Here is a 54,404-nt window from a genome sequence, read left to right as displayed (position 1 = left end):
TCGATTCGGCCCTGCGCCGCCTGAGCGCGATCAACCCGCAAATCACGCTGGTGGCTCATCGCAGCGCGCTGGATGCCGATTCCCTGGCCGCCGCGGTGGCGGCGGTGGATGTGGTGCTCGATTGCAGCGACAACTTTTCCACCCGCGAAGCGGTCAACGCTGCCTGTGTCGCCGCGACCAAGCCGTTGATCAGCGGCGCGGCGATTCGCCTGGAAGGGCAGTTGTCGGTGTTCGACCCGCGTCGCGCCGAAAGCCCGTGTTACCACTGTTTATACGGGCACGGCAGCGACACTGAACTGACCTGCAGCGAAGCCGGCGTGGTCGGCCCGCTGGTGGGCCTGGTCGGCAGCCTGCAAGCGCTGGAAGCCCTGAAGCTGCTGGCCGGTTTCGGCGAGCCGCTGGTGGGGCGCCTGCTGTTGATCGATGCCTTGACCACTCGTTTCCGTGAGCTGCGCGTCAAGCGCGACCCCGGTTGCAGCGTGTGTGGGCCGCAACATGGTTAAGGACGCGCCGATCGGTGTGTTCGATTCCGGCATCGGCGGCTTGACGGTGCTGGACGAAATCCAGCAACTGCTGCCCCACGAATCGCTGCTGTACGTGGCCGACTGCGGGCATATCCCCTACGGCGAGAAAAGCCCGGCTTATATTCTTGAGCGCTCGCGAACAGTCGCCGCCTTTTTCCGTGAGAAGGGCGCCAAGGCGTTTGTGATTGCCTGTAATACCGCCACCGTCGCGGCGGTGGCCGATCTACGCCTGGATTCTCCCGAGTGGCCGCTAGTAGGCATGGAGCCCGCCGTCAAACCCGCCGCCGCCGCGACCCGCAGTGGCGTGGTCGGCGTGCTCGCCACCACCGGCACCTTGCAAAGTGCCAAGTTCGCCGCTTTGCTCGACCGCTTCGCCAACGATGTGCGCGTGATCACCCAACCGTGCCCTGGCCTGGTTGAACTGATCGAGACCGGCGACCTGAACAGCCCCGCGCTGCGCCAATTGTTGCATGGGTACGTCGACCCGTTGCTCAGCGCCGGTTGCGACACCATCATTCTCGGTTGCACCCACTACCCCTTCCTCAAGCCACTCCTGGCACAGATGCTGCCCCCCAGCATTATCCTGATCGACACCGGCGCCGCCGTGGCCCGCCAGCTCAAGCGTTTGCTGGGCGAGCGCGACCTGTTGGCCAGCGGCAATCCCGAGCCTGCAGAGTTCTGGACCAGCGGCGATGTGTATCACCTAAGAAATATCCTACCAACACTATGGAAATATCCCGGCGTTGTGCGAAGCTTCGGGGCGTGAAAATTTCGTGAAATGACGGCGTTATCGGCGGGAACTTCTGTCTACGCGCCGGCTTCTATTAGCGAGATGGCCTGTACACAAACCATATAACTTCGTCGGGAAAGGATGTTTCTTATGAAGCGCTTGTTCTGTTTGGCTGCGATTGCGGCCGTCGTTGTAGGACACTCCGTTTCAGCCCAGGCCGCTGGCCTGGAATTGGGGGTGGGGAGTACCAGTGATTCAACCATGACCTACCGGTTGGGGCTGACATCGCAGTGGGATAAAAGCTGGTGGCAGAGCGAAACCGGTCGCTTGACCGGTTACTGGAGCGGCGCCTACACCTACTGGGACGGTGACAAACGTGCGAGCGTCAGCAGCCTCTCGTTCTCGCCGGTGTTTGTGTATGAGTTTGCCGGGGAGACGGTCAAGCCCTACATCGAGGCGGGGGTTGGCGTGGCGGTGTTCTCGCGCACGCAGGTCGAAGACAACAATATCGGCCAGGCCTTTCAGTTCGAAGACCGGTTGGGCGTTGGCTTGCGCTTTAATGGTGGGCATGAAGTCGGCATTCGCGCCACGCACTATTCCAATGCGGGGCTGAGCAGCAATAACGATGGGGTCGAGAGTTACTCACTGCACTACACCCTGGCGCTGTAATTTTTCTGGCGACTGAAATCCCCTGTGGGAGCGGGCTTGCTCGCGAATGCGGTGTGTCAGTAAATGCATCTGTTGCTGACCCACCGCATTTGCGAGCAAGCCCGCTCCCACATTTGGATCTGCATTGGCCTGACGATCAGCGATAGGCCGTCGCAATCCCCTGCCGTTCCTCCAGACACTCCGGCGCCCCCATCTCGAACTCCCGGCAAATCAACGGCCGCCGTTCATAGATCGTGCACATCATCGTGTCCCGGTCCAGCGCCGCACACCAACCGTCGTCGAGGCGACGCATCACTTCGCCGCCCCAATCGTCTGTGTCGATGTAACGCTCCGGTACGCCGGTGTCGGTGATCAGCATCACTTCCAGCTGGCAGCAGCAGGCCGCACATGTCGAGCAGGTGACGGCGGGTTCGGCGATTTGGGTGTGGGGGATGTTAGTCATAGGCGCGCAGTGTAAGGCAAGCTGCTGTTGCGCGTATGAATGCTCTGACGGGCGTCAGTGCTCCAGTTGTCGGGCCACCCAGTGCAGGACCGGGAACAACAGGGCCCACAACAACCCCAGGCCGATCACCGTCGGCGTGGTGCCGTAGCCGAAACTCACCCCGGCCAGTTGGCTGCCCGCGTAATACGACAGCGGCCCACCCACCGCGCCTAGCAGGCTGGCCCGCCACCAGGGGCGTGCGCTCCAGGCCAGGCAATGGCGCAAGGTGGTTGCCAGCAGCGCCCAGAGCATCACCAGCCAGAGCGGAATCAACGGCCCGGGCATGCTGAAATGAAACACGCCAAAGATGCGCAACGAGGTGTCGATCACCGTGCCCAGCAGGGTCACGGCGAGTATCGCCTGGCCCTCGCGCGACCATGAACTGATCCACAGCAGATGCACAGCGAGTGCCGCCACCGCCACCAGCAACCAGCGGCTGTTGCCGCCCAGCACGCAGGCAAACCAGCCGCATTGGAACAGGACGGCATTGGCCAGCGGTTTAAGCATCGAAACGCCCGAGCAGCGGCGGGTTGATTGCGGCGGGTTTGGCCAGCAGCAATTGTGCGGTACCGATCGTACGCTCCATAAAGCCCCCTTCGCAGTAGCACAGGTAGAATTCCCACAAGCGCAGGAAGTACTCATCGTAGCCCAGCTCGGCGAGGCGGCCATGGGCACGGCGAAAATTCTCATGCCACAAGCGTAGGGTTCGCGCGTAGTGCAGACCGAAATCCTCCATGTGCAGCAAGTTCATGTCGGTATCGCGGCTGACGATCTCGAGCATTTTTTGCACACAGGGTAAGGCGCCGCCCGGGAAGATATAGCGCTGGATAAAATCGACGTTGGTCTTCGCCTGTTCGTAGCGCTGGTCGCGGATGGTGATGGCTTGCAGCAACATCAAGCCATCGCTCTTGAGTAACTGCGCACACTGTTTGAAGTAGGTGGGCAGGAAGCGGTGGCCCACCGCTTCGATCATCTCGATGGACACCAGCTTGTCGTACTGGCCGGTGAGGTCGCGGTAATCCTGCAACAGCAGCGTCACCTGATCACCCAGCCCCAGTGCGGCGATGCGTTGTTCGGTGTAGGCAAACTGCTCCTTGGACAAGGTCGTGGTGGTGACCTTGCAGCCGTAATGCTGCGCCGCGTACAGCGCCATGCTGCCCCAGCCGGTGCCGATTTCCAGCAGATGGTCGCCGGGTTTGAGCGCGAGTTTCTGGCAGATGCGCTCCAATTTGTTCAGTTGTGCCTGTTCCAGGGTGTCGTCGGCCGTGAGGAATTGCGCCGCCGAGTACATCATGGTCGGGTCGAGGAATTCCTCGAACAGGTCGTTGCCGAGGTCGTAGTGGGCCGCGATGTTTTTCTGCGAACCCTTGCGCGTGTTGCGGTTAAGCCAGTGCAGACCCTGGGTAAACGGGCGGGCCAGGCGCGCGAGTCCGCCTTCCATCGCGTCGAGCACGTCGAGGTTGCTGACCATCACGCGCACCACGGCGGTGAGGTCCGGGCTGCTCCAGTAACCGTGGATAAACGCCTCGCCGGCGCCGATGGAACCGCTGGCCGCCACCAGGCCCCACACCGCCGAATCAAGGATGTGGATTTCCCCCAACAAGTGCGCTTCCCGTGCGCCAAAGACCTGGCGTTCGCCGTCTTCGATCACCACCAATTGGCCGTGGCGCAGTTGGCTGAGTTGGCGCAGCACGGCCTTGCGCAGCAGGGCGCTGGTCATGCCGTTGACGTTCAGGCGATGGGACTTGACCGATAAGCTAGGGGTTTTCATGGCGGCGATCCTTGGTATACCCGACTGCGATACGGGAGGCGCCATCGGCGGCTCGGTGGGGGAAAATCGGCGTGCGTTTGAGCAACAGGCGCAGGGCCTGCCAGTAAATCGCGAGGCAGGTCTTGGCGGTCATCCACGGAAAACGCCACAGGTAGCGATGCAGGCTGGCGCGGTCGAGGGCTTCCTTTTCCAGGCTCAGGGTGGCATCGAAGACTTTTTGCGCACCCTGCCAATCGGCCATGTGCACGCCGAGCCTGGCGGCGGGCGGGCTGAAGCTCATGCGGTATTCCAGGTCGCGGGGCAGGAACGGCGAGACATGGAAGGCCTTGGCCACGGCGAAGTGCTGGTGCTCGTCCGCGCCGAGGGCCTGGGCCGGCAGCACATAGTGGTAGCGCTCGCGCCACGGGGTGTTGGTCACTTCACACAGGATCGCAGCCAGTTGTCCGTCAGCCTCGAAGCAGTAGAAGAAACTCACTGGGTTAAACGCCAGGCCCCAACTGCGGGCCTGGGTCAGTAGGCAGATAACGCCCTGGGGCGTTCGTCCCAGGGCCTTGCCGACTTCCTGGCGCACGGCATCGCTCAAGCTCATGCCGCTGCGCGTGAATGCACGCAGGTAATCCTGCTGGCGGAAACCAAAGGGCGCAAAACGGCTGCGCCCGGCCAGGGGCGAGAGCCCCAGCACGTGCTGTTCTTCGCTCAAATCCAGGTACAGCAGGCCGATGCGGTAGCGAAAGGCGTGAGCCTTGGGCGCAAACCGGCGATGGGCAATCCAGCCGCTGTACAGGGCGCTGTTCACAGGCGTTCCCCGAAGGCTTCGGCCACGCGCAGGGCGCTGACCACGCCGTCTTCATGGAAGCCGTTGGCCCAGTAGGCGCCGCAATAAAAGGTATGGCGCACGCCGGACACTTCTTGCCAGCGCGCTTGCGCCGCCACCGCCGCCAGGCTGTATTGCGGGTGGGCGTAGGTGTAGCGGGCGAGGACTTTCAGCGGGTTGATCACCGCCGTCTGGTTGAGGCTGACGCAAAACGTGGTGGCGCTGTCGATGCCTTGCAGGATGTTCATGTCATAGGTCACGGCGGCCTGGCTCTGCGCATTGCCACTGAGCCGATAATTCCAGCTGGCCCAGGCCAGTTTGCGATCCGGTAGCAGGCGGGTGTCGGTGTGCAACACCACGTCGTTGTCGGCGTAGGGCAGGGCACCGAGGATCTCTTGCTCGGCCTGGCTCGGGTCGGCCAGCAACGCCAGGGCCTGGTCGCTGTGACAGGCGAACACCACGCGGTCGAAATGCTCGACACCGGCCGTGCTGTGGATAACCACGCCAGCCTCGCTGCGCGCGACTTTATCCACAGGGCAATTGAGACGGATCTGTTCGCGAAAGCTATGGGTCAGTGGTTCGATGTAGCGGCTGGAACCGCCCTCGATCACACACCACTGCGGGCGGTTGCTCACCGACAGCAAACCGTGGTTCTTGAAGAAACGTACAAAGAACTGCAAGGGAAAACCGAGCATGTCCGCCAGGGACATCGACCAGATCGCCGCCCCCATCGGCACGATGTAGTGACGGATAAACCGCTCGCCATAGCCGCCAGCCTTGAGGTAATCGCCCAGGGTCATCTCGGCGCTGATGCGCTGTTCCTGCAGGTCCAGCGGCGCCTGGCGGTTGAAGCGCAGGATATCGCGCAACATGCCCCAGAACCCCGGCGACAGGATATTGCGCCGCTGCGCGAACAGGCTGTTGAGGTTGTTGCCGTTGTACTCGAAGCGCTGCTGCTCATCGTGCACCGAAAAACTCATCTCGGTCGGCTTGAAGCCCACGCCAACTTGCCCCAACAGGCGGATGAAATTCGGATAGGTCCAGTCGTTGAACACGATAAAACCGGTGTCCACTGCATAGCTTTTGCCTTCGACGCTGACGTTGACCGTGTGGGTATGCCCGCCGATGCGATCGCCCGCTTCAAACAGGGTGATGTCGTGGCGACGGCTGAGCAGGTAGGCGCTGGTCAGCCCGGCGATGCCGCTGCCGATAATGGCGATTTTCACAGGCGGTCCTTCTGCGGTGGCGGGCTGCGCAACATGCGCTTGCCGATGAACAACTGCGCGCGGTTGGGCAGTTTCGACAGCGGCCACAGGGTGGCGATAAACAGCGCGGGGAAGGCGATTTCCAGCGGACGTTTGTCCAGCTTGGCGAAGATATGCCGCGCGGCTTTGTCGGCCGACCAACTCAGGGGCATGGGGAAATCGTTGCGGTCGGTCAGCGGCGTTTCGACAAAACCGGGGCTGATCACCGTGACGTCGATGTTTTCCGGCGACAGGCTGATGCGCAGCGCTTCGAACAGATAACGCAAGCCGGCCTTGGACGCGCCATAGGCTTCGGCGCGGGGCATGGGCAGGTACGTCACCGCGCTGGCCACGCCGACCAGGTGCGGGGTTTGCCCGGCACGCAGCAGGGGCAGCGCCGCCTCGATGCAGTAACTGCTGGCCAGCAGGTTGGTGCGCACCACGTGTTCGATGATCGACGAATCGAACTGCCGGGCGTCCACGTATTCACAGGTGCCAGCGTTGAGGATCACCGTGTCCAGTGAGCCCCAGACCACGCCGATGTGCTCGCCGATCTCGCGCACGGTCTGGCTGTTGGTCAGGTCGCCGGCCACCACCAGTACTTGCCCCGGATAGCGTTGGGCGAGGGCTTCCAGCGGGCCTTTGCTGCGTGAGCTGAGCGCCACGTGGGCGCCGCTGTTGAGCAACTCCACGGCAAGCGCGGCGCCGATGCCACTGCTGGCGCCGGTCAGCCAATATCGGCGGGGCGGGGTAAGGTTCATGCCACTCTCCTTTTCAGCCAACGGATGACGCGGCCGAGTACCGGCAGGTGTTCGTAGAGCAGGGCGCCGGCGTCGAAGTAGTCGCGATGGTGGTAGACCTTGTCGCGCCACATCAGGTGCGAGCAGCCTTCCACGCGGATCAGTTGGCCGTTGGCCAGGCGTGGGTGGCAGAAGCTCATCTTCCAGCGCAGGTAGCCTTCGCCTTCGGCGACCTGGTCGAAGCCGTGAAAGTCGAAGCGCAACTGGCTGACATTGCTGTACAGCTCGGCAAAGTAGCGGTGCATCGCCGGTAGGCCGTGGACTTGATGCAGTGGGTCGGCGAAGGCGATGTCCTTACTGTAGAGGTTATCCAGCAGGTGCAGGTTATGTTTGTCCAAGGTGGCAAACGCTTGGGCGAACCGGCGCAGGAAGTCACTCATGGATGCCTCCGGCGGCTTCGCGCGAGGGCAGGCTGCGGAAGGCGGCCAGGGCGCGTTCGCGGGATCTTTTCAGGTCGACGATGGCGCGCGGGTAATCCGCCACGCCGAACAGGCCACCCACGGCTTCGGGGTTGTGCACTTCCTTTTTATTCAGCGCGGCCAGCTCGGGCAGCCAGCGCTTGATGAACACGCCTTCGCCGTCGAATTTTTCCGACTGGCTCAGTGGGCTGAAAATCCGAAAGTACGGCGCCGAGTCGGTGCCGGTGGACGAGCTCCACTGCCAGCCGCCGTTGTTGGCGGCCAGGTCGCCGTCGATCAGGTGGCGCATGAAAAAACGCTCACCTTCACGCCAGTCGATCAGCAGATTCTTGGTCAGGAACATCGCCACCACCATGCGCAGGCGGTTGTGCATCCAGCCGGTTTCCAGCAGTTGGCGCATGGCCGCGTCGATGATCGGCAAGCCGGTGCGCGCTTGCTGCCAGGCGGCGAGGTCCTTGGGCGCATCACGCCAGGCCACGGCTTCGGTCTCGGGGCGGAATGCACGGTGACGGGAGACCCGTGGGTAACCTACGAGGATGTGTTTGTAGAACTCGCGCCAGAGCAACTCGTTGATCCAGGTGATGGCGCCGATGTCGCCGCTTTCGAACTCGCCCCGGTTGGTTTGCAGCGCGGCGTGCAGGCACTGGCGCGGCGATACCACGCCGGCGGCGAGGTACGCCGAGAGCTGGCTGGTGCCGGGCTTGGCCGGGAAATCCCGCTCGTCTTTGTAGTAGCTGATCTGCTGGTCGGCGAAGGCGTCGAGGCGGCGGCGCGCTTCGTCTTCGCCGGCGGGCCAGAGGGCGCGCAGGGTATCGCTGGGTGGCTCGAAACCTGCGACGGTCTGCGGAATCGGATCGCCTTCAATGTTGAGCTTCGCTTGGGCCTTGGCCGTCGGGACCAGGTGCGGCAGGGCGCTGTGCAGGCGGCTGTAGCAGACCTTGCGGAACTGGCTGAACACCTGGAAGTAGGTGCCGGTCTTGGTCAGCACGCTGCCGGGTTGGAAAAACAGCTGGTCGAGGTAGCTGTGGAACGTCACGCCGTCGGCTTCCAGCGCGGTGGCCACGGCGGCATCGCGACGGCTTTCGTGAATGCCGTACTCCTCGTTGACGTGTACGGACTCAACTGACAGTTCGCGGCACAGCTCGCTCAAGACGGCAGGCGCCTGGTCCCAGGTCGCGGCGTGGCGGATCAGCAGGGGAATGTTCAGTTGGCCAAGGGTTGTGCTCAGTTCGCGCAGGTTGCGCAGCCAGAAGTCCACTTTGCACGGCGCATCGTCATGGGCCAGCCACTGTTCGGGCGTGATCAGGTAAACGGCCGCGATCGGGCCCCGCTGGCTCGCGGCGGCCAGGGCGGTGTTGTCGTGTAGGCGCAGGTCGGTGCGCAGCCAGATCAAATGCATTTAGACGATTCCACGCTGGATCAGAAGCTGGTGGGCCGACAACGGGTCTTCGGCCACGCACAATTGGGGGATGTCACCGGTTAATACGGCCAACTCGGTCTGGTGGATGCATACCGTTGGTCCGGCAATCAGCGTCGGGCACGGCACGCCGGCCAGCAGCTTGGCGAGTGTCGGCAGGTGCAGGGCCTTGCTCGAATACAGCAGCACGGCGCGCGGTTGCAGGTGTTCTACCGCCAGCGCCAGTTCGCCGGCCGGCAGCGGCCAGTCGAAGACTTCCACCGGGCAGTCGGCGCTGCTGGCCAGCCAGGCGCTGAGCCACAGGTGCGGCTCCAGCGGCAGGTCGGACTGGTTGACCAGCAGCAGCGGCGCGCCCTGGAGCTGGCGGTTGTTGTGATAGATGCGCGCGCCGAATTTGCTGCGCAGCCACGAGAGGAAAAACACCCGCTCCATCTGCGCGCCGAACTGGCCTTGCCAACGCTGCTCCAGGTCGCTGAGCAACGGCAACAGCAATTGCTCGCACAGGGTGCGCGGCGGGTACAGCGCCATGGCCTGGTTGAAGACGTCATCGACGCGCCGCTCGGCCAGCTCGCTGATGGCGTGCAGCAGGTTTTGGCGCAGGGCATGCCACTCGTTTTCGACGGCATCGGGGCTGGTCTGGGCGGAGTCGATCAGGGTTTTCACCTGGCTGACCGGCACACCACGGTTGAGCCAGGTGAGGATGGTGTGGATGCGTTGCACGTGTTCGGCGCTGAACAGCCGGTGCCCCTTGGGCGTGCGCTGGGGCACGATCAGGCCGTAACGGCGTTCCCAGGCGCGCAGGGTCACGGCGTTGACGCCGGTCTGGCGCGCCACTTCGCGGATCGGCAGCCAGCCGTCTTCAAAGGCTTGGTCGAGGTCTTCGGGTGGGGCAGCTTTCATGGTCTAGATCGCATTACGCAGGCTGAGGTTTTCCGGGTGCGGTTGCAGGTAGGCCTGCTGCGCGATGTAGCGGTCCGGGTGTTGGCGAAAGTGATGCTTGAGCAAGGTCAGGGGCACCACCAGCGGCACGATGCCGTGGCGGTATTGGCCGATGACGGTTTGCATTTCCTGCTTGTCGTCAGCGCTGATGGCCTGTTTGAGGTGGCCGCTGATGTGTTGCAGCACGTTGGTGTGGGTGCCACGGGTGGCACATTGGGTCAGGCCGGTCATCAGGTCGCTGAAATAGCAGGCGGCCAGTTCATCCAGGTTGTCGCCTTTGCCCATGCTGCCCAGCAGGTGGCCGAGGCGCTTGTAGTGCGCCGGGCTGTGGGCCATCAACAAGTATTTGTAGCGCGAGTGAAAGGCCAGCAAGCGGTGGCGGCTCAGGCCGTCGGCGAGCAGTTGCTGCCAGCTGGCGTAGACAAACACGCGAGTCAGGAAGTTTTCCCGCAGCACCGGGTCATTCAGCCGACCGTCTTCTTCCACCGGCAGGTTGGGGTGTTGCGCGCAAAAGGCCTGGGCGTAGATGCCACGTCCACCACCGTCCACCGGAGTGCCGTTTTCGCGGTAGACCTTGACCCGTTCCAGGCCGCAGGACGGCGACTTTTGCATGAAGATGTAGCCACACAGGTCGGTGTGTTGCGCGGCCATCTGTTGGCCGTAGTCGTGCAGGGGCTCGGTCACGTTCAATTCGTGGTGCACGGTGCCGACAGCTTGCGGGTGGGCGGGGTCGCCCACCAGGCGGATCGGCTCGCGGGGAATGCCCAGGCCAATGGCGACTTCGGGGCACAGCGGTACAAAGTCGAAATAGTCGGCGAGGGTTTGACTGCACAGCAGGGATTGTTTGTGCCCGCCGTTGAAGCGCACGTTTTCGCCGAGCAGGCAGGCGCTGATGGCAATCTTCGGTTTGGTGCTGGACATGCGCGAACCCCGACACGATTCCTGTACAAGATATTTATCTTGTACAACTAAATCTCATCATAGGTCCGGCGTTGTACAAGTCAAACTTTTTGTACAGGTTATTTCCAGCCGATCTTCCAGTCGTCGACATTTTGCAGGGTTTGCCACGCCAGGCGTTCGACGCGGCGGGTCATCACGGCTTGCAGTTCGATTTGCAGCACGGTGCCTTCGTCGTCGCGAAACAGCTCGGTCACCAGGAAGTGTTTTTCTTTGTTGCGCGGGTGGGCCGCTGTCCATTTGGACAGCAGCAATTTGGCGGGATTGATACGGTTCATTGCAGGTGTTCGATCAAGCGTCGCGCCGCTTCCTGGCCGCTGAGCCAGGCACCTTCTACGCGCCCGGACAGGCACCAGTCACCGCACACGTACAGGCCCAGGTCGGCGTCGGCGAGCACGCCGAACTCATGGCTGGCGGACGGACGCGCGTAGAGCCAGCGGTGCGCCAGGCTAAAGGACGGCGCGGGCATGGCGCTGTGCAGCAGTTCGGCGAAGGCGCCGTGCAGGTGCTCGATCACCGCCTCCTTGGGCAGGTCCAGGTGGGCCTTGCTCCAGGCGCTGGTGGCGTGCAACACCCAGGTGTCGAGGGTGGCGTCGCGCCCCGGCTTGCTGCGGTTGCGGGCCAGCCAGTCGAGGGGGCTGTCCTGCACGAAGCAGCCTTCCATCGGCGTGTCCAAGGGCGTGTCGAACGCCAGGGCGATGGCCCAGGTCGGGTCCATCTTCACCCCGGCGGCGGCGCTGGCCAGCTTGGGCGCGGCCGCCAGCAGGGCGGTGGCCTGGGGCGCGGGCGTGGCGATGACCACATGGCTGAAGGGGCCGTGGTTGCCGCCGTCGGCATCGAGCAGGTTCCAGTGTTGGGTGCCCTGGAAGACTTCGGTGATGCGGCAACCGAACGTCACCGGCAAGTCGTCGAGCAGCGCGCGGGTGATCGCACTCATGCGCGGTGTGCCGACCCAGCGGATCTGTTCATCGGGGGAGGGGGTGAGTTGGCCGGATTTGAAGTTGTACAGCTGGGGTTTCCACTGCGCGGCCCAGCCGTTGCTTTGCCAGCGCTGCACTTCGTTGACGAAGCGCCGGTCGCGGGCGGTGAAGTATTGCGCGCCCATGTCCAGGGCGCCGGCATCACTGCGCTTGCTGGACATGCGGCCACCACTGCCGCGGCTTTTATCGAAGAGTTGTACAACGTGCCCCGCGTCTCGTAACGCTCGGGCGGCGGAGAGACCGGCGATGCCGGTGCCGATGATCGCGATGGGAACAGTCATGGGAGGCCTCGTTTTACCGTTGGGTACAGACTACGCCGACACCAATAGCTGTACAATATTGTTTTTTGGTATAAGTTTTGGCGTACCTGTTCTATGCGGTGTGACCTATGGTTAAAGCTGAGGCTTAAGCCAACGTTACGCCCGATCACAAATGATCCCTGCCTATAAAATAGACCAGTGATCGGCAGCGAACGTTACATGAGGAGCGTCCCATGCATATTTTGCTGACCGGCGGTACCGGCTTGATCGGCCGCCAACTCTGCCAACACTGGCTCTCCCAGGGGCATCGCCTGACCGTGTGGAGCCGCCACCCGGAACAGGTCGCCAAGGTCTGCGGCGCCCAGGTGTCGGGAGTCGGCCGCCTACAACAGGTTATCGGCCCGGTGGACGCGGTCATTAATCTCGCCGGCGCGCCCATTGCCGACCGCCCGTGGACCCACAAGCGCAAGGCGTTGTTGTGGAGCAGCCGCATCGGCCTGACTGAAACCCTGCTGGCGTGGCTGGACAGCCTGGCGCAAAAACCGGCGGTGCTGATCTCCGGTTCCGCCGTGGGCTGGTACGGCGACGGTGGGGAGCGCGAATTGACCGAAGCCAGCGGCCCGGTGCAGGACGACTTCCCCAGCCAGTTGTGCGTGGCCTGGGAAGAAACCGCCCAGCGCGCCGAAGCCCTGGGCATGCGAGTGGTGCTGGTGCGCACCGGCCTGGTGCTGGCAGCCGAGGGCGGCTTTTTGTCGCGCCTGTTGCTGCCGTTCAAACTGGCGCTGGGCGGGCCGATCGGCAATGGTCGGCAGTGGATGCCGTGGGTGCATATCAAGGATCAAATCGGCCTGATTGATTTTCTTCTGCACAACGCACAGGCCAGCGGTCCTTATAATGCGTGCGCGCCACACCCGGTGCGCAACCGCGAGTTTGCCAAGACCTTGGGCCAGGTGTTGCACCGCCCGGCGTTCATGCCCATGCCGGCGTTTGCGTTGAAGGTCGGGTTGGGCGAGTTGTCCGGGTTGCTGTTGGGCGGGCAGAAGGCCGTCCCCGAACGGCTGCTGGCGGCCGGTTACACTTTTCAGTTCACAGAGTTGCGCGCGGCCCTGGACGACTTGTCCAGCCGCCTCTAGCCATAGGATGTTGCATGACGGATCACGCGTTATTACTGGTCAACCTGGGTTCACCGGCGTCCACTTCGGTGGCCGATGTGCGCAGCTACCTCAATCAGTTCTTGATGGACCCTTATGTCATCGACCTGCCGTGGCCGGTGCGGCGCTTGCTGGTGTCGCTGATCCTGATCAAGCGCCCCGAGCAGTCGGCCCACGCCTACGCGTCCATCTGGTGGGAGGAGGGCTCGCCGCTGGTGGTGCTCAGCCGCCGTCTGCAACAACAGATGACCACGCAGTGGAGTCACGGCCCGGTGGAATTGGCGATGCGCTACGGCGAGCCGTCGATTGAAAGCGTGCTGACCCGTCTCGCCAGTCAGGGCATTCGCAAGGTCACCCTGGCGCCGCTGTACCCGCAGTTTGCCGACAGCACCGTGACCACGGTGGTGGAAGAAGCCCGCCGTGTGCTGCGTGAGAAAAAGCTCGATTTGCCGCTGGCGATCCTGCAACCCTTCTACGACCAACCGGAATACCTCGACGCCCTGGTGGCCAGCGCCAAGCCGCATTTGCAGCAGGATTACGATCACCTGCTGTTCAGCTTCCACGGCTTGCCGGAGCGCCACCTGCAAAAACTCAACCCTGGGCACACCTTCGACGGTGCCACCGATTGCTGCGCGAATGCCTCGGCGCAAGTTCGCGCCACTTGTTATCGCGGGCAATGTTTCAGTGTGGCGCGGGATTTTGCCGCGCGCATGGGCTTGCCGGAAGATAAATGGTCGGTGGCCTTCCAATCGCGCCTGGGCCGGGCGAAGTGGATCGAACCCTACACCGAAGCCCGCCTGGAAACCCTGGCCCAGCAAGGCGTGAAAAAGCTGCTGGTGATGTGCCCGGCGTTTGTCGCCGACTGCATCGAGACGCTGGAGGAGATTGGTGATCGCGGGCTGGAGCAGTTCCGCGAGGCGGGGGGCGAGGAGTTGGTGCTGGTGCCGTGCCTGAATGATGATCCTCAATGGGCGAAGGCGTTGAATGCCTTGTGTGAAAAAGCACCAGTGTCGCTATAGCTGAAGCCAGTGAAGATCAAAATGTGGGAGCGGGCTTGCCCGCGATGGGGGCGTGTCAGTCGATAGATTTGTTGGCTGATACACCGCTATCGCAGGCAAGCCAGCTCCCACATTTTTTTCCGTGTTTACAGGTTGAGGGTCAGGCTGACTGTGAGGTTGCGCGGTTCGCCGGGGTTGACCCAGTAGTTGCTGTAGGACCGCTCGTAGTATTTCTCATCAAACAGATTATTCAGGTTCAAACCCACGGTGACATTCTCCGTGGCCTTGTAATGCGCCAACAAATCCACGGTGTGATACGCCGGCAGCTCAAAGCTCGTACCCGCCTCACCGGAACGATCCCCTACATAGGTAAACGCCGCGCCCACGTCTGACCCGCGCAACGCGCCATCCTGGAATTCATACACCCCCAACAGACTGCCGCTGCGCTTGGCCACGCCAAGAATCCGGCTGCCGGCGGGAATGGCCTTATCGCCTTTGGTCACCTCGGCGTCGATGTAGGCAAAGGCCCCGATCACCCTTACGGCATCCGTCAATTGCCCGGTCAGTTGCAGGTCAAAACCCTGGCTGCGGGCTTTGCCCATGGCGCGGTTGAGGTTGGTGGCCGGGTCCAGCGTGAGCACGTTTTCCTTTTCGATATGGAACGCGGCCAGCGTGGTGCTGAGGCGATCGTCGAACAGCTCGCTCTTGATCCCCACTTCATAACCCACGCCTTCTTCCGGCTTGAAGCCTTTGTTGTTGGCGTCCAGGCCGCTGTTGGGTTTGAACGAGGTGGAGGCGTTGGCGAATACGCCGACTTGCGGCGTGAGCTGGTACAGCAGGCCGGCGCGTTGGGTCAGGGCGTCGTGGGTTTGCTGGGTCGGCGGGGTGTTGCCGATGTAGTTGTCGATGCGTTGTTCGAAGTGCTCGAAGCGCGCCCCAACCATACCGCGCAGGCGGTCGGTGAAAACGATCTGGTCTTGCAGGTTCAGCGCGTGGCTTTTGGTCTGTTCGAAGAAGTCGGTGCCGCCGCGCGCGCCATTGGGTTTGGCCTGGCCGTAGACCGGGTTGTAGAGGTCGATGGCGTAGGGGCTGCCGGCAATCGCGGTCACGCGTTCCTTCTTGCGGTAGTCCTCGTATTCCGTGCCCACCAGCAATTCGTGCTGCCAACTGCCAATGTCGAACAGGCCGCGCAGTTCCAGTTGGGTGATGCTGTCGTGCCAACCCATGGAGCGTTCGCGGTAGCGGCGGTTGAGGGTGTGGCCGTCGGCGTTCAGCGCACGGTTTTCCGAGGCGTCGCCCCACAGGCTGCCTTGTTTGTAGTGGCTGGCCAGGCGCAGGCTCCAGGCATCGTTGAGGTGATGTTCGAGGGCGGCCTGGAGGCGGTTGTTGTGGTTGTCGATGTCGCCATCGTTGGGTTCGCCGAGGAAGGTGGAACGCGATACGCCAGGGGCGGCGACGATGCCACGGTCGAAGGTGGAGCTGTGGCGCACGAATTCGCTTTCGACGAGCAGGGTGGTGTCCGGGTCCAGCTGCCAACTGAACGACGGCGCGACGAATACCCGTTTGCTCTGCACGTGATCGCGGAAGCTGTGGTTGTCTTCCACTGCCAGGTTGACCCGCGACAGCACGTGGCCTTCGCTGTCCAGCGGGGTGTTGACGTCGAGGGCGGTGCGGTAGCGGTCCCAACTGCCGGCGCTGGTTTGCAGGGTGGTGAAGGCCTCGGGTTGGGGCTTCTTGGTGACGATATTCACCGTGCCGCCAGGATCGCCACGCCCGTACAAGCTGGCGGCTGGGCCCTTGAGCACTTCGATGCGTTCGATATTGGCTGCGTCCGGGGTGCTCGGGTAACCACGGTTGGCGCTGAAGCCGTCCTGATAGAACTCGGACGTGGTGAAGCCGCGCACGCTGTATTCGTAGAGCGTCAGGCCGCCGAAGTTGTTTTGCTTGGACACGCCGCCGGCAAATTCCAGGGCGCGCTCGACGCTGGTGCTGCCCAGGTCCTTGAGCACCGTGGCGGGAATCACGCTGATGGATTGTGGGATGTCGCGTAGCGCCGTGTCAGTTTTGGTTGCGCTGGCCGAGCGGGTGGCGCGGTAGCCTTTGACCGGGCTGGTGGCGGACTCGTAGGCGTCGCTGGTGACGCTGATGGTGTCGAGTTCCAGGGTGTTGTCTTCGGCAAAGGCGGGGTCGAGCAGCAAGCCCAAGGCCAGGCCAGCCAAGGGGGCGATTCTTCGAGACGGCATGATAGAGCGTTCCAATAGCGATATTGAAACAATATAACATGACTATTGAGAATGAATCGCTATGAAATATAAGCTTACAGGTGCCTGCGAACAGGCACCTGGGCGAGGGTATTTATTCCTCTTCTTTCACTGGCGCCGGCGGTGGGCGCAGGCCGATTTCCGCTGACAACTTGATCTCTTTGCCATTGCGCATCACCAGGATCGTCACCTTGTCGGTCGGCTTGATCCGCGCCACCTGGTTCATCGATTTGCGGCCATCGCCGGCTGGTTCGCCGTCGATGCTGAGGATCACGTCGCCCAGTTGCAGGCCGGCTTTCTGCGCCGGGCCGTCACGGAAGATCCCGGCGACCACGATGCCCGGGCGCCCGGTCAGGCCAAACGATTCGGCGAGGTCCTTGGTCAGCGGCTGCACTTCAATGCCCAGCCAGCCGCGAATCACCTGGCCGTGCTCGATGATCGACTTCATCACTTCCGTCGCCAGCTTTACCGGGATCGCAAAACCGATGCCCTGGGAGCCGCCGGACTTGGAGAAAATCGCCGTGTTGATGCCGGTCAGGTTGCCATTCGCATCCACCAGCGCACCGCCGGAGTTGCCGGGGTTGATCGCGGCGTCGGTCTGGATGAAGTCTTCGTAGCTGTTCAGGCCGAGTTGGTTGCGCCCGGTGGCGCTGATGATGCCCATGGTCACCGTCTGGCCGACGCCGAACGGGTTGCCGATGGCCAGCGCGACGTCACCCACGCGCAGGCCGTCGGAGCGGCCGAGGGTGATGGAGGGCAGGCTTTTCAGGTCGATCTTGAGCACCGCGAGGTCGGTTTCCGGGTCGCTGCCGACCACGCGGGCCAGGGTTTCGCGGCCGTCACGCAGGGCCACCACGATCTGGTCGGCGCCGGTGGTCACGTGGTTGTTGGTGAGGATGTAGCCTTCCGGGCTCATGATCACCCCCGAACCCAGGCTCGACTCCATGCGCCGCTGCTTGGGCCCGTTGTCACCGAAGTAGCGACGGAACTGCGGGTCTTCAAACAACGGGTGCGCCGGTTTGTTGATGACCTTGGTGGTGTACAGGTTGACCACGGCCGGCGCAGCGATGACCACCGCGTCCGCGTAGGTCACCGGGCCTTGCACCACCGCGTTGGTTTGCGGTGCCTGCTGCATGTTTACGTCCAGGCTGGGCAAGCCCACCCACTGGGGATAACGCTGAATGATCAGCATCGCGATCAGCACGCCAGCCAACAATGGCCATCCAAAAAAACGCAGTGCCTTGAGCATCAAGTAAGTCCTGACAGGTTGCAGGGGGCGGGAGAGCGCCCATAATGTCGCGCATTATACGAGGCTGTGAGTGCCTTCGAACGGGATATTTAGGAGTCTTTTATGGCCGTTGCCCTGAGCACATTAGTCGATGAAGCTGACCGCTACCTGAACAGCTCCAAAATCGCCGATTACTGCCCCAATGGCCTGCAAGTGGAAGGGCGCCCGCAGGTGATGCGCATCGTCAGCGGCGTGACCGCCAGCCAGGCCCTGCTGGACGCGGCCGTTGAAGCCGGGGCTGACCTGGTGCTGGTGCATCACGGTTATTTCTGGAAAGGCGAAAACCCCTGTATCACCGGCATGAAGCAGCGCCGCCTGAAAACCCTGCTCAAGCACGACATCAGCCTGTTGGCCTACCACCTGCCGCTGGACCTGCACCCCGATGTGGGCAACAACGTGCAGCTCGCACGCCAACTGGACATCACCGTCGAAGGCCCGCTGGACCCCAATGACGCCAAGGTCGTCGGCCTGGTCGGTTCCCTTGCCGAGCCGCTGTCACCACGGGATTTTGCCCGCCGCGTACAGGAAGTCATGGGCCGCGAGCCGCTGCTGATCGAAGGCAGTGAGATGATCCGGCGCGTGGGCTGGTGCACTGGCGGTGGCCAGGGTTACATCGACCATGGGATTGCAGCTGGCGTCGATCTGTTCCTCAGCGGCGAAGCGTCCGAGCAGACCTTTCACAGTGCGCGGGAAAACGACATCAGCTTTATTGCCGCCGGCCATCACGCCACCGAGCGTTATGGTGTGCAGGCGTTGGGGGATTACCTGGCGCGGCGGTTTGCGTTGGAGCATCTGTTCATCGATTGCCCGAACCCGATCTGACAAACACCGCCGAATAAATGTGGTCGCTTTATGTGGGAGCTGGCTTGCCTGCGATGCAGACACCTCGGTCTGTCTGATAAACCTAGGCGATGCTATCGCAGGCAAGCCAGCTCCCACACTGTCCAGCGTTCACAGTGGGTGATGTGCCAAACTCAGGGGCATATTCATATACCGTTTCGATCTAGCCAGCTCCCTGATTAGAAGAAGGTGCTGTGCTAGCATGCCCCGCTCGAACACGGCCCGCTGGCCGTCCATAAGATCGTTTTTCCGTGAGTAACCATGGTCGACAAACTGACGCATCTGAAACAGCTGGAGGCGGAAAGCATCCACATCATCCGCGAGGTCGCCGCCGAGTTCGATAACCCGGTGATGCTCTACTCGATCGGTAAAGACTCCGCCGTGATGCTGCACCTGGCACGCAAGGCCTTTTTCCCGGGCAAGCTGCCGTTCCCGGTGATGCACGTCGACACGCGCTGGAAATTCCAGGAGATGTACAAGTTTCGCGACAAGATGGTCGAGGAACTGGGCCTGGACTTGATCACTCACGTGAACCCGGACGGCGTGGCGCAGGGCATTAATCCGTTCACCCACGGCAGCGCCAAGCACACCGACATCATGAAGACCGAGGGCCTCAAGCAAGCCCTGGACAAGCATGGTTTCGACGCAGCATTTGGCGGTGCCCGTCGCGATGAAGAGAAATCCCGCGCCAAAGAGCGCGTGTACTCGTTCCGCGACAGCAAGCACCGCTGGGACCCGAAGAACCAGCGCCCGGAGCTGTGGAACGTCTACAACGGCAACGTCAACAAGGGTGAGTCGATCCGTGTGTTCCCGCTGTCCAACTGGACCGAGCTGGACATCTGGCAGTACATCTACCTCGAAGGCATCCCGATCGTGCCGCTGTACTTCGCCGCCGAGCGTGAAGTGATCGAGAAGAACGGCACGTTGATCATGATCGACGACGACCGCATCCTCGAGCACTTGTCCGACGAAGACAAAGCCCGAATCGTCAAAAAGAAAGTACGTTTCCGTACCCTTGGCTGCTACCCGTTGACGGGCGCGGTGGAGTCCGAAGCCGAGACGCTGACGGACATCATTCAGGAAATGCTCCTGACGCGAACTTCCGAGCGCCAGGGCCGTGTCATCGACCACGATGGTGCAGGCTCGATGGAAGATAAAAAACGTCAAGGCTATTTCTAAGGGGCTGTCATGTCGCATCAATCTGATTTGATCAGCGAGGACATCCTCGCCTACCTGGGCCAGCACGAGCGCAAAGAGATGTTGCGCTTCCTGACCTGCGGCAACGTCGACGACGGCAAGAGCACCCTGATCGGGCGCCTGCTGCACGACTCCAAGATGATCTACGAAGATCACCTGGAAGCCATCACCCGCGATTCGAAGAAAGTCGGCACCACCGGTGACGACATCGACCTGGCGTTGCTGGTCGACGGCCTGCAGGCCGAGCGTGAGCAGGGCATCACCATCGATGTCGCGTACCGCTACTTCTCTACCGCCAAGCGCAAATTCATCATCGCCGACACCCCTGGCCATGAGCAGTACACCCGCAACATGGCCACCGGTGCGTCCACCTGTGACCTGGCGATCATCCTGATCGACGCCCGCTACGGCGTGCAGACCCAGACCCGTCGCCACAGCTATATCGCCTCGTTGCTGGGCATCAAGCACATCGTGATTGCCGTCAACAAGATGGACATCAACGGCTTTGACCAAAGCGTATTCGAGTCGATCAAGGCCGATTACCTGAAGTTCGCCGAAGGCATCGCGTTCAAGCCGAGCACCATGGCCTTTGTGCCGATGTCGGCGCTCAAGGGCGACAACGTGGTGAACAAGAGCGAGCGTTCGCCTTGGTACACCGGCCAGTCGCTGATGGAGATCCTCGAAACCGTCGAGATCGCCAACGACCGCAACTACACCGACCTGCGGTTCCCGGTGCAGTACGTCAACCGTCCGAACCTGAACTTCCGTGGTTTCGCCGGCACCCTGGCCAGCGGCATCGTGCACAAGGGCGACGAAGTCGTGGTGCTGCCGTCGGGCAAGAGCAGCCGCGTCAAATCCATCGTCACCTTCGAAGGTGAGCTGGAACACGCCGGTCCAGGCCAGGCCGTGACCCTGACCATGGAAGACGAGATCGATATCTCCCGTGGCGACCTGTTGGTGCATGCCGACAACGTGCCGCAAGTCACCGACGCCTTCGACGCCATGCTGGTGTGGATGGCTGAAGAGCCGATGCTGCCGGGCAAGAAATACGACATCAAGCGCGCCACCAGCTACGTGCCGGGTTCCATCACCAGCATCGTGCACCGTGTGGACGTGAACACCCTGGCCGAAGGCCCGGCGAGTTCGCTGCAATTGAACGAGATCGGCCGGGTCAAGGTCAGCCTCGACGCCGCCATCGCCCTGGACGGTTACGACAGCAACCGCACCACCGGTGCGTTTATTGTTATCGACCGTTTGACCAACGGCACTGTGGCCGCGGGCATGATCATCGCACCGCCTGTGACCCACGGCAGTTCGGCGCAGCACGGCAAGTTGGCCCACGTGGCCACCGAAGAACGTGCCCAGCGCTTCGGCCAGCAACCGGCCACCGTGCTGTTCAGCGGCCTGTCGGGCGCTGGCAAGAGCACCCTGGCCTATGCGGTTGAGCGCAAGCTGTTCGACATGGGCCGTGCGGTATTCGTCCTGGATGGGCAGAACCTGCGCCACGACCTGAACAAGGGCTTGCCGCAAGACCGTGCCGGCCGCACCGAGAACTGGCGTCGTGCCGCGCATGTGGCGCGTCAGTTCAACGAAGCGGGCCTGCTGACCCTGGCAGCGTTTGTCGCACCGGATGCCGAAGGCCGTGAACAGGCCAAGGCGCTGATCGGCGGTGATCGTTTGCTGACGGTCTACGTGCAAGCGTCGCCGCTGGTGTGTGCCGAGCGTGATCCGCAAGGCTTGTATGCTGCCGGTGGGGATAACATCCCGGGTGAGTCCTTCCCGTACGACGTGCCGTTGAATGCCGACCTGGTGATCGACACCCAGGCGTTGTCGCTGGAAGAGAGCGTCAAGCAAGTGCTGGAGCTGTTGCGTCAGCGCGGCGCGATCTAAGGATCGTCGCTACAAAAAAAGCCCGCCATCGATCACTCGGTGGCGGGCTTTTTACATGTTCTCAAATGTGTACTCGGTCCATGTGGGAGCTGGCTTTTGTGGGAGCTGGCTTGCCTGCGATAGCATCACCTCGGTTCAACTGATGTACCGAGGTGCCTGCATCGCAGGCAAGCCAGCTCCCACATTTTTGATCACTTTTTGTCTGGGAATTGTGTATGCAGTTCTTCCAGCAGTTGGTCTTTTTCTTCCCACAGCTTATTGATCCAACCCTGGAACGCCGTCCGATACTCCCCATCCTGCTCATAATTCTTGCCAATGAACTCGGCCGGGATCTGCACCTCTTCAAACTGCACCACCACGTCCTGCACATTCCCGCACAACAAATCCCAATACCCCGGGCGCCCAGCCGGATAGTGAATGGTCACATTGACCAATGACTTCAACTGCTCACCCATGGCATCCAGCACAAACGCAATGCCACCGGCTTTAGGCTTGAGCAGATAGCGGAACGGTGATTTCTGCTGCGCATGCTTGCCCGGGGTAAACCGCGTACCTTCGGCAAAGTTGAAAATGCCCACCGGGTTGTCGCGAAACTTCGCACAGGTCTTGCGCGTGGTTTCCAGATCCTTGCCTTTCTTCTCCGGGTGCTTTTCCAGGTACGCCTTGGTGTAGCGCTTCATGAACGGAAAGCCCAGCGCCCACCACGCCAAGCCAATCACCGGCACCCAGATCAGTTCCTGCTTGAGGAAGAATTTGAGTGGGCGAATCCGCCGATTGAGCACGTACTGCAACACCATGATGTCGACCCAGCTCTGGTGGTTGCTGGTCACCAGGTACGAGTGCTGGTAATCCACGCCTTCCAGGCCCTTGATGTGCCAGCGCGTACGGCGCACCAGGTTCATCCAGCCTTTGTTGTTGGTCACCCAGGCTTCGTGGGTGTGGTTCATCAGCCATTCACTGAAGCGCTTGGCGAACGGCAGTGCCTTGAACAGCGCGACGATAAACAGGAACGAACACAACAGGATCGTGTTCAGCGCCAGCAACAACGACGCGATCACCCCGCGCAGGGCGGCAGGTAGAAAATCCAGCATTTAGATATCCATAGGTCGGTTGGCGGCTTGGATCGCAGTCAGTGCGATGGTGTACACGATGTCATCCACCTGGGCACCGCGTGGCAGGTCGTTGACCGGTTTGCGCAGGCCCTGGAGCATCGGCCCCAGGCTTACGCAATCGGCACTGCGTTGCACGGCCTTGTGGGTGGTGTTGCCGGTGTTCAGGTCCGGGAATACGAACACGGTGGCTTTGCCGGCGACCAGGCTGTTCGGTGCCAATTGGCGGGCCACGTTTTCGTTGGCGGCGGCGTCGTATTGCAGCGGGCCGTCGATCAGCAGCGAGCTTTGCTGTTCGTGGGCGAGCAGGGTGGCTTCGCGGACTTTTTCCACTTCTTCGCCGCTGGCCGAGTCGCCGCTGGAATAGCTGATCATCGCCACGCGCGGCGTAATGCCGAACGCGGCGGCCGAGTCGGCGCTTTGCAAGGCAATCTCCGCCAGTTCCGCCGCGCTTGGGTGTGGGTTCATCACGCAGTCGCCGTACACCAGCACTTGCTCGGGGAAGAGCATGAAGAACACCGACGACACCAAGGTGCAGCCCGGCGCCGTTTTAATAAGCTGCAGGGCCGGGCGGATGGTGTTGGCGGTGGAGTGGATGACGCCGGAGACCAGGCCGTCCACTTCATCCAGCGCCAGCATCATGGTGGCGATCACCACGGTGTCTTCCAGTTGCTGCTCGGCCATCGGCGCGTTGAGGCTTTTGCTCTTGCGCAGGGCCACCATCGGTTCGACGTAGCGCTGGCGGATCAGGTCCGGGTCGAGAATCTCCAGGCCTTCGGGCAATTCGATGCCCTGGGCGCGGGCGACGGCTTCCACGTCCGCCGGTTTGGCCAGCAGCACGCAACGGGCGATCCCGCGCGCCTGGCAGATCGCGGCGGCTTGCACGGTCAGCGGCTCGCTGCCTTCGGGCAGGACGATGCGCTTGTTGGCCGCCTGGGCGCGCTGGATCAGCTGATAGCGGAACACCGCCGGCGACAGGCGCATCTCCCGTGGCGTGCCGCAGCGTTGGTGCAGCCAGCGCGCATCGAGGTGGCTGGCGACGAAGTCGGTGATGATCTCCGCGCGCTCGCGGTCATCGATGGGGATTTCTTTGTTGAGGCTATTGAGTTGGTTGGCGGTGTCGTAAGAGCCGGTGCTCACCGACAGCACGGGCAGCCCGGCCTGGAACGCGCCGCGGCACAGGTCCATGATGCGTGGGTCGGGCAGGGTGTCGCTGGTCAGCAGCAGGCCGGCCAGGGGCACGCCGTTGATCGCGGCCAGGCTGACGGCGAGGATGATGTCGTCGCGGTCACCGGGCGTTACTACCAGAACGCCGGGCTTGAGCAGCTCCACGGTGTTGCGCATGGTGCGCGCGCAAATGATGATCTTGGTCATGCGCCGGCTTTCGTAGTCGCCGGCGTTGAGGATCTGTGCGCCCATCAGGTCGGCGACGTCGCGAGTGCGCGGGGCGTTGAGTTCCGGCTGATAGGGAATGCAGCCGAGCAGGCGGAAGTCACCGCTGCGCAGCAGGGGCGAATGTTCTTTCAGGCGCGCGGAGAAGACCTCCATGCTTTCGTCGGTGCGCACCTTGTTGAGGATGACGCCGAGCACTTTCGGGTCTTTTGGGCCGCCAAACAGTTGGGCCTGCAATTCCACACGGCCGGAGAGTTCGGTGAGCACTTCGTTTTCCGGGGCGGAGACCAGGATCACTTCCGCATCCAGGCTCTTGGCCAGGTGCAGGTTGACCCGGGCGGCATAGCTGGCGCTGCGGGTCGGCACCATGCCTTCGACGATCAGCACGTCCTTGCCCACGGCGGCCTGTTGATACAGGGTGATGATTTCTTCGAGCAGCTCATCGAGCTGGCCGTCGCCGAGCATGCGCTCCACATGCGCCAGGCCCAGGGGTTGTGGCGGCTTCAAGCCGTGGGTGCGCGCCACCAGCTCGGTGGAGCGTTCAGGGCCGGTGTCGCCGGGGTGCGGCTGGGCTATGGGCTTGAAGAACCCGACTTTCAGCCCGGCACGCTCAAGGGTACGCACCAGCCCAAGGCTGATGGAGGTCAGACCCACACCAAAATCGGTGGGCGCGATAAAAAAAGTCTGCATGCGAATTCTCTGGAGGTGCATGGCTTGGGTGACGCTCTATGGCTGAGCGCCTACCGCGAATCAGGCGTCAAGGTTATCGTTATTCGTGCGCTTGCGCACACCAGCCGCAGGCAAAGGGCTGGCCTATTTTTTCCTGGCGCTGTGCGGGGTCGAGCACCCAGGCGCGCGACTGCCATGGCGGCTGGTGGCGCAGGTGCTGGGTGTGGCCGCAAGACAGCTCGGCCACCCAGTGCTGGTCGTCGTCCTGGTGAAATCCGGTGACCGTCGAGTCGCGTGTGCGACCCCGTCTGTCCGGGTTCTGTTCGCTTTCGGGCAAATCCTTGTTTAGACTTGTCCGTTCTTCATTCTTATGCAAAAGGTCTCGCCCCATGACGATCGCCGCTAACAAGGCTGTCTCCATCGACTATACCCTGACCAACGACGCTGGTGAGGTCATCGACAGCTCCGCCGGCGGCGCGCCGCTGGTCTACCTGCAAGGCGCAGGTAACATCATCCCAGGCCTGGAAAAGGCTCTGGAAGGCAAGAACGTCGGTGATGAACTGACGGTTGCCGTAGAACCTGAAGATGCCTACGGCGAGTACTCGGCCGAACTGGTCAGCACCCTGAGCCGCAGCATGTTCGAAGGCGTTGACGAGCTGGAAGTGGGCATGCAGTTCCACGCTTCCGCGCCGGACGGCCAAATGCAGATCGTCACCATCCGTGACCTGGACGGCGACGACGTCACCGTTGACGGCAACCACCCGCTGGCTGGCCAGCGCCTGAACTTCCAAGTGAAGATCGTTGCCATCCGCGACGCTTCCCAGGAAGAAGTGGCTCACGGCCACGTTCACGGTGAAGGCGGTCATCAGCACTGATTGATGCATTGATCGGTTGCTAGCAAAAACGCCCCGACTGGTTCGGGGCGTTTTTTTGTGCCCAAAGAAAGAATGTATGCAATCCCAATGTGGGAGCGGGCTTGCCCGCGATGGCGGTGGGTCAGCAACACCTATGCAAGCTGATCCACCGCTATCGCAGGCAAGCCAGCTCCCACACAAGCCAGTTCCCACATGCTGAACTGTGCAATCCATATTTCGGGCACAAACAAAAATGCCCCGCACCTTTCGGTACGGGGCATTTCTTAACTGTTGCGTAACCTGAGTTACGCGGCAGTTGTTACCACTTAGGCTGCTGCAGCGACGTTCAGAGCCTTGATGTGGCCATTCAGACGGCTCTTATGACGAGCGGCCTTGTTCTTGTGGATGATGCCTTTATCGGCCATACGGTCGATAACAGGCACAGCCAGAACGTAAGCTGCTTGAGCTTTTTCAGCGTCTTTGGTGTCGATGGCTTTAACTACATTCTTGATGTAGGTACGAACCATGGAACGCAGGCTGGCGTTGTGGCTGCGACGCTTCTCAGCCTGTTTTGCACGTTTTTTGGCGGAAGGTGTGTTGGCCACCGTCGAGCTCCTCGAAAGACTTTTTAGGAAATAGCAAACAAAATAGGCCGCGAATCATGCCGATGACTTGATGTGTTGTCAAGGGCGGCTGATGCGAACTGCTGAGTGGTCGATCTGAAGAGGCGGGTGATTTATTTCCGGCGCTTGACCTGTAAACTCGCGAGCTTTGGCTCTGTGCTGTTGCAGGCGCGCAGTATCGCATAAGTAGGCGCGTTGTTCGCCTGCTGTTTATCTAATAGGCGCAAACTCTTTCAATGAACCTCCTCAAATCGTTGGCCGCCGTCAGCTCTATCACGATGATCTCGCGGGTTTTGGGCTTCGTGCGCGACACCCTGCTGGCGCGTATTTTTGGCGCGAGCATGGCCACGGACGCCTTCTTTATCGCGTTTAAGCTGCCCAACCTGCTGCGGCGGATCTTCGCCGAGGGCGCTTTTTCCCAAGCGTTCGTACCGATCCTGGCCGAATACAAGACCCAGCAAGGCGAGGAAGCGACGCGCACCTTTATTGCCTACGTGTCGGGCCTGCTGACTTTGGTGCTGATGCTGGTAACCGTCCTCGGCATGCTCGCTGCGCCCTGGGTGATCTGGGCGACGGCCCCCGGTTTTGCCAATACCCCGGAAAAATTCGCGCTGACCACTGACCTGCTGCGGGTGACCTTTCCTTATATATTGCTGATTTCCCTGTCATCCCTGGCCGGGGCGATCCTCAACACCTGGAACCGTTTTTCGGTGCCGGCCTTCGTGCCGACCCTGCTGAACGTCAGCATGATCCTCTTCGCGCTGTTCCTCACGCCGTACTTCGATCCGCCGGTCATGGCCCTGGGCTGGGCCGTACTGGCCGGTGGCCTGGCGCAGTTGCTCTACCAACTGCCGCATCTGAAAAAGATCGGCATGCTGGTGCTGCCGCGCCTCAACCTCAAGGACACCGGCGTCTGGCGCGTGATGCGCAATATGCTGCCGGCGATCCTCGGTGTGTCCGTCAGTCAGATTTCCCTGATTATCAACACCGCGTTCGCGTCGCTGTTGGTCTCGGGTTCGGTGTCGTGGATGTACTACGCCGACCGTTTGATGGAACTGCCGTCCGGCGTGCTCGGCGTGGCCTTGGGCACCATCCTGTTGCCGACCCTGGCCCGCACCTACGCCAGCAAGGACCGCCAGGAATACTCGCGCATCCTCGATTGGGGCCTGCGCCTGTGTTTTGTGCTGGTGTTGCCGTGCGCGCTGGCCCTGGGGATTCTGGCCGAGCCGCTGACCGTGTCGTTGTTCCAATACGGTCAGTTTGATGCCCATGACGCCCTGATGACGCAGCACGCGCTGGTCGCCTATTCCGTCGGTTTGCTCGGGATTATCGTGATCAAAGTGCTGGCGCCAGGCTTCTACGCCCAGCAAAACATCCGTACGCCGGTGAAAATTGCGATTTTCACGCTGATCGTCACGCAACTGCTCAACCTGGTGTTTATCGGCCCACTGGCCCATGCCGGCCTGGCCCTGGCCATCAGCGCCGGTGCGTGCATCAACGCCGGGCTGCTGTTCTACCAACTGCGCAAGCAGCAGATGTTCCAGCCGCAGCCAGGCTGGGGCCTGTTTGCCCTCAAACTGGTGGTGGCGGTGACGGCGATGTCGGCGGTATTGCTCGGCCTGATGCACTTCATGCCCGCCTGGGACGAAGGCCATATGCTGGAGCGTTTCTTGCGGCTTGGCGTGCTGGTCGTGGCCGGTGTGGTGGTGTACTTCGGGATGTTGCTGTTGCAGGGCTTCCGCCTGCGGGATTTCAATCGCAAGTCGATTGGCTAGAGCGTTTGCCGCGATAAAACGGCTGTTTTATCGATTCGACCCATTTGGCCTGTTCTGTTGCCTGTCGTCCGGGGCTGGGTGTGGTTATAATCGACCACTTTATGAGCAAGAAGCGCGTTATGCAGCTGGTTCGAGGTCTCCACAACCTGCGCCCCCAGCATCGGGGCTGCGTCGCCACTATTGGCAACTTTGACGGTGTTCACCGTGGCCACCAGGCTATCCTGGCCAGGCTGCGCGAGCGTGCGGTCGAGTTGGGCGTGCCCAGCTGCGTGGTGATTTTTGAGCCACAGCCGCGGGAATATTTCAGCCCCGAAACGGCGCCGGCACGTCTGGCCCGCTTGCGGGACAAGCTGCAACTGCTGGCCGAAGAAGGCGTGGACCGTGTCCTCTGCCTGGCCTTCAACCAGCGTTTGCAAAGCCTCAGCGCCGCCGAGTTCGTCGACCGAATCCTGGTGGACGGCCTGGGCGTGCAGCACCTGGAGGTCGGCGACGACTTCCGTTTCGGCTGCGACCGCGTCGGCGATTTCGATTTCCTGCAACAGGCAGGCGTCAATCAAGGTTTTACCGTTGAAGCCGCGCAAACCGTCGAACTGGACGGCCTGCGTGTGAGCAGTACCCAGGTGCGAAACGCCCTGGCCGCTGCCGACTTCGCGTTGGCCGAGCGTTTGCTCGGTCGCCCGTTCCGCATTGCCGGGCGGGTCCTGCACGGCCAGAAGCTGGCGCGCCAACTGGGCACGCCAACCGCCAACGTGCAGCTCAAGCGCCGTCGTGTGCCGCTCACCGGGGTCTACCTGGTAAGTGTGGATATCGACGGCCAACCGTGGCCCGGAGTCGCCAACATAGGCGTCAGGCCCACGGTTGCAGGTGATGGCAAGGCCCACCTGGAAGTTCATCTTTTGGATTTTGCCGGTGATCTGTATGACCGGCGTTTGACGGTGGTTTTCCACCAAAAGCTGCGTGAAGAGCAGCGTTTCGCCTCCCTTGAGGCGTTGAAAACGGCGATCAATGCGGATGTCGCCGCCGCCCGTGCACTAGCCGCACCTAGCGCCCATCGCTAACCGAAGAGCCTTAAATGACCGACTATAAAGCCACGCTAAACCTTCCGGACACCGCCTTCCCAATGAAGGCCGGCCTGCCACAGCGCGAACCGCAGATCCTGCAGCGCTGGGACAGTATTGGCCTGTACGGAAAGTTGCGCGAAATTGGCAAGGATCGTCCGAAATTCGTCCTGCACGACGGCCCTCCTTATGCCAACGGCACGATTCACATCGGTCATGCGCTGAACAAGATTCTCAAGGACATGATCCTGCGCTCGAAAACCCTGTCGGGCTTCGACGCGCCGTACGTCCCGGGCTGGGACTGCCATGGCCTGCCGATCGAACACAAGGTCGAAGTGACCCACGGCAAGAACCTGGGCGCGGATAAAACCCGCGAACTGTGCCGTGCCTACGCCACCGAGCAGATCGAAGGGCAGAAGTCCGAATTCATCCGCCTGGGCGTGCTCGGCGAGTGGGACAACCCGTACAAGACCATGAACTTCAAGAACGAGGCCGGTGAAATCCGCGCCTTGGCCGAAATCGTCAAGGGTGGTTTCGTGTTCAAGGGCCTCAAGCCCGTGAACTGGTGCTTTGACTGCGGTTCTGCCCTGGCTGAAGCGGAAGTCGAGTACGAAGACAAGAAGTCCTCGACCATCGACGTGGCCTTCCCGATCGCCGACGACGCCAAGCTGGCCGAGGCCTTCGGCCTGGCATCGCTGGCCAAGCCTGCCGCCATCGTGATCTGGACCACCACCCCGTGGACCATCCCGGCCAACCAGGCGCTGAACGTGCACCCGGAATTCACCTATGCCCTGGTGGACGTTGGTGATCGCCTGCTGGTACTGGCCGAGGAAATGGTCGAAGCCTGCCTGGCCCGCTACGAGCTGCAAGGTTCGGTGATCGCGACCAGCACCGGTAAGGCGTTGGAGCTGATCAACTTCCGTCATCCGTTCTATGACCGTCTGTCGCCGGTGTACCTGGCTGACTACGTTGAGCTGGGTTCGGGCACGGGTGTGGTTCACTCCGCTCCGGCCTACGGCGTGGACGACTTCGTGACCTGCAAAGCCTACGGCATGGTCAACGATGACATCCTCAACCCGGTGCAAAGCAATGGCGTCTACACGCCGTCGCTGGAGTTCTTCGGCGGCCAGTTCATCTTCAAGGCCAACGAGCCGATCATCGACAAGCTGAAGGAAGTCGGTTCGCTGCTGCACACCGAAACCATCAAGCACAGCTACATGCACTGCTGGCGCCACAAGACCCCGCTCATCTACCGCGCCACCGCGCAGTGGTTCATCGGCATGGACAAAGAGCCCACCAGCGGCGACACCCTGCGTAACCGCGCGATCAAGGCCATCGAAGAGACCCAGTTCGTCCCGGCCTGGGGCCAGGCGCGCCTGCACTCGATGATCGCCAACCGCCCGGACTGGTGCATTTCGCGCCAGCGTAACTGGGGCGTGCCGATCCCGTTCTTCCTGAACAAGGAAAGCGGCGAGCTGCACCCGCGCACCGTCGAGCTGATGGAAGTCGTTGCCCAGCGCGTTGAACAGGAAGGTATTGAAGCCTGGTTCAAGATGGACGCTGCCGAACTGCTGGGCGACGAAGCGCCGCAGTACGACAAGATCAGCGACACCCTCGACGTGTGGTTCGACTCGGGCACCACCCACTGGCACGTCCTGCGTGGCTCGCACCCAATGGGTCACGAGACCGGCCCGCGTGCCGACCTGTACCTGGAAGGTTCGGACCAACACCGTGGCTGGTTCCACTCGTCCCTGCTGACCGGTTGCGCCATCGACAACCACGCGCCGTACCGCGAACTGCTGACCCACGGCTTCACCGTCGATGAGACGGGTCGCAAGATGTCCAAGTCGCTGAAAAACGTGATCGAGCCGAAGAAGATCAACGACACCCTGGGCGCCGACATCATGCGTCTGTGGGTGGCGTCGACCGACTACTCCGGTGAAATCGCCGTGTCGGACCAGATCCTGGCCCGCAGCGCCGATGCCTACCGTCGCATCCGTAATACCGCACGCTTCCTGCTGTCGAACCTGACCGGTTTCAACCCGGCCACCGACATCCTGCCGGCCGAGGACATGCTCGCCCTGGACCGTTGGGCCGTGGACCGTACCCTGTTGCTGCAACGCGAGTTGCAGGAAAACTACGGCGAATACCGTTTCTGGAACGTCTACTCGAAGATCCACAACTTCTGCGTGCAGGAGTTGGGTGGTTTCTACCTCGACATCATCAAGGACCGCCAGTACACCACCGGCGCCAACAGCAAGGCACGCCGTTCGGCGCAGACCGCGCTGTTCCACATCTCGGAAGCGTTGGTGCGCTGGATCGCACCGATCCTGGCCTTCACCGCCGACGAACTGTGGGAATACCTGCCGGGCGAGCGCAACGAGTCCGTGATGCTCAACACCTGGTACGAAGGCCTGACCGAACTGCCGGCCGACTTCGAACTGGGCCGCGAGTACTGGGAAGGCGTGATGGCCGTCAAGGTTGCGGTGAACAAGGAGCTGGAAGTGCAGCGTGCGGCCAAGGCCGTCGGTGGCAACCTGCAAGCCGAAGTCACCCTGTTTGCCGAGGAAGGCCTCACCGCCGACCTGGCCAAGCTGAGCAACGAACTGCGCTTCGTGCTGATCACCTCCACCGCGAGCCTGGCGCCATTCGCCCAGGCCCCGGCGGACGCGGTCGCCACCGAAGTACCGGGCCTCAAGCTCAAGGTGGTCAAGTCGGCCTTCGCCAAGTGCGCCCGTTGCTGGCACTGCCGTGAAGATGTCGGCGTGAACCCCGAGCACCCGGAAATCTGTGGTCGTTGCGTCGACAACATCAGCGGCGCTGGCGAGGTTCGTCACTATGCCTAATGCAGCCAGTCGTTTTGGACGCCTGGGCTGGCTCGTACTGAGCGTGCTGGTCCTGGTCATCGACCAGGTCAGCAAGGCTCACTTCGAAGGCGCCTTGCAGATGTACCAGCAGATTGTGGTCATTCCCGACTACTTCAGCTGGACCCTGGCCTACAACACCGGCGCGGCGTTCAGCTTCCTCGCCGACGGTGGCGGCTGGCAGCGCTGGCTGTTCGCCCTGATCGCCGTGGTGGTCAGTGCGGTGCTGGTGGTCTGGCTCAAGCGCCTGGGCCGCGACGACACCTGGCTGGCCATCGCGCTGGCCCTGGTGCTGGGCGGCGCGCTGGGCAACCTGTACGACCGCATTGCCCTGGGCCATGTGATCGACTTTATCCTCGTGCATTGGCAGAACCGCTGGTACTTCCCAGCGTTCAACTTTGCCGACAGCGCCATCACCGTCGGTGCGATCATGCTGGCGTTGGACATGTTCAAAAGCAAGAAAACCGGAGAGACCGTCAATGACTGATCAGGTATTGGCTGAGCAACGCATCGGCCAGAACACGGAAGTCACCTTGCATTTCGCACTGCGCCTGGAGAATGGCGACACGGTCGACAGCACGTTCGACAAAGCCCCGGCGACCTTCAAGGTCGGCGACGGCAACCTGCTGCCGGGTTTCGAAGCGGCCCTGTTCGGCTTCAAGGCTGGCGACAAGCGCAACCTGCAGATCCTGCCGGAAAACGCCTTTGGCCAGCCCAACCCGCAAAACGTGCAGATCATCCCGCGTTCGCAGTTCGAAGGCATGGACCTGTCTGAAGGCTTGCTGGTGATCTTCAATGATGCGGCGAATACCGAATTGCCTGGCGTGGTGAAAACCTTCGATGACACGCAAGTAACCATCGACTTCAACCACCCGTTGGCCGGTAAAACCTTGACCTTTGACGTTGAAATCATCGACGTTAAAGCGCTCTGACTGACGAAACCGGCTCCTGCGGGTGGCGGCTTGTGTGGGAGCTGGCTTGCCTGCGATTGCATCACCTCGGTGTACTTGATACACCGAGTCGTCTGCATCGCGGGCAAGCCCGGCTCCCACAGAGGCTCAAGCTTATAGAGCTGAGTTGATCCAATTTCTTGCCCTGCAAGACACGAGGCACAGCATGCACATCAAACTCGCCAACCCCCGTGGCTTCTGCGCCGGCGTGGACCGTGCGATCGAAATCGTCAACCGCGCCCTGGAAGTCTTCGGGCCGCCGATCTACGTGCGCCATGAAGTCGTCCACAACAAATTCGTGGTCGAAGACCTGCGCGCCCGCGGCGCCATCTTCGTCGAAGAGTTGGACCAGGTGCCGGACGACGTGATCGTCATCTTCAGCGCCCACGGAGTTTCCCAGGCAGTGCGCACCGAAGCGGCAGGCCGTGGCCTGAAAGTCTTCGACGCCACCTGCCCACTGGTGACCAAGGTACACATCGAAGTCGCACGCTACAGCCGTGACGGCCGTGAGTGCATCCTGATCGGCCACGCCGGCCACCCGGAAGTCGAAGGCACCATGGGCCAGTACGATGCCAGCAATGGTGGCGCCATCTACCTGGTAGAAGACGAAAAAGACGTCGCCAACCTGCAGGTGCGCAACCCCGAGCGCCTGGCATTCGTGACCCAGACCACCTTGTCCATGGACGATACCAGCCGCGTGATCGACGCCCTGCGCAGTCGCTTCCCGGCCATCGGTGGCCCGCGCAAGGACGACATCTGCTACGCCACGCAAAACCGCCAGGACGCCGTCAAGCAACTGGCCAACGAGTGCGATGTGGTCCTGGTGGTCGGCAGCCCTAACAGCTCCAACTCCAACCGCCTGCGCGAGCTGGCCGAACGCATGGCTACACCGGCGTACCTGATCGACGGCGCGGAAGACATGCAACGCAGCTGGTTCGATGGCGTCGAGCGTATCGGTATCACCGCCGGTGCCTCGGCCCCGGAAGTGCTGGTGCGCGGCGTGATCCAGCAGTTGCACGCCTGGGGCGCCACCGGTGCCGATGAGTTGGCCGGTCGTGAAGAAAACATCACTTTCTCCATGCCCAAGGAGCTGCGGGTTCGCTCGTTGCTCTGAGTGCCAGGGTGCCGGAGTAACTCCGGCACAACGCCTGTTCGGCCCTGTCGCTGCGCAGGCTGATGCGCCCGCTGGGCGCCAGTACCACTTGGTACTGGCTTTGCGCCTGGTCGGTGGCGCACACATGCACAGTGCCCGCCCGAAACCCCCCGCCTGAAAATACCGGTTCGCCCAGCCCGCTGAAGCGTACCTGGCTCTTGACCGGGCCATTGCCGACAATCGCCACGCGCCCGCTGTCCTGGTGCTCCAGCAGCACCGGGTTGTCCTCGTCCAGGTGGCCGCGCCCGCTTACATCCACGATCACCCGCCAACCTCGGCTCCAGTCTTCGTCCTGGGCGTGAATGACCACGGCCCGGTTGCGTGCGATGGCTTCGGTACGCGCGAAGCGCAGCCCTCCGGCCAGGGATTGTGCGGCGTTATGTCGTTGCTGTGATTCGAGCAGGTTCCTGAAGCCGGGCACTGCCAGGTTGGCCAGGATGCCGCTCAAGATCAGCCCGAGCAGCAGTTCAATCAGGGTGAAGCCGCGTTGTTGCATAGGTCATCCCTCCGTGGATGTGGGTGCAGTCCTAGGTATAGCGCCTGCGCCTTGCCCCCGGATGATGGCCTTTTTGTCCAAAGTATTTCCCTTTGTTCCGGCAGCGCCACGGTTGAAAAACCGGCGCTAGTCTTGGGCTGCACAGCAGGTTTTCCTGCTTCTTTTTTGCCCTTCGACACGGACGACGATGGTAATGCTTGCCTACCCGGACACGTTTTTCTCCAGCGCCTTGCCTCGGCGCCAAACCGGCATGACCCTGATCGAAGTGCTGGTCGCCCTATTGATTCTCACTGTTGGCCTGTTGGGCGCGGCCGCGATCCAGCTCAATGCGCTCAAGTACACCGACAGCTCCAGGATGATCAGCCAGGCCAGTTTCATTGCCTACGACATGCTTGACCGCATCCGTGCCAACGCCGTTGCCGACTACGCGTGGGGCCGTGCAGAACGTGCGCCGGCCAGCAGTGCCAGCGCCAGTGTGCGTGACCTGGACCTGCATGATTTCGAAGCCAATATCCTCGGGTTTGCCGGGCCGAGTGCCAAAGGCTCGGTGGCGGTCAGCGCCAATGAAGTGACCGTCACCATCAGTTGGGATGATCGACGGGCCACACACACCAGCGACGCACGCGAGACCTTTACCCTGACCAGCCGAATCGGTCATGAGCCCGGAGTGCTGCCATGACCTTGCGTCTTCGCGGTTTCAGCCTGATTGAGTTGCTGCTGGCGCTGGCCATCGGGCTGGTACTGGTGGCTGGGGGTAGCCAGGTGGTGATCAGCTCCCGTGCGACACAGGCCAGCCAGCAGGCGGCGATGTTGCTGCAGGATGATGCGCGGTTTGTCCTTGGCAAGATGATTCAGGACATCCGCCATGCGGGCATGTTTGGCTGCCTGGGCCTGGCGTTTATCGAGAATGCCCCGGCGGCCTTTGATCAGCCTGTGCGTTGGAGTGCCGGGAACGGTTCAGCGTCGCTGACGCTGGTGACGGCGGATATCGGCGAGGGTGGCGGCAAACCCGACTGGACGGTGCTTTCCGATTGCACGGGGACCGCCGAGGCGTTTACCGGCAGCGCGCCAATGCCTTTGCCTGGGCAGATTGGCTTTGCGTTACGCCAGATCACCTACACCTTCGAAGCGGGCCAGTTGAAGGTCAGTACGCCTGCGGCACCGGCCAAGGCGGTGCTGGTGGATAACGTGCAGGCATTCGCTATCAGCTTCGGCATGGCCGCCAAGCCTGACTCGCTGGAAGTGGTGCGTTATGACGCCCGTCCCGGGGATGAATCCCTGGTCCGCAGCGTACGCATCCTGTTGACGCTGCAGGACCCCACGGGCCGGGTCAAGGATCAAACCTACAGCGTCGTGGCCGCGCTGCGTAACCGTCTGGGGTAGGGCGAGCATGGGGGTTTCTCAACGGGTAAATGTGCTGCAGGCGGGCATGGTGTTGCTCATCAGCCTGGTGTTTCTGCTGTTGTTGTCGCTGATGGGGTTGGCGTCGATGCAGGGTGCGTTGTCCCAGCAAAAGGCCGCCGCGAGCGGGTGGCATCGCAACCAGTCGCTGCAAAGTGCCGAAAGTGGCCTGAGGCTGGGGGAGTCGGTCGTACAGCGGGTATCTGCGGACTTACCGCTGTGTCGGTCCGTTATCACCTGCGCGCCGCCGGGCGAGGCATTTTCACTGAGCGGCGCCGGAGTGAACCCGGTTTCCGGCGTTACCTGGGTCGCGCTCAAGGGTGGTTTCTACGGCACACAGTCCCTGGGGCCTGCCGTGGGGCTGGCTCATTTACCGCCGCACGTATCGGCCGCGGTGTACCGAGTGACGGCGGTTGGGCTAAGCGGCCAATCCCGTACGGTCTTGGAGAGCGTGTACGCGCGGGTGGACGGGGAGGGTGGCTCGCGGTTTCGGCGGGTGGCCTGGCGGCAACTTCAATAAGGAGCGGTGGGATGGACAAGGATAGCCGGGGTTTTACCCTGATAGAGTTGCTGGTTGCGGTGGCAATTATTGGGTTGCTGGCCGGGATTGCTTACCCCGGGTATAGCGGCCAGGCCAAAAAGGTCTATCGCGGTCAGATTGTCGCGTTGTTGACCGAGCAGGCGCAGTACCTGGAGCGCTTTTATGCGCGCAACGGCAGTTTTATTGACGCCAGCGGCGTCAGTGCGGGCAATGATCGCTATAGAATCACCGCTGCATTGAACCCTCAGGATTTCCGCCTGCTGGCCACGCCCATTGCTGACTCGGTGATGGCCGCTGACCCTTGCGGCAGCTTCAGCCTGACCAGCACCGGTGCGCGGGCCAACCCTGGCGCAGCGCCGGACATGTCGCGCACGCTGTGCTGGGGGCAATGATGACAGTGCTGGATGATTGGGCGCCGGGTGCGCTTGTCCCTATTTATCGGCTGGATCGAATAATGGCTAAGCAACAGCGAGTGGTGGTGGTCGGCGGTGGCGTAATCGGCTTGTTGACGGCGTTCAACCTGGCGACCCAGGGGCAGGCGGTGGTGCTGCTGGAGCGTGCCGGCGTGGGGCAGGAGTCTTCCTGGGCGGGCGGCGGGATTGTTTCGCCGTTGTACCCGTGGCGCTACAGCCCGGCGGTCACGGCGCTGGCCCATTGGTCACAGGATTTCTATCCGCAACTGGCCGAGCGCCTGTTTGCTGCCACGGGTGTCGATCCGGAGGTTCACACCACCGGCTTGTATTGGCTCGATCTCGAAGACGAGGCCGAAGCGCTGGCCTGGGCTGAGCGGGAAGGCCGTCCCTTGAGCAAGGTGGATGTTTCGGCCGCCCATGATGCGGTGCCGGTGTTGGGCGGCGGCTATTCCCAGGCGATCTTCATGGCCAATGTCGCCAATGTGCGCAACCCCCGGCTGGTCAAGTCCCTCAAGGCGGCGCTGTTGGCGTTGCCGGGTGTGACCCTGCATGAGCAATGCGAGGTGACCGGGTTTGTACAGGACGCCGGCAATGTCGTGGGGGTGAACACCACGGGTGGTCCGATCCTCGGCGATCAGGTGGTATTGGCCGCGGGGGCGTGGAGCGGTGAGTTGCTGGGCACGCTGGGCTTGTCGCTACCGGTGGAGCCGGTCAAAGGCCAGATGATCTTGTACAAGTGTGCTGCGGATTTCCTGTCGAGCATGGTCCTGGCCAAGGGGCGTTATGCGATCCCGCGGCGTGATGGACATATCTTGATTGGCAGCACCCTGGAGCATGAGGGTTTCGACAAGACGCCGACCGACACTGCGCTGGAAAGCTTGAAGGCGTCGGCGGTCGAGCTGATTCCGGCCTTGGCCGAGGCCGAAGTGGTCGGGCATTGGGCGGGCTTGCGTCCGGGGTCGCCGGAAGGCATTCCGTATATCGGCCAAGTGCCGGGGTTCAGTGGCTTGTGGCTCAACTGCGGGCATTACCGCAATGGCCTGGTGCTTGCGCCGGCGTCCTGCCAGTTGTTTGTCGACTTGTTGCTGGGGCGTGCGCCGATCATCGATCCGGCGCCGTATGCCCCGCAAGGTCGAATCAACGCTGGATAGACTTCGGCCCTTGTTCCAGGTGGGGTTGGCTGCAATACCACGCCTGGCCTGAGCTCAGGGCGTGATTCTGCGGCAAATGCACACCGCAGTGGGCGCAGCGCACCATCAAGGCGGCGTCGGGTTCGGCGGAGCGCTGCTGTTTGGCAGCCGGGCTTTTGAATTTACGCCAGAACCATACTGCGGCGGCAATAATGGCAATCCAGAACAGTAGACGAACCATGGTGGGCAGCTTCTCGACGAGGAATGCGCCAGTTTAGCCAAGGACATGGCAGGCGCACAGCGCAATAATGCTTGCCCATAAAAAAGGGAGCCCCGAGGGGCTCCCTTTTTGCGTTGCGTCAACGGATCAGTCGAACACACCGAAGGTCATGTAGCTGAACCACGAGCGGTCCTGGTTGTTGCCCAGGGCTTGCGGGGCTTCTTCTTCGATCACGTCGCCGTTCTCGTCATGAGGCTTGAGCTCGGAAGGAATGGCTTCCTTGGCATCCTGGAACTGCTTCATCACGTCCTGGTTGGCGCGGGTTTCGCCCGGCGGCAGCGGTGGACGGGACTCGATCAGGCCCAGTGTGTACTTGCTCAGCCACGAGCGGTTGTCCGCTTCGGCGACCTGAGGCACGAACTGGCCGTCTTTCAGGCTTGGGTGATCAGGGTAGTTCAGCTTCAAGGTTTCCAGGCTGGTGCTGGCCAGGTCGTCCAGGTGCAGGCGCTGGTAAGCCTCGGTCATCACGGCCAGGCCGTCACCCACGGATGGGGTTTCCTGGAAGTTTTCCACTACATAGCGGCCACGGTTGGCGGCAGCGACATAGGCCTGGCGGGTCAGGTAGTAGTGGGCGACGTGGATCTCGTAGGAGGCCAGCAGGTTGCGCAGGTAGATCATGCGCTGCTTGGCGTCCGGCGCGTAGCGGCTGTTCGGGTAGCGGCTGGTCAGCTGGGCGAACTCGTTGTAGGAGTCGCGGGCAGCGCCCGGGTCACGCTTGGTCATGTCCAGCGGCAGGAAGCGCGCCAGCAGGCCTACGTCCTGGTCAAACGAGGTCAGGCCCTTGAGGTAGTAGGCGTAGTCCACGTTCGGGTGCTGCGGGTGCAGGCGGATAAAACGCTCGGCAGCGGACTTGGCAGCTTCCGGCTCGGCGTTCTTGTAGTTGGCGTAGATCAGCTCAAGCTGCGCCTGGTCGGCGTAGCGGCCGAACGGATAACGCGACTCCAGGGCCTTCAGCTTGGCTGTGGCGCTGGTGTAGCTATTATTGTCCAAGTCTTTCTGAGCCAGCTGGTACAACTCGACTTCGCTCAGGTTTTCGTCGACGACGTCCTTTGTTGACGAGCAAGCAGCAGTCATGGCGAGGATGGCGATCAGCAGCAGGTGTTTCACTTGCATGGCGGCTTGCGTCCCTATGACGGCCGCTGTCTTGGGCGGGGCCGTCCTGTTATGATGAGCGCCCCGTTGAAAGCCTCGGGGCAAAAGACGCCGTATTTAACCACAAGCGCGCAGCCGAAACCAAAGGCTGTGCCACGCCTAGTCTGAGCATGTCCGATAAAATTGAACTTCGCGCAGAGGTGCCGTCCGAATTGGGCGGCCAACGCCTCGATCAAGTCGCCGCACAATTATTCGCTGAGCACTCGCGCTCGCGCCTTTCCGCCTGGATCAAAGACGGCCGCCTGACTGTGGATGGAGCGGTTATCCGCCCGCGAGACATAGTCCATGGCGGTGCGATTCTTGAGCTGACTGCCGAGCAGGAAGCCCAGGGAGAATGGATCGCCCAGGACATTGAGCTGGACATCGTCTATGAAGACGACGACATCCTGGTCATCAACAAACCCGCAGGCCTGGTGGTACACCCGGCGGCCGGGCACGCTGATGGCACCTTGCTCAATGCCCTGCTGCACCACGTGCCGGACATCGTCAATGTCCCGCGCTGCGGCATCGTGCACCGTCTGGACAAGGACACCACCGGCTTGATGGTGGTGGCCAAGACCATTCAGGCACAGACGCAGTTGGTCACACAATTGCAGAGCCGCAGCGTCAGCCGTATCTACGAGTGCATCGTGATCGGTGTCGTGGTGGCCGGTGGCAAGATCAATGCGCCGATCGGTCGTCACGGCCAGCAGCGCCAGCGTATGGCGGTGATGGAAGGCGGCAAGCAGGCCGTCAGCCACTACCGTGTGCTGGAGCGTTTCCGTTCCCACACCCACGTGCGGGTCAAGCTGGAAACCGGTCGTACCCACCAGATTCGCGTGCACATGGCCCACATCAACTTCCCGTTGGTCGGAGATCCGGCCTACGGCGGCCGCTTCCGTATTCCGCCGGCGGCGAGTCAGACCATGGTCGAATCGCTGAAGTCGTTCCCGCGCCAGGCACTGCATGCACGTTTCCTGGAACTGGATCATCCGACGAGCGGTAAGCGCATGAGCTGGGAATCGCCTCTGCCAGACGATTTGGTCTGGTTGCTGTCGTTGCTCAAGCAGGATCGCGAGGCGTTTATCGGATGAGTGACTGGCTGATTCCTGACTGGCCCGCGCCGGCTCGGGTAAAAGCCTGCGTTACCACCCGTGCGGGCGGCGTCAGTCTGGCGCCGTTCGACAGCCTCAACCTGGGCGATCACGTCGAGGACAGCCTGGAGGCCGTCCTTGAGAATCGCCGTCGTCTGAGTGATGCCTTTGCTATCCAGCCGGCCTGGCTGCGTCAGGTTCATGGTGTGACCGTGGTCGAAGCTGACCCAAACCGCACCGCTGAAGCCGATGGCAGTTGGACCAGCACCCCTGGCATCGCCTGCACCTCAATGACTGCCGATTGCCTGCCCGCACTGTTCTGCAACCGTGCGGGCACTCGCGTCGCCGCCGCCCATGCCGGTTGGCGTGGCCTGGCGGCGGGCGTGCTGGAAGCGGCGTTTGAAAGCCTGGATGCGCAGCCCGACGAGGTTCTGGTCTGGCTCGGCCCGGCCATTGGCCCGCAAGCCTTTGAAGTCGGCCCGGAAGTGCGTGAAGCCTTCATGCAGCAATTGCCGATCACCGCCGAAGCCTTCGTGCCCAGCCGCAACCCCGGCAAGTTCATGGCCGACATCTATCAGCTCGCGCGCCTGCGCCTTGCCGCATGCGGCGTCACCGCTGTTTATGGTGGCGGTTTCTGTACCGTGACCGATCCGCGCTTCTTTTCTTACCGCCGCAGTCCTCGTACCGGTCGGTTTGCCTCCCTTATCTGGCTCGAGCGCTAGACTCTTCTGACTTAGGTCAACTGTGTGCCGCTTGAAACTCCCAGAATCCACCCCATCTATAAGGGTATCTGGCAGGTTTCTTCATTCAGGATGTTTTATATCTCCGGCCTGCTCAAAAGGAAGGTGACTAATGCGTATTGATCGTTTAACCAGCAAATTGCAGTTGGCATTATCTGACTCTCAATCCCTGGCGGTGGGCCTCGACCACCCGGCCATTGAGCCTGCGCACTTGATGCAGGCGCTCCTGGAGCAGCAAGGTGGTTCTATCAAGCCCTTGCTGATGCAGGTGGGCTTCGACGTCAACAGCCTGCGCAAGGAGTTGAGCAAAGAGCTCGACCAACTGCCGAAAATCCAAAATCCGACCGGCGACGTGAATATGTCCCAGGACTTGGCGCGCCTGCTTAACCAAGCGGACCGCCTGGCCCAGCAAAAGGGCGACCAGTTCATCTCCAGCGAACTGGTGCTGCTCGCCGCCATGGACGAAAACAGCAAGCTCGGCAAGTTGTTGCTGGGCCAGGGCGTGAGCAAGAAAGCCCTGGAAAATGCCATCAACAACCTGCGCGGCGGCGACGCGGTGAACGACCCCAACCATGAGGAGTCGCGCCAGGCCCTGGATAAATACACCGTCGACCTGACCAAGCGCGCCGAAGACGGCAAGCTTGACCCGGTGATCGGGCGTGACGACGAAATTCGTCGCACCATCCAGGTGTTGCAACGTCGCACCAAGAACAACCCGGTGCTGATCGGTGAGCCTGGCGTGGGTAAAACCGCGATTGCCGAAGGTCTGGCCCAGCGCATCATCAATGGTGAAGTGCCGGACGGCCTTAAAGGCAAACGTCTGCTGTCCCTGGACATGGGGGCGTTGATCGCCGGTGCCAAGTTCCGTGGCGAGTTCGAAGAGCGCCTGAAATCCCTGCTTAATGAGCTGTCGAAGCAGGAAGGGCAGATCATTCTGTTTATCGACGAACTGCACACCATGGTCGGCGCCGGTAAAGGCGAAGGCTCGATGGATGCGGGCAACATGCTCAAGCCAGCCTTGGCGCGGGGTGAGTTGCACTGCGTCGGTGCCACGACGCTCAACGAGTATCGCCAGTACATTGAAAAGGACGCGGCCCTTGAACGTCGCTTCCAGAAAGTGCTGGTGGAAGAGCCGAGCGAAGAGGACACCATCGCGATCCTGCGTGGCCTGAAAGAGCGTTATGAGGTCCACCATAAGGTGGCGATCACTGACGGTGCGATCATTGCGGCGGCGAAATTGAGCCATCGCTATATCACCGATCGTCAGTTGCCCGACAAGGCCATCGACTTGATCGACGAAGCGGCCAGCCGCATTCGCATGGAGATCGACTCCAAGCCGGAAGTGCTCGACCGCCTGGATCGGCGCCTGATTCAGCTGAAAGTTGAATCCCAGGCCCTGAAGAAAGAAGAAGACGACGCGGCGAAGAAACGCCTGGAAAAACTTCAGGAAGAAATCGTCCGTCTGGAACGCGAGTATTCGGACCTGGAAGAAATCTGGACCTCGGAAAAAGCCGAAGTGCAGGGCTCTGCGCAGATCCAGCAGAAAATCGAGCAGTCCCGCCAGGAACTGGAAGCCGCACGCCGTAAAGGCGACCTGAACCGCATGGCCGAGTTGCAGTACGGGGTGATCCCGGACCTGGAACGCAGCCTGCAAATGGTCGACCAGCACGGCAAGGCCGAGAACCAGTTGCTGCGCAGCAAGGTGACCGAGGAAGAAATTGCCGAGGTCGTCTCGAAGTGGACCGGCATTCCGGTGTCGAAAATGCTCGAAGGCGAGCGCGACAAGCTGCTGAAGATGGAAAGCCTGTTGCACCAACGTGTGATTGGCCAGGAAGAAGCCGTGGTGGCCGTGTCCAACGCGGTGCGGCGTTCGCGGGCCGGGTTGTCCGACCCGAACCGTCCGAGCGGCTCGTTTATGTTCCTCGGCCCGACCGGCGTGGGTAAGACCGAGCTGTGCAAGGCCTTGGCCGAGTTCCTCTTTGATACTGAAGAGGCCATGGTGCGGATCGATATGTCCGAATTCATGGAGAAACACTCGGTGGCTCGCTTGATCGGCGCACCACCAGGCTATGTGGGCTACGAGGAAGGTGGCTACCTGACCGAAGCTGTGCGCCGTAAGCCTTACTCGGTGATCCTGCTGGATGAAGTCGAGAAGGCTCACCCGGATGTGTTCAACGTGTTGCTGCAAGTGTTGGAAGATGGCCGGCTGACGGACAGCCACGGGCGTACCGTGGACTTCCGCAACACGGTGATCGTGATGACCTCCAACCTGGGCTCGGCACAGATCCAGGAATTGGTCGGTGATCGTGAAGGCCAGCGTGCTGCGGTGATGGATGCGCTGACCAGCCACTTCCGCCCGGAATTTATCAACCGGGTCGATGAAGTGGTGATCTTCGAGCCTCTGGCACGGGATCAGATCGCAGGCATCACCGAGATCCAACTGGGTCGCCTGCGCAGCCGACTGGCCGAGCGCGAGCTGGCCCTGGAGCTGAGCAGCGAGGCGTTGGACAAGCTGATCGCGGTTGGCTACGACCCGGTGTATGGCGCACGGCCTCTGAAACGTGCGATCCAGCGCTGGATCGAAAACCCGCTGGCGCAGTTGATCCTGTCGGGCAGCTTTATGCCTGGCACCAGCGTCGCGGCGACGGTGGAGAACGACGAAATCGTCTTCCACTGAGCCCAGCCACTGGCGCAATAAAAGGAGGCCCCGCATCGCGGGGCCTTTTTTTTCGATAGGGCGTTGAACTGTAAGGAAAAGGCTAGTAAAGTGCGCCCCGCAACAACGTCAGCCCACGGGTTTCTTCTCCCCAAGAAGAAATCAGAAACAAGCGCAAATCATTGTCTTAAAAGCAATTTAAAGGGTTGACAGGGGTTTTTAAGATTGTAGAATAGCGCGCCTCAGACATGACAACGTAGCGATACGGAAGACTCGAAGAGAAGGTTACACCGCAGTAGAAGTTGTACTTTGAAATATGTAGTTCCGTGATAGCTCAGTCGGTAGAGCAAATGACTGTTAATCATTGGGTCCCAGGTTCGAGTCCTGGTCACGGAGCCAATTTCAAACCGGGGTATAGCGCAGTCCGGTAGCGCGCCTGCTTTGGGAGCAGGATGTCGGGAGTTCGAATCCCCCTACCCCGACCATTTTTGGGTCGTTAGCTCAGTTGGTAGAGCAGTTGGCTTTTAACCAATTGGTCGTAGGTTCGAATCCCACACGACCCACCATTTTTGAAACCAGTTAACGCTGGGATCAGATCTTAAGATCAGAGGCCAAAAGCACTGATCGAAGAAGGCGACTGAAAGGTCGCCTTTTTTTTACCGGGGTATAGCGCAGTCCGGTAGCGCGCCTGCTTTGGGAGCAGGATGTCAGGAGTTCGAATCCCCTTACCCCGACCATATTAAAAATCCTCGTATCGAAAGATACGGGGATTTTTTTTGCCTGCGAAATCCTCAAATTCAGCGCAAAAAAATGTGGGAGCTGGCTTGCCTGCGATAGCTGAGTGTCAGTCAATACATGTATTGCTGGTCCACCGCTATCGCGGGCAAGCCCGCTCCCACAGGGTTTAGTGCAGTTTCAGGCGCGGCTCGGTGCCTCGGCCAATCTTGCTACCCAGCATCAACATCGCCGTGCGGAAGAAGCCATACAGCGCCATCTGGTGCATGCGGTACAGCGACACATAGAACATCCGCGCCAGCCAGCCTTCCAGCATCACGCTGCCGGTCAGGTTGCCCATCAGGTTGCCCACCGCCGAGAAGCGCGACAGCGAGATCAGCGAGCCGTAGTCGGTGTATTTGTAGCTCGGCAGATCCTTGCCTTCAATGCGCAGCTTCAGCGACTTGGCCAGCAACGATGCCTGCTGGTGAGCTGCCTGGGCGCGTGGCGGCACATTGCGGTCTGTACCCGGTTGCGGGCAGGCCGCGCAGTCGCCGAAGGCAAAAATGTTCTCGTCACGGGTGGTTTGCAGCGTCGGCAACACCTGCAATTGGTTGATGCGGTTGGTTTCCAGGCCATCGATGTCCTTGAGGAAACCCGGTGCGCGAATCCCCGCCGCCCACACCTTCAGGCTGGCGGGAATCACCTGGCCACTGCTGGTGATCAGCGCGTCGGCCGTCACTTCGCTGACCGCCGAGTCTGTCAGCACGGTCACGCCGAGCTTCTCCAGGGTTTTATGCACAGGCCCGCCGATCCGCTCCGGCAGGGCAGGCAATACCCGTGGGCCGGCTTCGATCAAGGTGATGTGCATGTTTTCCGGCTTGATGCGGTCCAGGCCATAGGCTGCCAGTTCATGGGCGGCGTTATGCAGTTCGGCGGCCAATTCAACACCCGTGGCACCGGCGCCGACGATGGCGACGCTGATCTGCTCGACCGCATCGGTTTGCCCGGCATGGGCGCGCAGATAGTGGTTGAGCAGTTGCTGATGGAAGCGCTCGGCCTGCTTGCGTGTGTCGAGGAACAGGCAGTGCTGCGCCGCGCCCTCGGTGCCGAAGTCGTTGGTGGTGCTGCCGACAGCGATGACCAGGCTGTCATAACCCAACACGCGCGCGGGTACCAGCTCACGGCCTTCTTCATCGAGGGTGGCGGCCAGCTGGATTTTCTTCTGTTCACGATCCAACCCGCTCATGCGCCCCAGCTGGAACTCGAAGTGGTTCCATTTGGCTTGGGCAACATAATTGAGTTCGTCTTCCGAAGAATTCAGCGAACCGGCAGCGACTTCGTGCAGCAAGGGCTTCCAGATGTGGGTCAGGTTGGCGTCCACCAGCGTGATGCTGGCGGTGCCGCGCTTGCCCAGAGTCTTACCCAGGCGGGTAGCCAACTCCAGGCCGCCGGCGCCGCCGCCGACGATAATAATACGATGGGTCATGGGGATATCTCGCAAGGCTAAAAGAAATCGGAGCAGTTACCCCCGCGAGCGCCAGGCAGCTCATAGCGTCAGGTAACTCAAAAGGCGGCTCAGCAGACCGAGGCCGATCACCACAACCAGCACCACACCGAGGAGCAGCCACGGCCGGAAAGGCTTGCGCTCGACTCGGTTTTGGGAGAGTTGCAGGTACTCTTCGACATGCTGTTGGTCATCGGGGTTCAGGCGGCTGGTCATAAAGGCCTCGTCAGGTAGACGTTGCAAAAGGGCGCCACGTTACAGTCCGGGGGCTCAGAGGCTGATGCCCACGTCGAACACTATGCTGCGGCCCAGGTTGTTGCGCAAGAAATCCGGTGCGTCCGGGTGGGCAAACAGCACACGGGCAAAGGTCGGCCCCACCAGTGACAGCGAGCGCCAGCCCTGGCGCAAATATTCCGTCGGCGGCGGGAAGTGGCTGTTGAGGTCGAGCACTTCACGCTTGAGGCTGGTGAAGGCGATAAGGTCCAGCTCCCCCAGCTCTATTCCGCGCTCTTTATAGTTGTGCGCCTTTTTGCGCAACGTCGGCGCCAGGCGCAGCAGGAATTCATGGGCGGGGATGCGTCGCGGCTTGGCTTCGCGCCGCACCAACTGGCTGAGGGAGAAGGCGCTGCGCCGGCGCAGCAACTCGTCGCGCCATTCGTCGTTCAGGCGCCGGCCCTCGTCCAGTACAAAAAACACCTCGAAACTGGCATCGCGAAACAGTACGTCCGGCGGCTCTTGCCCGGCGGCGTGAAACTCTTCGGCCCGGTAGGGCACATTCAAGCCTTGCAGCAGGCGCTGGCAGACCCAACGCTCACGCTCCCATTTGCGGGCATTGGACAAGAACGCATTGGCTTGTTCGGCCGCTACGGTGAGCAGGCGCAAGTAATCTGAGTCATCCATGCTTGCAGCTTAGCGTCCAAATGATGACCGCAGGAAGTCCCGTTGCAAAAGGTCGGTGTAGACTGCTCACTCGACTGTTATTCAAGCAGGGGGCCGTCGTGATCAGTGCTGCAGTGCTCGCACCACAAACCTTGGGCCTCGGCTGGCTGCTGTTTGTGCCCGTAGTGTTGTGGGCGATAGTGCGCTCACCCTGGGTCGAGCTGTTTGCCGACCGACGGCGTCAGCATTTGCTGTTCGGCACCGTGTTCGCGCTGTTTATGTTGTGGTTGGTGCGGCGGGATTTTGATACCGGGGTCTCCTACCACTTTATCGGCATGACCGCCGTGACCCTGCTGCTGGATTGGCCCCTGGCAATCGTCGGCGGGTTTGCCGCCCAGCTCGGTTTGATGGTGTTGGGGCGCCAGGACCTGGCGGCGCTCGGCGTCAACGGCCTGCTGTTGATCGTGCTGCCGGTGCTGGTCACCGAAACATGCGCGCTGCTGGTGGAGCGCGCGCAACCACGCAATCCCTTTGTGTATATCTTCTGCTCGGGTTTCTTCGCGGCCGCGCTGTCGGCCTTGCTCTGCCTGTTAGTGGGGCTGGGCCTGCTGTGGTTCGACGGGCGCTTCGCCATGCCGGAGTGGCTGGAAGATTTCGTCGGCTACCTGTGGCTGATCATCTTTCCCGAAGCCTTTATCAACGGCATGGTCATCAGTGCGTTGGTGGTGTTCTGCCCGGAATGGCTGGAGACCTTCAATCGCACCCGCTACCTCTCGGCACCCTGGAACGACGACGATTCGCCGCGTTGATCCAGATCAAATCCCGCGCCCACGCGCAGGCCCATGCTCTGCCAAATTTTCCAGGAGCACGGATCATGAGTGTGTACGAGTGGGCACGGCAGGAATTGCGCAGAAGTCAGGATGCGGCACAGGAAATCGGCTTTGACCCAGGCTTGACCCTGCGCGCCATGCTCAGTGCGGTGGTGCAGCAGAGCAAGGGTGTGCGCAGTTTCGAAGACCTGGCCGACGAGCTGCAATACCTTGCAGAGAATCTCGACGACCAGCAGGAGTACGCCTTTATGCGCCCTTAGTGGCGCGGCGTCAGGTCTTCGGAAAACAGCTCATCTTCGGCATCCGGGGCCACGGGGATCTTGTGCTCCTCTGCGGCCCAGGCACCCAGGTCGATGAGTTTGCAACGGTCCGAGCAGAACGGCCGGTTGAGGTTGGTCGCTGTCCATTCCACGGGGGCGCCGCAGGTTGGGCAATCGACGGTCAAGGGTTGGCTCATGATCGGCCTCCACGCAAAGTAAGGTAAAAGTGGTGCAGTCGCTCGACCTCGCTGTGCAGCCAGGCGAGATCCTTGTCATTGACCAGCACATCATCGGCATGTTTCAGGCGCTCTTCGCGGCTGGACTGCGCCTTGAGGATCGCCTGCACCTGCTGTTCGCTGATGCCGTCGCGCTGCAGGGTACGCTGAATCTGCAGCGATTGCGGCACGTCGATCACCAGGATGCGCTGGGTCATGCTGTGCTGGCCGGATTCGATCAGCAATGGCGACACCAGGATCGCGTAAGGCGACTGCGCGCGCGCCAGGTGGCTGCGAATCTCTTCGCCGATCAGCGGGTGCAGCAAGGCTTCCAGCCAGCGGCGCTGTTCGGGGACTTCAAAGATCAGCTTGCGCAACGCGGCGCGGTCCAGTTGGCCGTCAGGTTGCAGCACGCCCGCACCAAAGTGCTCGGCGATACGTGCCAGTGCCGGCCGGCCAGGTTCGACGACCCAGCGGGCAGCGTGATCGGCGTCCACCAGGTCGATGCCCAGGTCGATAAAGTGCTGGGCCGCCGCGCTTTTGCCGCTGCCGATGCCGCCGGTGAGGCCAAGAATCCAGGGTGTTGCAACAGAAGTGGTCATCTGAAACCGACAGACTGCAAATAGAAGTCGGTTATTTGACCACCCCAGAGCAATGCAATCCAGCCGGCAATTGCCAGATAGGGGCCGAACGGCATGGGGGCCGACGCTTGGGCCTTGCGCAGGCGCATCAGGATCAGCCCGCCCATCACCCCGAGCAGCGATGACATCAACAAGGTCATCGGCAGGATTTGCCAGCCGCCCCAGGCGCCGAGCATGGCCAGCAATTTGAAGTCGCCATGGCCCATGCCGTCCTTGCCGGTGGCCAGCTTGAATAGCCAGAACACCGACCACAGGCTCATATAACCGACCACTGCACCCCATACGGCATCGGCCAACGTCACCTGCAACTCGAAGCTGTTGAGGATCAGCCCCAGCCACAACAGCGGCAGCACCAATACATCCGGCAACAGTTGGTGATCGGCATCGATCAGGCTCATCGCCAGCAGCCCCCAGCTCAGCAGCATGATCGCCGCCCCTTGCCAGCCAAAACCGAAGTGCCAGGCGACCATGGCCGAAATCAGCGCACAGGCCAGTTCGGTGAAGGGGTAACGTGCACTGATCGGTTCACGGCAGTGGGCACAGCGCCCCCGGAGCATCAGGTAGCTGAGCACGGGGATATTTTCCCTGGGGCGAATCGGCTGGCTGCAATGGGGGCAGCAGGAATGGGGAAACATCAGGTTGTAGGTCGGCCCGGCGGGGTCGGTCGGCAGGCCGAGGACTTCCTGGGCCTGGGCACGCCATTCACGTTCGAGCATTTTCGGCAGGCGCCACACCAGCACATTGAGGAAGCTGCCGACGATCAGGCCCAGCACCAGCGCGATACCAACAAAAAGCCACGGTTGTTCACTCAGCAGCAGGCTCAAAATGCGCTCCCCAATTGAAACACCGGCAGATACATCGCAATCACCAGCCCCCCGACAATGCTCCCCAGCACGACCATGATCAGCGGCTCCATCAAGCTTGTGAGTCTATCCACCAGGCTGTCTACGTCAGCCTCATAGTGGCTGGCGACTTTTTCCAGCATGCGGTCCAGCGTACCGGACTCTTCGCCGATGATCGTCATCTGGATCGCCATGCGCGGAAACAGCCCGCCGCCGCTCATGGCTTGATTCAACTGAATGCCGTTGGCGACCTCATGGCGCATGCGCTCGATGGCGAGTCTGAATGGCCCGTTGCCGACAGCGCCGGCCACCGAATCCAAGGCCTGCACCAGAGGAACGCCTGCGGTAAACGTAGTCGAGAGTGTGCGAGCGTAGCGGGCGACGGCGGATTTTTTCAGCAGTGTGCCTGCCAGGGGCGTTTTCAATAAAGCGGCTTGCAACCCGTGACGAAACCCCGGGGATACGCGATAAGCCTGGCGCAGCGCGGCAATGGCTACACCCAGGCAAAGCGCGACCATCCACCAGGCGCGTTGCAGGAATTCCGACAGGGCAATCACCCCCAGGGTAAAACCGGGCAGTTCACCGTCGACGCCGGCGAACAGGCTCTGGAATTGCGGCACCACGTGCATCAGCAGCAGTGTACAGACCACGCCTGCGACCACCAGCACCGCTGCGGGATAGGTCATGGCCTTCTTGACCCGCGCCTTGAGTTGCTGGGTTTTCTCCAGGTGTATCGCCACCCGTTCCAGTAGTGCTTCCAGGGCGCCGGCTTGTTCGCCTGCCGCAACCAGGTTGCAGTACAGCTCATCGAAATAGCGTGGCTGTTTGCGCAACGCGGTTGCCAGGTTGGTGCCGGCGGCGATTTCTTGTTTCAACCCGTTTACCAGTGCTTGCATGCGCGGGTTTTCGAAGCCTTCACTGACAATGTCGAGGGCTTGCAGCAGGGGGATTCCCGCGTTCAGCAGTGTGGCCAGCTGACGGGTGAAGAGCGCGATATCCAGCGGTTTGATCGGTGGTGTGAGGTTTGGCAAAACGCTGGGGCGCTTGCGCACGCGGCCAGGGCAGATCCCCTGCTGGCGCAGCTGCGCCTTGATTAGCGCGGGGTTGTGGCCAGCGGTTTGCCCGCACACTCTGCGCCCTTTGCGGTTGGTGCCTTCCCAGGCGTAGATCGTCGAAGCGGCGTCCATGTCACGGTTCCGTATGCGGGGAGTAGAAGATTTATAGCTTAGTCAGGTGACGGATTCGGACAGGCTGGCCACGCGCGATAAAATGTCAGAATGTGCGTCTTGCAGGCGCTTGCCCCGTTGTGGATGGGTACACTGGCGCCGCTGCACACTACGGGGCGCAGGACGCGCCTTGTCATAGGTTCTATTCTGGAGAGTGAATGTGATACGTCAGAAAGGCTTTACCTTGATCGAGTTGCTGATCGTCGTGGCGATCATCGGCATTTTGGCCACCATCGGCTTGCCGATGTACACCACGCACCAGGCCAAGGCCAAGTTCACGGCGGGGCTGGCTGAAATCACGGCGTTGAAGGCAGGTTATGAAGACGTCCTCAACCAAGGCACAGTGCCCACCGTGGCCTTGATCGGTGGCACCAGCCCGACCGCCAATTGCAAGATCGACGTGGCCGGTGATGTGGCCACGGGCGTTGGCTCCATCAGCTGCGAAATTATCGACGCCCCGGCGCCGATACTGGGCAAGACCATCACCTTGACCCGCGACGCGACCAAGGGCTGGAAGTGTGTGACCAGCGCCGAAGAAAAATACGTCGCGAAGGGCTGCGGCGCCAACGGGGCGTAACGGCCCAACCATCCACACGGACGTAGAGGTGGCTGATGGCGTTTTCCATACAGCAGCGCGGTAATGTGTTCCTGGTGCTGGCGGTGTGCCTGCTGGTGCTGGGGGTTTGTGCCCCTTTCAGTGGGCACGACCTGCAACGCACGCTGCAGATCGCCCTGGCGCTGGGCGCGCTGCTGTACGGGCTGGCGGCTCCCAACACGGCGTTCGTGGACCGGCCCACAGCGCTCGGCCTGGTGCTGGTGATCGCCCTGGGCCTGCTGTCTTCGGCCCTGGCCCACCGGCCGCTCTGGGCGTTCACCGAGGTGGCGTTGCTGGTCAGTTGTGGCGTGATTGCGCTGGCGTTCGCCACGATTCGCCGCCATGGCGGCGAGCCTCTGGACCGTGTCCTGCTGCTGATTGTCGTGCTGCTGTGCCTGATCAAGTCGATCCAATACTTGTATGCGGTATTGCTGGCATTCAGCAGCGGCCAGCGCGTGCTGGACCTCGACCTGTTGCTGTCGGGCTTCTCCAACAAGCGTTTCTACGGTCAATTTCAGACCTTTACCCTGCCATTGCTGGCCCTGCCGCTGTTGATGCCCAAACTCCCTCGCTCCCTTCGCAGTGGTGTGTTTGCCTTGCTGTGTGTGTGGTGGTTGATCGCTATCAGCGGCGGCACGCGGGGCACATGGCTCGGCATGGGCGCGGCGGGTGTGTTGCTGGTGGTGTTGGGGCCGTTCGGGCGACGCTGGCTGGCCTGGCAATTGGCGGCGGTAAGCGCCGGCCTAGCGCTGTACTGGCTGTTTTTCACGGTGTTGACGGGATATTTGGGCATCGAAACCACCAGCGGTGCCGGCGATCGCCTCACCACGTCACTGTCGGGCCGTGCCGAGATCTGGTGGCAGGCCTGGCATATGGTCGTCGAACGCCCTTGGCTGGGTTTCGGGCCGATGCAGTTTGCCGACATCCCCAACGACGTGGCGACCCATCCTCATCAGGCGATCCTGCAATGGGCCAGTGAGTGGGGCGTGCCCTCGGCGCTGTGCGTAGCCGCATTGGCCTGGCGCGGCGGTTGGGCCACTGTCAGCGTGTTGCGTGAGCGGGCGTTGTCGGCGCAGCGTTCGGACTTGTTGCGCCTGTGCCTGTTTGCCGCGTTGGTCGGCGCGCTGACGCAGGCCTTGGTTGATGGCGTGATTGTGATGCCCATTTCGCAGCTGTGGTTGGCGTTGGTAGTGGGCTGGTTGATGGCGCTGCACATCTGGACGGTGGCGCCAACGGCCTTGCCGGCACCGGTCAGTCACCTGTGGAAACTGTTGAGTGTGTTGGCCGTTGGTCTGCTGATATTTGTTGCGGTTCGTGATGTGCCGCACATCGCACAGGCCCAGCAACGTTATGTCGACGACACCCACAACCACCTCCAGCCGCGCTTCTGGGCCCAGGGGGTGATTGCGCTGCCAGGGTCGTGAGTTGCCGGACACCCGATGCGGTGCTAGCTTTAGCCCACCGCCCGTGTAGCTCAGTCGGTAGAGCAGCGCACTCGTAACGCGAAGGTCGCAGGTTCGATTCCTGTCTCGGGCAAAAAGGCAGCACTGTTTTCAGATGATCCCAGAATGGTTCTGAAGGCCAGACGAGTCGGTATTCACGCCCGCTCTTTTGTATCTGCGCAACCTTGATGACCCAGATGCATCCCCATTCCTCGATCTAAGAGAACGACATGACCACGACTGAAATGACCCAGGAAGTTCGGCACGCAGAAGCCCTCAAGAAATACCTTGAAGGCACGCCGCAGCTTAAAGAAGAGATCAAGGACCTGAGCGCTGATGACCAGCGTGACCAGATCCAGTGGGCATTCGAGGATGAAGCAGAGAGCCAGGGCTTGCAGCCTTGGGAGCTGACCCTCAAGTACACCTCGACAGCGGACGAATTCGACACTGCACGGCTGGCCTTGCACAAGGAGGCGGCTGAGGTGCTGGGTGTTGAGTGGGAAGAGTATTGCGAGATGAATAATCTGGTTGTTTGAGTATGTGCTGCTGTAGGAGCGAGCAAGCTCGCTCTTGCAGCCAGTTTCAAATACTCAGCCGCATCGACAAATCCACCGCCTTCACATCCTTGGTCATCGCGCCAATTGAGATGTAGTCCACGCCGGTTTCCGCGATCGGCAGCAGCGTACTTTCATTGATGCCGCCGCTGGCTTCCAGCTTGGCCTTGCCCGCATTCAAGCGCACCGCTTCACGCATATCGTCCAGGCTCAGCTCGTCGAGCATGATGATGTCGGCGCCCGCCGCCAGCGCTTCACGCAATTCCTCCAGGCTTTCCACTTCGATTTCCACCGGTTTGCCCGGCGCGATCTTGTGGGCGGCCGTAATGGCCTGGGCAATGCCACCGCAGGCGGCAATATGGTTTTCCTTGATCAGGAAGGCGTCATACAAACCGATGCGGTGGTTGTGACAGCCACCGCAGGTGACCGCATATTTCTGCGCCAGGCGCAGGCCCGGCAATGTCTTGCGGGTGTCCAGCAGCTTGACCTGGGTGCTGGCGACAAAGTCCGCCAGGAACTGGGCGCGGGTCGCCACGCCAGAGAGCAGTTGCAGGAAATTCAGCGCGCTGCGCTCGCCACTGAGCAGCGAGCGGGCCGGGCCTTCGAGGTGGAACAGCGCCTGGTTGGGGCTGACACGTTCACCGTCGGCCACCTGCCAATGCACGGCGACCCGTGGGTCCAACTGGCGGAATACCGCATCCACCCAGGCTGTGCCGGCAATCACCGCCGCATCGCGGGTA

General features: G+C 61.6%; 57 protein-coding genes and 5 tRNA genes (2 of these 62 only partly in view). 33 read left to right on the top strand and 29 right to left on the bottom strand.

Annotated features, from left to right (window positions below; all coding sequences use genetic code 11):
- The 3 genes from J1G37_RS03140 to J1G37_RS03130 all read left to right on the top strand — a co-directional run.
- Window positions 1–503: the 3' portion of a molybdopterin-synthase adenylyltransferase MoeB gene (locus J1G37_RS03140; protein ID WP_207040144.1), read on the top strand. Its footprint begins 253 nt before the window's first position; the window shows 503 of its 756 coding nt (coding positions 254–756); its start codon lies beyond the left edge, outside the window; it ends in the stop codon at window positions 501–503.
- Entirely contained in the window at window positions 496–1,290 is a 795-nt protein-coding gene (murI, locus tag J1G37_RS03135) for a glutamate racemase (protein WP_207040143.1), read from the top strand. The genes J1G37_RS03140 and murI overlap by 8 nt, the downstream gene beginning before the upstream one ends.
- Before the next feature lie 114 nt (window positions 1,291–1,404).
- The gene (locus tag J1G37_RS03130; RefSeq protein ID WP_207040142.1) at window positions 1,405–1,923 is read left to right on the top strand and encodes an acyloxyacyl hydrolase; all 519 of its coding nucleotides are present in this window, start codon (window positions 1,405–1,407) and stop codon (window positions 1,921–1,923) included.
- A 136-nt stretch (window positions 1,924–2,059) separates the two neighbouring features.
- Here the strand turns inward: J1G37_RS03130 and J1G37_RS03125 are convergent, their stop codons facing one another.
- The 12 genes from J1G37_RS03125 to J1G37_RS03070 all read right to left on the bottom strand — a co-directional run bounded on the left by J1G37_RS03125 (window position 2,060) and on the right by J1G37_RS03070 (window position 12,026).
- Window positions 2,060–2,365 (bottom strand): YkgJ family cysteine cluster protein, encoded by a 306-nt coding sequence (locus J1G37_RS03125; RefSeq protein ID WP_207040141.1) that lies wholly within the window; start codon window positions 2,363–2,365, stop codon window positions 2,060–2,062.
- 54 nt (window positions 2,366–2,419) lie between these two features.
- Window positions 2,420–2,911 (bottom strand): DUF2878 domain-containing protein, encoded by a 492-nt coding sequence (locus J1G37_RS03120; protein WP_207040140.1) that lies wholly within the window; start codon window positions 2,909–2,911, stop codon window positions 2,420–2,422.
- Window positions 2,904–4,175 carry a cyclopropane-fatty-acyl-phospholipid synthase family protein gene (locus tag J1G37_RS03115; protein WP_207040139.1) on the bottom strand — a complete coding sequence of 424 codons (1,272 nt, stop codon included), beginning with the start codon at window positions 4,173–4,175 and terminating at the stop codon, window positions 2,904–2,906. The genes J1G37_RS03120 and J1G37_RS03115 overlap by 8 nt, the downstream gene beginning before the upstream one ends.
- A complete protein-coding gene (locus J1G37_RS03110) occupies window positions 4,162–4,971 on the bottom strand; it encodes a DUF1365 domain-containing protein (RefSeq protein WP_207040138.1) in 810 nt (269 codons plus the stop codon). Before J1G37_RS03110 ends, J1G37_RS03115 begins: the two co-directional genes overlap by 14 nt.
- The gene (locus tag J1G37_RS03105) at window positions 4,968–6,215 is read right to left on the bottom strand and encodes an FAD-dependent oxidoreductase (protein WP_207040137.1); all 1,248 of its coding nucleotides are present in this window, start codon (window positions 6,213–6,215) and stop codon (window positions 4,968–4,970) included. Before J1G37_RS03105 ends, J1G37_RS03110 begins: the two co-directional genes overlap by 4 nt.
- Window positions 6,212–6,994 (bottom strand): SDR family NAD(P)-dependent oxidoreductase, encoded by a 783-nt coding sequence (locus J1G37_RS03100; RefSeq protein ID WP_207040136.1) that lies wholly within the window; start codon window positions 6,992–6,994, stop codon window positions 6,212–6,214. The genes J1G37_RS03105 and J1G37_RS03100 overlap by 4 nt, the downstream gene beginning before the upstream one ends.
- Complete coding sequence (locus J1G37_RS03095; RefSeq protein ID WP_207040135.1) at window positions 6,991–7,413, bottom strand: nuclear transport factor 2 family protein; 423 nt, start codon at window positions 7,411–7,413, stop codon at window positions 6,991–6,993. The genes J1G37_RS03100 and J1G37_RS03095 overlap by 4 nt, the downstream gene beginning before the upstream one ends.
- Window positions 7,406–8,851 carry a deoxyribodipyrimidine photo-lyase gene (gene phrB, locus J1G37_RS03090; RefSeq protein ID WP_207040134.1) on the bottom strand — a complete coding sequence of 482 codons (1,446 nt, stop codon included), beginning with the start codon at window positions 8,849–8,851 and terminating at the stop codon, window positions 7,406–7,408. Before phrB ends, J1G37_RS03095 begins: the two co-directional genes overlap by 8 nt.
- Window positions 8,852–9,769, bottom strand: a complete 918-nt coding sequence (locus J1G37_RS03085; RefSeq protein ID WP_207040133.1) for a MerR family transcriptional regulator — start codon at window positions 9,767–9,769, stop codon at window positions 8,852–8,854. It abuts the gene before it with no gap.
- A gap of 3 nt (window positions 9,770–9,772) precedes the next feature.
- Window positions 9,773–10,729 (bottom strand): DUF523 and DUF1722 domain-containing protein, encoded by a 957-nt coding sequence (locus tag J1G37_RS03080; RefSeq protein WP_207040132.1) that lies wholly within the window; start codon window positions 10,727–10,729, stop codon window positions 9,773–9,775.
- A gap of 98 nt (window positions 10,730–10,827) precedes the next feature.
- A complete protein-coding gene (locus J1G37_RS03075; protein WP_207040131.1) occupies window positions 10,828–11,043 on the bottom strand; it encodes a TIGR02450 family Trp-rich protein in 216 nt (71 codons plus the stop codon).
- A complete protein-coding gene (locus tag J1G37_RS03070; RefSeq protein WP_207040130.1) occupies window positions 11,040–12,026 on the bottom strand; it encodes an FAD-dependent oxidoreductase in 987 nt (328 codons plus the stop codon). Before J1G37_RS03070 ends, J1G37_RS03075 begins: the two co-directional genes overlap by 4 nt.
- A 212-nt stretch (window positions 12,027–12,238) precedes the next feature.
- Here J1G37_RS03070 and J1G37_RS03065 point away from each other — a divergent pair, with 212 nt between their 5' ends.
- Together J1G37_RS03065 and hemH are read left to right on the top strand one after the other, a co-directional pair.
- Complete coding sequence (locus tag J1G37_RS03065; RefSeq protein ID WP_207040129.1) at window positions 12,239–13,138, top strand: TIGR01777 family oxidoreductase; 900 nt, start codon at window positions 12,239–12,241, stop codon at window positions 13,136–13,138.
- A 14-nt stretch (window positions 13,139–13,152) separates the two neighbouring features.
- Entirely contained in the window at window positions 13,153–14,175 is a 1,023-nt protein-coding gene (gene hemH / locus J1G37_RS03060) for a ferrochelatase (protein WP_207040128.1), read from the top strand.
- Between the two features lie 125 nt (window positions 14,176–14,300).
- Here hemH and J1G37_RS03055 read toward each other — a convergent pair whose 3' ends face one another.
- Window positions 14,301–16,397, bottom strand: a complete 2,097-nt coding sequence (locus J1G37_RS03055) for a TonB-dependent siderophore receptor (RefSeq protein ID WP_207040127.1) — start codon at window positions 16,395–16,397, stop codon at window positions 14,301–14,303.
- Window positions 16,398–16,509: 112 nt separating this feature from the next.
- Window positions 16,510–17,664, bottom strand: coding sequence for a Do family serine endopeptidase AlgW (gene algW / locus J1G37_RS03050; RefSeq protein WP_017735177.1), 1,155 nt, complete (start codon window positions 17,662–17,664; stop codon window positions 16,510–16,512).
- Between the two features lie 102 nt (window positions 17,665–17,766).
- On the opposite strand from algW, the gene J1G37_RS03045 reads away from it, so the two are divergent.
- The 3 genes from J1G37_RS03045 (at window position 17,767) to cysN (ending at window position 21,630) form a co-directional block, all read left to right on the top strand.
- Window positions 17,767–18,525 (top strand): Nif3-like dinuclear metal center hexameric protein, encoded by a 759-nt coding sequence (locus J1G37_RS03045; RefSeq protein ID WP_124529844.1) that lies wholly within the window; start codon window positions 17,767–17,769, stop codon window positions 18,523–18,525.
- Between the two features lie 279 nt (window positions 18,526–18,804).
- The gene (gene cysD / locus J1G37_RS03040; RefSeq protein ID WP_005784641.1) at window positions 18,805–19,722 is read left to right on the top strand and encodes a sulfate adenylyltransferase subunit CysD; all 918 of its coding nucleotides are present in this window, start codon (window positions 18,805–18,807) and stop codon (window positions 19,720–19,722) included.
- 9 nt (window positions 19,723–19,731) lie between these two features.
- Window positions 19,732–21,630 (top strand): sulfate adenylyltransferase subunit CysN, encoded by a 1,899-nt coding sequence (gene cysN / locus J1G37_RS03035; protein ID WP_207040126.1) that lies wholly within the window; start codon window positions 19,732–19,734, stop codon window positions 21,628–21,630.
- A gap of 191 nt (window positions 21,631–21,821) precedes the next feature.
- Here cysN and J1G37_RS03030 read toward each other — a convergent pair whose 3' ends face one another.
- From J1G37_RS03030 to J1G37_RS03020, 3 genes are all read right to left on the bottom strand, one after another.
- Window positions 21,822–22,721, bottom strand: a complete 900-nt coding sequence (locus tag J1G37_RS03030) for an acyltransferase (protein ID WP_207040125.1) — start codon at window positions 22,719–22,721, stop codon at window positions 21,822–21,824.
- Window positions 22,722–24,821 carry a phosphate acetyltransferase gene (pta, locus tag J1G37_RS03025; RefSeq protein ID WP_124529837.1) on the bottom strand — a complete coding sequence of 700 codons (2,100 nt, stop codon included), beginning with the start codon at window positions 24,819–24,821 and terminating at the stop codon, window positions 22,722–22,724.
- Between the two features lie 79 nt (window positions 24,822–24,900).
- Window positions 24,901–25,191: a DUF3565 domain-containing protein gene (locus J1G37_RS03020; RefSeq protein ID WP_207040209.1), complete on the bottom strand. Its 291-nt coding sequence runs from the start codon at window positions 25,189–25,191 to the stop codon at window positions 24,901–24,903.
- Here J1G37_RS03020 and J1G37_RS03015 point away from each other — a divergent pair.
- Window positions 25,190–25,675, top strand: a complete 486-nt coding sequence (locus tag J1G37_RS03015; RefSeq protein ID WP_016976314.1) for a peptidylprolyl isomerase — start codon at window positions 25,190–25,192, stop codon at window positions 25,673–25,675. The two genes, J1G37_RS03020 and J1G37_RS03015, sit on opposite strands and share 2 nt — an antisense overlap.
- Window positions 25,676–25,980: 305 nt before the next feature.
- Here the strand turns inward: J1G37_RS03015 and rpsT are convergent, their stop codons facing one another.
- The gene (rpsT, locus tag J1G37_RS03010) at window positions 25,981–26,259 is read right to left on the bottom strand and encodes a 30S ribosomal protein S20 (RefSeq protein WP_003171647.1); all 279 of its coding nucleotides are present in this window, start codon (window positions 26,257–26,259) and stop codon (window positions 25,981–25,983) included.
- 254 nt (window positions 26,260–26,513) lie between these two features.
- Here rpsT and murJ point away from each other — a divergent pair, with 254 nt between their 5' ends.
- From murJ to ispH, 6 genes are all read left to right on the top strand, one after another.
- Window positions 26,514–28,052 carry a murein biosynthesis integral membrane protein MurJ gene (gene murJ / locus J1G37_RS03005; RefSeq protein ID WP_207040124.1) on the top strand — a complete coding sequence of 513 codons (1,539 nt, stop codon included), beginning with the start codon at window positions 26,514–26,516 and terminating at the stop codon, window positions 28,050–28,052.
- 119 nt (window positions 28,053–28,171) lie between these two features.
- Entirely contained in the window at window positions 28,172–29,110 is a 939-nt protein-coding gene (ribF, locus tag J1G37_RS03000; RefSeq protein ID WP_207040123.1) for a bifunctional riboflavin kinase/FAD synthetase, read from the top strand.
- Between the two features lie 14 nt (window positions 29,111–29,124).
- Entirely contained in the window at window positions 29,125–31,956 is a 2,832-nt protein-coding gene (gene ileS, locus J1G37_RS02995; RefSeq protein ID WP_207040122.1) for an isoleucine--tRNA ligase, read from the top strand.
- Window positions 31,949–32,461, top strand: a complete 513-nt coding sequence (lspA, locus tag J1G37_RS02990) for a signal peptidase II (RefSeq protein ID WP_017737909.1) — start codon at window positions 31,949–31,951, stop codon at window positions 32,459–32,461. The genes ileS and lspA overlap by 8 nt, the downstream gene beginning before the upstream one ends.
- 7 nt (window positions 32,462–32,468) lie before the next feature.
- On the top strand, window positions 32,469–32,906 hold the full coding sequence (locus J1G37_RS02985) for a peptidylprolyl isomerase (protein WP_177325344.1): 438 nt from the start codon (window positions 32,469–32,471) through the stop codon (window positions 32,904–32,906).
- 184 nt (window positions 32,907–33,090) lie between these two features.
- Window positions 33,091–34,038, top strand: coding sequence for a 4-hydroxy-3-methylbut-2-enyl diphosphate reductase (gene ispH / locus J1G37_RS02980; RefSeq protein ID WP_124527538.1), 948 nt, complete (start codon window positions 33,091–33,093; stop codon window positions 34,036–34,038).
- Here the strand turns inward: ispH and J1G37_RS02975 are convergent.
- Complete coding sequence (locus tag J1G37_RS02975; RefSeq protein ID WP_207040121.1) at window positions 33,992–34,573, bottom strand: GspH/FimT family protein; 582 nt, start codon at window positions 34,571–34,573, stop codon at window positions 33,992–33,994. The genes ispH and J1G37_RS02975 overlap by 47 nt on opposite strands.
- A gap of 193 nt (window positions 34,574–34,766) precedes the next feature.
- On the opposite strand from J1G37_RS02975, the gene pilV reads away from it, so the two are divergent.
- The 5 genes from pilV to thiO all read left to right on the top strand — a co-directional run bounded on the left by pilV (window position 34,767) and on the right by thiO (window position 38,079).
- A complete protein-coding gene (pilV, locus tag J1G37_RS02970; RefSeq protein ID WP_207040120.1) occupies window positions 34,767–35,252 on the top strand; it encodes a type IV pilus modification protein PilV in 486 nt (161 codons plus the stop codon).
- Window positions 35,249–35,956 (top strand): prepilin-type N-terminal cleavage/methylation domain-containing protein, encoded by a 708-nt coding sequence (locus J1G37_RS02965; RefSeq protein ID WP_207040119.1) that lies wholly within the window; start codon window positions 35,249–35,251, stop codon window positions 35,954–35,956. Before pilV ends, J1G37_RS02965 begins: the two co-directional genes overlap by 4 nt.
- 7 nt (window positions 35,957–35,963) lie before the next feature.
- Entirely contained in the window at window positions 35,964–36,494 is a 531-nt protein-coding gene (locus tag J1G37_RS02960; RefSeq protein WP_207040118.1) for a PilX N-terminal domain-containing pilus assembly protein, read from the top strand.
- Window positions 36,495–36,505: 11 nt separating this feature from the next.
- On the top strand, window positions 36,506–36,907 hold the full coding sequence (locus J1G37_RS02955; RefSeq protein ID WP_207040117.1) for a type IV pilin protein: 402 nt from the start codon (window positions 36,506–36,508) through the stop codon (window positions 36,905–36,907).
- Window positions 36,908–36,969: 62 nt separating this feature from the next.
- On the top strand, window positions 36,970–38,079 hold the full coding sequence (gene thiO / locus J1G37_RS02950; RefSeq protein WP_207040116.1) for a glycine oxidase ThiO: 1,110 nt from the start codon (window positions 36,970–36,972) through the stop codon (window positions 38,077–38,079).
- On the opposite strand, the gene J1G37_RS02945 is transcribed toward thiO, so the two are convergent.
- Both J1G37_RS02945 and J1G37_RS02940 read right to left on the bottom strand, forming a co-directional pair.
- Window positions 38,066–38,299, bottom strand: a complete 234-nt coding sequence (locus J1G37_RS02945) for a PP0621 family protein (RefSeq protein ID WP_017737918.1) — start codon at window positions 38,297–38,299, stop codon at window positions 38,066–38,068. The genes thiO and J1G37_RS02945 overlap by 14 nt on opposite strands.
- Window positions 38,300–38,425: 126 nt before the next feature.
- Window positions 38,426–39,451, bottom strand: coding sequence for an outer membrane protein assembly factor BamD (locus J1G37_RS02940; RefSeq protein ID WP_124527531.1), 1,026 nt, complete (start codon window positions 39,449–39,451; stop codon window positions 38,426–38,428).
- A gap of 149 nt (window positions 39,452–39,600) precedes the next feature.
- On the opposite strand from J1G37_RS02940, the gene rluD reads away from it, so the two are divergent.
- The 7 genes from rluD to J1G37_RS02905 all read left to right on the top strand — a co-directional run bounded on the left by rluD (window position 39,601) and on the right by J1G37_RS02905 (window position 44,696).
- Complete coding sequence (gene rluD, locus J1G37_RS02935) at window positions 39,601–40,563, top strand: 23S rRNA pseudouridine(1911/1915/1917) synthase RluD (protein WP_017737920.1); 963 nt, start codon at window positions 39,601–39,603, stop codon at window positions 40,561–40,563.
- Window positions 40,560–41,285 carry a peptidoglycan editing factor PgeF gene (pgeF, locus tag J1G37_RS02930; protein ID WP_207040115.1) on the top strand — a complete coding sequence of 242 codons (726 nt, stop codon included), beginning with the start codon at window positions 40,560–40,562 and terminating at the stop codon, window positions 41,283–41,285. The genes rluD and pgeF overlap by 4 nt, the downstream gene beginning before the upstream one ends.
- A gap of 130 nt (window positions 41,286–41,415) precedes the next feature.
- Window positions 41,416–43,980: an ATP-dependent chaperone ClpB gene (gene clpB / locus J1G37_RS02925; RefSeq protein WP_017737922.1), complete on the top strand. Its 2,565-nt coding sequence runs from the start codon at window positions 41,416–41,418 to the stop codon at window positions 43,978–43,980.
- A 302-nt stretch (window positions 43,981–44,282) separates the two neighbouring features.
- Window positions 44,283–44,358, top strand: a tRNA-Asn gene (locus J1G37_RS02920).
- Between the two features lie 9 nt (window positions 44,359–44,367).
- Window positions 44,368–44,444, top strand: a tRNA-Pro gene (locus J1G37_RS02915).
- Window positions 44,445–44,449: 5 nt separating this feature from the next.
- A tRNA-Lys gene (locus tag J1G37_RS02910) sits at window positions 44,450–44,525 on the top strand.
- A 94-nt stretch (window positions 44,526–44,619) separates the two neighbouring features.
- Window positions 44,620–44,696: transfer RNA gene (locus J1G37_RS02905), tRNA-Pro, on the top strand.
- Window positions 44,697–44,863: 167 nt separating this feature from the next.
- Here J1G37_RS02905 and J1G37_RS02900 read toward each other — a convergent pair.
- From J1G37_RS02900 to J1G37_RS02890, 3 genes are read right to left on the bottom strand one after another with little or no spacing between them, the layout of a single operon-like run.
- Window positions 44,864–46,162 (bottom strand): NAD(P)/FAD-dependent oxidoreductase, encoded by a 1,299-nt coding sequence (locus tag J1G37_RS02900; RefSeq protein WP_207040114.1) that lies wholly within the window; start codon window positions 46,160–46,162, stop codon window positions 44,864–44,866.
- A 60-nt stretch (window positions 46,163–46,222) separates the two neighbouring features.
- Window positions 46,223–46,396 (bottom strand): DUF3094 family protein, encoded by a 174-nt coding sequence (locus tag J1G37_RS02895; protein WP_016976295.1) that lies wholly within the window; start codon window positions 46,394–46,396, stop codon window positions 46,223–46,225.
- Window positions 46,397–46,450: 54 nt separating this feature from the next.
- Window positions 46,451–47,080 carry a DUF1780 domain-containing protein gene (locus tag J1G37_RS02890; RefSeq protein ID WP_016971624.1) on the bottom strand — a complete coding sequence of 210 codons (630 nt, stop codon included), beginning with the start codon at window positions 47,078–47,080 and terminating at the stop codon, window positions 46,451–46,453.
- Window positions 47,081–47,178: 98 nt separating this feature from the next.
- Between J1G37_RS02890 and J1G37_RS02885 the strand changes: the two genes are divergently transcribed.
- On the top strand, window positions 47,179–47,868 hold the full coding sequence (locus tag J1G37_RS02885; protein WP_207040113.1) for an energy-coupling factor ABC transporter permease: 690 nt from the start codon (window positions 47,179–47,181) through the stop codon (window positions 47,866–47,868).
- Window positions 47,869–47,933: 65 nt separating this feature from the next.
- Window positions 47,934–48,149, top strand: coding sequence for a hypothetical protein (locus J1G37_RS02880; protein ID WP_003171680.1), 216 nt, complete (start codon window positions 47,934–47,936; stop codon window positions 48,147–48,149).
- On the opposite strand, the gene yacG is transcribed toward J1G37_RS02880, so the two are convergent.
- From yacG to J1G37_RS02860, 4 genes are read right to left on the bottom strand one after another with little or no spacing between them, the layout of a single operon-like run.
- Window positions 48,146–48,346, bottom strand: a complete 201-nt coding sequence (gene yacG, locus J1G37_RS02875; RefSeq protein WP_017737928.1) for a DNA gyrase inhibitor YacG — start codon at window positions 48,344–48,346, stop codon at window positions 48,146–48,148. The two genes, J1G37_RS02880 and yacG, sit on opposite strands and share 4 nt — an antisense overlap.
- A complete protein-coding gene (gene coaE / locus J1G37_RS02870; RefSeq protein WP_124527526.1) occupies window positions 48,343–48,966 on the bottom strand; it encodes a dephospho-CoA kinase in 624 nt (207 codons plus the stop codon). The genes yacG and coaE overlap by 4 nt, the downstream gene beginning before the upstream one ends.
- Window positions 48,963–49,829 carry an A24 family peptidase gene (locus tag J1G37_RS02865; RefSeq protein WP_207040112.1) on the bottom strand — a complete coding sequence of 289 codons (867 nt, stop codon included), beginning with the start codon at window positions 49,827–49,829 and terminating at the stop codon, window positions 48,963–48,965. Before J1G37_RS02865 ends, coaE begins: the two co-directional genes overlap by 4 nt.
- On the bottom strand, window positions 49,826–51,034 hold the full coding sequence (locus J1G37_RS02860; protein ID WP_207040111.1) for a type II secretion system F family protein: 1,209 nt from the start codon (window positions 51,032–51,034) through the stop codon (window positions 49,826–49,828). Before J1G37_RS02860 ends, J1G37_RS02865 begins: the two co-directional genes overlap by 4 nt.
- 202 nt (window positions 51,035–51,236) lie before the next feature.
- On the opposite strand from J1G37_RS02860, the gene J1G37_RS02855 reads away from it, so the two are divergent.
- From J1G37_RS02855 to J1G37_RS02840, 4 genes are all read left to right on the top strand, one after another.
- Window positions 51,237–51,650 carry a pilin gene (locus tag J1G37_RS02855; RefSeq protein WP_207040208.1) on the top strand — a complete coding sequence of 138 codons (414 nt, stop codon included), beginning with the start codon at window positions 51,237–51,239 and terminating at the stop codon, window positions 51,648–51,650.
- 35 nt (window positions 51,651–51,685) lie between these two features.
- Complete coding sequence (locus tag J1G37_RS02850; RefSeq protein WP_207040110.1) at window positions 51,686–53,092, top strand: O-antigen ligase family protein; 1,407 nt, start codon at window positions 51,686–51,688, stop codon at window positions 53,090–53,092.
- A 39-nt stretch (window positions 53,093–53,131) separates the two neighbouring features.
- Window positions 53,132–53,204, top strand: a tRNA-Thr gene (locus J1G37_RS02845).
- 136 nt (window positions 53,205–53,340) lie between these two features.
- Window positions 53,341–53,646: a DUF6388 family protein gene (locus J1G37_RS02840; RefSeq protein WP_017737933.1), complete on the top strand. Its 306-nt coding sequence runs from the start codon at window positions 53,341–53,343 to the stop codon at window positions 53,644–53,646.
- 46 nt (window positions 53,647–53,692) lie between these two features.
- Here the strand turns inward: J1G37_RS02840 and nadC are convergent, their stop codons facing one another.
- On the bottom strand, window positions 53,693–54,404 hold the 3' portion of the coding sequence (nadC, locus tag J1G37_RS02835; protein WP_017737934.1) for a carboxylating nicotinate-nucleotide diphosphorylase. The gene runs 137 nt beyond the window's last position; only the last 712 of its 849 coding nucleotides appear in the window; its start codon lies off the right edge, out of view; it ends in the stop codon at window positions 53,693–53,695.

The sequence above is a fragment of the Pseudomonas sp. Marseille-Q1929 genome (assembly GCF_017316265.1).
Classification (GTDB): domain Bacteria; phylum Pseudomonadota; class Gammaproteobacteria; order Pseudomonadales; family Pseudomonadaceae; genus Aquipseudomonas.
This window is presented reverse-complemented; position numbering and strand designations above follow the sequence as displayed.

Bases quoted from the DNA above. Each gene is read 5' to 3' on its own strand.
- pgeF (WP_207040115.1), top strand. From the start codon at position 40,560: ATGAGTGACTGGCTGATTCCTGACTGGCCCGCGCCGGCTCGGGTAAAA.
- pilV (WP_207040120.1), top strand. From the start codon at position 34,767: ATGCTTGCCTACCCGGACACGTTTTTCTCCAGCGCCTTGCCTCGGCGC.
- J1G37_RS03100 (WP_207040136.1), bottom strand. From the start codon at position 6,994: ATGAACCTTACCCCGCCCCGCCGATATTGGCTGACCGGCGCCAGCAGT.
- J1G37_RS03095 (WP_207040135.1), bottom strand. From the start codon at position 7,413: ATGAGTGACTTCCTGCGCCGGTTCGCCCAAGCGTTTGCCACCTTGGAC.
- J1G37_RS03055 (WP_207040127.1), bottom strand. From the start codon at position 16,397: ATGCCGTCTCGAAGAATCGCCCCCTTGGCTGGCCTGGCCTTGGGCTTG.
- ispH (WP_124527538.1), top strand. From the start codon at position 33,091: ATGCACATCAAACTCGCCAACCCCCGTGGCTTCTGCGCCGGCGTGGAC.
- J1G37_RS02840 (WP_017737933.1), top strand. From the start codon at position 53,341: ATGACCACGACTGAAATGACCCAGGAAGTTCGGCACGCAGAAGCCCTC.
- J1G37_RS03070 (WP_207040130.1), bottom strand. From the start codon at position 12,026: ATGACTGTTCCCATCGCGATCATCGGCACCGGCATCGCCGGTCTCTCC.
- J1G37_RS03015 (WP_016976314.1), top strand. From the start codon at position 25,190: ATGACGATCGCCGCTAACAAGGCTGTCTCCATCGACTATACCCTGACC.
- J1G37_RS03120 (WP_207040140.1), bottom strand. From the start codon at position 2,911: ATGCTTAAACCGCTGGCCAATGCCGTCCTGTTCCAATGCGGCTGGTTT.
- J1G37_RS03045 (WP_124529844.1), top strand. From the start codon at position 17,767: ATGGCCGTTGCCCTGAGCACATTAGTCGATGAAGCTGACCGCTACCTG.
- J1G37_RS02945 (WP_017737918.1), bottom strand. From the start codon at position 38,299: ATGGTTCGTCTACTGTTCTGGATTGCCATTATTGCCGCCGCAGTATGG.
- J1G37_RS03125 (WP_207040141.1), bottom strand. From the start codon at position 2,365: ATGACTAACATCCCCCACACCCAAATCGCCGAACCCGCCGTCACCTGC.
- algW (WP_017735177.1), bottom strand. From the start codon at position 17,664: ATGCTCAAGGCACTGCGTTTTTTTGGATGGCCATTGTTGGCTGGCGTG.
- J1G37_RS02940 (WP_124527531.1), bottom strand. From the start codon at position 39,451: ATGCAAGTGAAACACCTGCTGCTGATCGCCATCCTCGCCATGACTGCT.
- J1G37_RS02860 (WP_207040111.1), bottom strand. From the start codon at position 51,034: ATGGACGCCGCTTCGACGATCTACGCCTGGGAAGGCACCAACCGCAAA.
- phrB (WP_207040134.1), bottom strand. From the start codon at position 8,851: ATGCATTTGATCTGGCTGCGCACCGACCTGCGCCTACACGACAACACC.
- thiO (WP_207040116.1), top strand. From the start codon at position 36,970: ATGGCTAAGCAACAGCGAGTGGTGGTGGTCGGCGGTGGCGTAATCGGC.
- J1G37_RS02975 (WP_207040121.1), bottom strand. From the start codon at position 34,573: ATGCAACAACGCGGCTTCACCCTGATTGAACTGCTGCTCGGGCTGATC.
- murJ (WP_207040124.1), top strand. From the start codon at position 26,514: ATGAACCTCCTCAAATCGTTGGCCGCCGTCAGCTCTATCACGATGATC.
- ribF (WP_207040123.1), top strand. From the start codon at position 28,172: ATGCAGCTGGTTCGAGGTCTCCACAACCTGCGCCCCCAGCATCGGGGC.
- J1G37_RS03115 (WP_207040139.1), bottom strand. From the start codon at position 4,175: ATGAAAACCCCTAGCTTATCGGTCAAGTCCCATCGCCTGAACGTCAAC.
- murI (WP_207040143.1), top strand. From the start codon at position 496: ATGGTTAAGGACGCGCCGATCGGTGTGTTCGATTCCGGCATCGGCGGC.
- cysD (WP_005784641.1), top strand. From the start codon at position 18,805: ATGGTCGACAAACTGACGCATCTGAAACAGCTGGAGGCGGAAAGCATC.
- J1G37_RS03065 (WP_207040129.1), top strand. From the start codon at position 12,239: ATGCATATTTTGCTGACCGGCGGTACCGGCTTGATCGGCCGCCAACTC.
- J1G37_RS02900 (WP_207040114.1), bottom strand. From the start codon at position 46,162: ATGACCCATCGTATTATTATCGTCGGCGGCGGCGCCGGCGGCCTGGAG.
- J1G37_RS03080 (WP_207040132.1), bottom strand. From the start codon at position 10,729: ATGTCCAGCACCAAACCGAAGATTGCCATCAGCGCCTGCCTGCTCGGC.
- J1G37_RS02890 (WP_016971624.1), bottom strand. From the start codon at position 47,080: ATGGATGACTCAGATTACTTGCGCCTGCTCACCGTAGCGGCCGAACAA.
- J1G37_RS02895 (WP_016976295.1), bottom strand. From the start codon at position 46,396: ATGACCAGCCGCCTGAACCCCGATGACCAACAGCATGTCGAAGAGTAC.
- clpB (WP_017737922.1), top strand. From the start codon at position 41,416: ATGCGTATTGATCGTTTAACCAGCAAATTGCAGTTGGCATTATCTGAC.
- J1G37_RS03030 (WP_207040125.1), bottom strand. From the start codon at position 22,721: ATGCTGGATTTTCTACCTGCCGCCCTGCGCGGGGTGATCGCGTCGTTG.
- cysN (WP_207040126.1), top strand. From the start codon at position 19,732: ATGTCGCATCAATCTGATTTGATCAGCGAGGACATCCTCGCCTACCTG.
- J1G37_RS02955 (WP_207040117.1), top strand. From the start codon at position 36,506: ATGGACAAGGATAGCCGGGGTTTTACCCTGATAGAGTTGCTGGTTGCG.
- J1G37_RS03130 (WP_207040142.1), top strand. From the start codon at position 1,405: ATGAAGCGCTTGTTCTGTTTGGCTGCGATTGCGGCCGTCGTTGTAGGA.
- pta (WP_124529837.1), bottom strand. From the start codon at position 24,821: ATGCAGACTTTTTTTATCGCGCCCACCGATTTTGGTGTGGGTCTGACC.
- lspA (WP_017737909.1), top strand. From the start codon at position 31,949: ATGCCTAATGCAGCCAGTCGTTTTGGACGCCTGGGCTGGCTCGTACTG.
- hemH (WP_207040128.1), top strand. From the start codon at position 13,153: ATGACGGATCACGCGTTATTACTGGTCAACCTGGGTTCACCGGCGTCC.
- coaE (WP_124527526.1), bottom strand. From the start codon at position 48,966: ATGACCACTTCTGTTGCAACACCCTGGATTCTTGGCCTCACCGGCGGC.
- J1G37_RS02850 (WP_207040110.1), top strand. From the start codon at position 51,686: ATGGCGTTTTCCATACAGCAGCGCGGTAATGTGTTCCTGGTGCTGGCG.
- J1G37_RS03075 (WP_207040131.1), bottom strand. From the start codon at position 11,043: ATGAACCGTATCAATCCCGCCAAATTGCTGCTGTCCAAATGGACAGCG.
- J1G37_RS02965 (WP_207040119.1), top strand. From the start codon at position 35,249: ATGACCTTGCGTCTTCGCGGTTTCAGCCTGATTGAGTTGCTGCTGGCG.
- J1G37_RS02880 (WP_003171680.1), top strand. From the start codon at position 47,934: ATGAGTGTGTACGAGTGGGCACGGCAGGAATTGCGCAGAAGTCAGGAT.
- J1G37_RS02960 (WP_207040118.1), top strand. From the start codon at position 35,964: ATGGGGGTTTCTCAACGGGTAAATGTGCTGCAGGCGGGCATGGTGTTG.
- yacG (WP_017737928.1), bottom strand. From the start codon at position 48,346: ATGAGCCAACCCTTGACCGTCGATTGCCCAACCTGCGGCGCCCCCGTG.
- ileS (WP_207040122.1), top strand. From the start codon at position 29,125: ATGACCGACTATAAAGCCACGCTAAACCTTCCGGACACCGCCTTCCCA.
- J1G37_RS03085 (WP_207040133.1), bottom strand. From the start codon at position 9,769: ATGAAAGCTGCCCCACCCGAAGACCTCGACCAAGCCTTTGAAGACGGC.
- rluD (WP_017737920.1), top strand. From the start codon at position 39,601: ATGTCCGATAAAATTGAACTTCGCGCAGAGGTGCCGTCCGAATTGGGC.
- J1G37_RS03020 (WP_207040209.1), bottom strand. From the start codon at position 25,191: ATGGGGCGAGACCTTTTGCATAAGAATGAAGAACGGACAAGTCTAAAC.